56 protein-coding genes (2 of these 56 only partly in view) are annotated in these 57,007 nt (G+C 63.2%); 40 read left to right on the top strand and 16 right to left on the bottom strand.

Annotated elements, in window-relative coordinates:
• From A5784_RS11700 to A5784_RS11690, 3 genes are all read right to left on the bottom strand, one after another.
• Positions 1-292 carry the beginning of an acyl-CoA dehydrogenase family protein gene (locus A5784_RS11700; RefSeq protein ID WP_064945053.1) on the bottom strand. 884 nt of this gene lie to the left of the window's left edge, so 292 of the gene's 1,176 nt are visible here — the first part of the coding sequence; the start codon lies at positions 290-292; its stop codon lies beyond the left edge, outside the window.
• A 49-nt stretch (positions 293-341) separates the two neighbouring features.
• Positions 342-1,535, bottom strand: coding sequence for an aminoglycoside phosphotransferase family protein (locus A5784_RS11695; protein ID WP_064945052.1), 1,194 nt, complete (start codon positions 1,533-1,535; stop codon positions 342-344).
• Positions 1,536-1,730: 195 nt separating this feature from the next.
• Positions 1,731-2,186 carry a nuclear transport factor 2 family protein gene (locus A5784_RS11690; protein WP_064945051.1) on the bottom strand — a complete coding sequence of 152 codons (456 nt, stop codon included), beginning with the start codon at positions 2,184-2,186 and terminating at the stop codon, positions 1,731-1,733.
• 484 nt (positions 2,187-2,670) lie between these two features.
• On the opposite strand from A5784_RS11690, the gene A5784_RS11685 reads away from it, so the two are divergent.
• From A5784_RS11685 to A5784_RS11640, 10 genes are read left to right on the top strand one after another with little or no spacing between them, the layout of a single operon-like run.
• Positions 2,671-3,381, top strand: a complete 711-nt coding sequence (locus tag A5784_RS11685) for an MlaE family ABC transporter permease (protein WP_197514713.1) — start codon at positions 2,671-2,673, stop codon at positions 3,379-3,381.
• The gene (locus A5784_RS11680) at positions 3,378-4,235 is read left to right on the top strand and encodes an ABC transporter permease (protein ID WP_064945049.1); all 858 of its coding nucleotides are present in this window, start codon (positions 3,378-3,380) and stop codon (positions 4,233-4,235) included. The genes A5784_RS11685 and A5784_RS11680 overlap by 4 nt, the downstream gene beginning before the upstream one ends.
• A 3-nt stretch (positions 4,236-4,238) precedes the next feature.
• Positions 4,239-5,645, top strand: coding sequence for an MCE family protein (locus tag A5784_RS11675; RefSeq protein ID WP_064945048.1), 1,407 nt, complete (start codon positions 4,239-4,241; stop codon positions 5,643-5,645).
• A gap of 48 nt (positions 5,646-5,693) precedes the next feature.
• On the top strand, positions 5,694-6,722 hold the full coding sequence (locus tag A5784_RS11670) for an MCE family protein (protein ID WP_064945047.1): 1,029 nt from the start codon (positions 5,694-5,696) through the stop codon (positions 6,720-6,722).
• Positions 6,719-8,086 (top strand): MCE family protein, encoded by a 1,368-nt coding sequence (locus A5784_RS11665; RefSeq protein WP_064945130.1) that lies wholly within the window; start codon positions 6,719-6,721, stop codon positions 8,084-8,086. The genes A5784_RS11670 and A5784_RS11665 overlap by 4 nt, the downstream gene beginning before the upstream one ends.
• Positions 8,083-9,393, top strand: coding sequence for an MCE family protein (locus A5784_RS11660; RefSeq protein ID WP_064945046.1), 1,311 nt, complete (start codon positions 8,083-8,085; stop codon positions 9,391-9,393). Before A5784_RS11665 ends, A5784_RS11660 begins: the two co-directional genes overlap by 4 nt.
• Positions 9,390-10,526 (top strand): MCE family protein, encoded by a 1,137-nt coding sequence (locus A5784_RS11655; protein WP_064945045.1) that lies wholly within the window; start codon positions 9,390-9,392, stop codon positions 10,524-10,526. The genes A5784_RS11660 and A5784_RS11655 overlap by 4 nt, the downstream gene beginning before the upstream one ends.
• Positions 10,527-12,002 (top strand): MCE family protein, encoded by a 1,476-nt coding sequence (locus A5784_RS11650; protein ID WP_064945044.1) that lies wholly within the window; start codon positions 10,527-10,529, stop codon positions 12,000-12,002. It begins immediately after the preceding gene.
• The gene (locus A5784_RS11645) at positions 11,966-12,574 is read left to right on the top strand and encodes an Rv1363c family protein (RefSeq protein WP_064945043.1); all 609 of its coding nucleotides are present in this window, start codon (positions 11,966-11,968) and stop codon (positions 12,572-12,574) included. The genes A5784_RS11650 and A5784_RS11645 overlap by 37 nt, the downstream gene beginning before the upstream one ends.
• A gap of 48 nt (positions 12,575-12,622) precedes the next feature.
• Entirely contained in the window at positions 12,623-13,246 is a 624-nt protein-coding gene (locus tag A5784_RS11640; protein WP_156750506.1) for a hypothetical protein, read from the top strand.
• A 44-nt stretch (positions 13,247-13,290) separates the two neighbouring features.
• Here A5784_RS11640 and A5784_RS11635 read toward each other — a convergent pair whose 3' ends face one another.
• Positions 13,291-14,088: an SDR family NAD(P)-dependent oxidoreductase gene (locus A5784_RS11635; RefSeq protein ID WP_064945041.1), complete on the bottom strand. Its 798-nt coding sequence runs from the start codon at positions 14,086-14,088 to the stop codon at positions 13,291-13,293.
• A gap of 112 nt (positions 14,089-14,200) precedes the next feature.
• On the opposite strand from A5784_RS11635, the gene fabG reads away from it, so the two are divergent.
• The 14 genes from fabG to A5784_RS11565 all read left to right on the top strand — a co-directional run bounded on the left by fabG (position 14,201) and on the right by A5784_RS11565 (position 27,885).
• Positions 14,201-14,947, top strand: a complete 747-nt coding sequence (gene fabG / locus A5784_RS11630) for a 3-oxoacyl-ACP reductase FabG (RefSeq protein WP_064945040.1) — start codon at positions 14,201-14,203, stop codon at positions 14,945-14,947.
• Positions 14,944-15,714 (top strand): enoyl-CoA hydratase/isomerase family protein, encoded by a 771-nt coding sequence (locus A5784_RS11625; RefSeq protein WP_064945039.1) that lies wholly within the window; start codon positions 14,944-14,946, stop codon positions 15,712-15,714. The genes fabG and A5784_RS11625 overlap by 4 nt, the downstream gene beginning before the upstream one ends.
• Positions 15,711-16,514 carry an enoyl-CoA hydratase/isomerase family protein gene (locus A5784_RS11620; RefSeq protein WP_064945038.1) on the top strand — a complete coding sequence of 268 codons (804 nt, stop codon included), beginning with the start codon at positions 15,711-15,713 and terminating at the stop codon, positions 16,512-16,514. Before A5784_RS11625 ends, A5784_RS11620 begins: the two co-directional genes overlap by 4 nt.
• The gene (locus tag A5784_RS11615) at positions 16,511-17,296 is read left to right on the top strand and encodes an enoyl-CoA hydratase/isomerase family protein (protein ID WP_064945037.1); all 786 of its coding nucleotides are present in this window, start codon (positions 16,511-16,513) and stop codon (positions 17,294-17,296) included. Before A5784_RS11620 ends, A5784_RS11615 begins: the two co-directional genes overlap by 4 nt.
• A complete protein-coding gene (locus A5784_RS11610; protein ID WP_064945036.1) occupies positions 17,293-18,561 on the top strand; it encodes an aromatic ring-hydroxylating oxygenase subunit alpha in 1,269 nt (422 codons plus the stop codon). The genes A5784_RS11615 and A5784_RS11610 overlap by 4 nt, the downstream gene beginning before the upstream one ends.
• A 71-nt stretch (positions 18,562-18,632) precedes the next feature.
• The gene (locus tag A5784_RS11605) at positions 18,633-19,100 is read left to right on the top strand and encodes an aromatic-ring-hydroxylating dioxygenase subunit beta (RefSeq protein ID WP_197514712.1); all 468 of its coding nucleotides are present in this window, start codon (positions 18,633-18,635) and stop codon (positions 19,098-19,100) included.
• 10 nt (positions 19,101-19,110) lie between these two features.
• Positions 19,111-19,365 carry a hypothetical protein gene (locus A5784_RS11600; protein WP_064945034.1) on the top strand — a complete coding sequence of 85 codons (255 nt, stop codon included), beginning with the start codon at positions 19,111-19,113 and terminating at the stop codon, positions 19,363-19,365.
• On the top strand, positions 19,362-20,570 hold the full coding sequence (locus A5784_RS11595) for an acetyl-CoA C-acetyltransferase (RefSeq protein WP_064945033.1): 1,209 nt from the start codon (positions 19,362-19,364) through the stop codon (positions 20,568-20,570). The genes A5784_RS11600 and A5784_RS11595 overlap by 4 nt, the downstream gene beginning before the upstream one ends.
• Positions 20,567-21,922 carry an OB-fold domain-containing protein gene (locus A5784_RS11590; protein ID WP_064945032.1) on the top strand — a complete coding sequence of 452 codons (1,356 nt, stop codon included), beginning with the start codon at positions 20,567-20,569 and terminating at the stop codon, positions 21,920-21,922. Before A5784_RS11595 ends, A5784_RS11590 begins: the two co-directional genes overlap by 4 nt.
• Positions 21,912-23,114 (top strand): acetyl-CoA acetyltransferase, encoded by a 1,203-nt coding sequence (locus tag A5784_RS11585; RefSeq protein WP_064945031.1) that lies wholly within the window; start codon positions 21,912-21,914, stop codon positions 23,112-23,114. Before A5784_RS11590 ends, A5784_RS11585 begins: the two co-directional genes overlap by 11 nt.
• 131 nt (positions 23,115-23,245) lie before the next feature.
• Entirely contained in the window at positions 23,246-23,482 is a 237-nt protein-coding gene (locus A5784_RS11580; RefSeq protein WP_232006015.1) for a PucR family transcriptional regulator, read from the top strand.
• 181 nt (positions 23,483-23,663) lie between these two features.
• A complete protein-coding gene (locus A5784_RS11575; RefSeq protein WP_064945029.1) occupies positions 23,664-24,524 on the top strand; it encodes an SDR family NAD(P)-dependent oxidoreductase in 861 nt (286 codons plus the stop codon).
• Between the two features lie 8 nt (positions 24,525-24,532).
• Positions 24,533-26,164 carry a class I adenylate-forming enzyme family protein gene (locus A5784_RS11570; RefSeq protein WP_232006014.1) on the top strand — a complete coding sequence of 544 codons (1,632 nt, stop codon included), beginning with the start codon at positions 24,533-24,535 and terminating at the stop codon, positions 26,162-26,164.
• Positions 26,161-27,885 carry a class I adenylate-forming enzyme family protein gene (locus tag A5784_RS11565; protein ID WP_064945027.1) on the top strand — a complete coding sequence of 575 codons (1,725 nt, stop codon included), beginning with the start codon at positions 26,161-26,163 and terminating at the stop codon, positions 27,883-27,885. Before A5784_RS11570 ends, A5784_RS11565 begins: the two co-directional genes overlap by 4 nt.
• Positions 27,886-27,893: 8 nt before the next feature.
• Here A5784_RS11565 and A5784_RS11560 read toward each other — a convergent pair whose 3' ends face one another.
• The gene (locus A5784_RS11560) at positions 27,894-28,919 is read right to left on the bottom strand and encodes an MBL fold metallo-hydrolase (protein WP_064945026.1); all 1,026 of its coding nucleotides are present in this window, start codon (positions 28,917-28,919) and stop codon (positions 27,894-27,896) included.
• 200 nt (positions 28,920-29,119) lie between these two features.
• Between A5784_RS11560 and A5784_RS11555 the strand changes: the two genes are divergently transcribed.
• From A5784_RS11555 to A5784_RS11525, 7 genes are read left to right on the top strand one after another with little or no spacing between them, the layout of a single operon-like run.
• Positions 29,120-30,106, top strand: coding sequence for a phosphotransferase family protein (locus A5784_RS11555; RefSeq protein WP_197514704.1), 987 nt, complete (start codon positions 29,120-29,122; stop codon positions 30,104-30,106).
• Positions 30,100-31,065, top strand: a complete 966-nt coding sequence (locus A5784_RS11550) for a DUF7064 domain-containing protein (RefSeq protein ID WP_064945025.1) — start codon at positions 30,100-30,102, stop codon at positions 31,063-31,065. The genes A5784_RS11555 and A5784_RS11550 overlap by 7 nt, the downstream gene beginning before the upstream one ends.
• 19 nt (positions 31,066-31,084) lie before the next feature.
• On the top strand, positions 31,085-31,537 hold the full coding sequence (locus A5784_RS11545; RefSeq protein WP_064945024.1) for a MaoC family dehydratase: 453 nt from the start codon (positions 31,085-31,087) through the stop codon (positions 31,535-31,537).
• A complete protein-coding gene (locus A5784_RS11540) occupies positions 31,527-32,738 on the top strand; it encodes an enoyl-CoA hydratase-related protein (protein WP_082944782.1) in 1,212 nt (403 codons plus the stop codon). Before A5784_RS11545 ends, A5784_RS11540 begins: the two co-directional genes overlap by 11 nt.
• Before the next feature lies 1 nt (position 32,739).
• Positions 32,740-33,900, top strand: a complete 1,161-nt coding sequence (locus A5784_RS11535; protein ID WP_064945023.1) for an acyl-CoA dehydrogenase family protein — start codon at positions 32,740-32,742, stop codon at positions 33,898-33,900.
• A 30-nt stretch (positions 33,901-33,930) separates the two neighbouring features.
• Positions 33,931-35,253, top strand: coding sequence for a phytoene desaturase family protein (locus A5784_RS11530; RefSeq protein WP_064945022.1), 1,323 nt, complete (start codon positions 33,931-33,933; stop codon positions 35,251-35,253).
• Positions 35,250-36,071 carry an HpcH/HpaI aldolase/citrate lyase family protein gene (locus tag A5784_RS11525; protein WP_064945127.1) on the top strand — a complete coding sequence of 274 codons (822 nt, stop codon included), beginning with the start codon at positions 35,250-35,252 and terminating at the stop codon, positions 36,069-36,071. The genes A5784_RS11530 and A5784_RS11525 overlap by 4 nt, the downstream gene beginning before the upstream one ends.
• A gap of 56 nt (positions 36,072-36,127) precedes the next feature.
• On the opposite strand, the gene A5784_RS11520 is transcribed toward A5784_RS11525, so the two are convergent.
• The 9 genes from A5784_RS11520 to A5784_RS11480 all read right to left on the bottom strand — a co-directional run bounded on the left by A5784_RS11520 (position 36,128) and on the right by A5784_RS11480 (position 45,091).
• Positions 36,128-37,228 (bottom strand): Rv3169 family protein, encoded by a 1,101-nt coding sequence (locus A5784_RS11520; protein ID WP_064945021.1) that lies wholly within the window; start codon positions 37,226-37,228, stop codon positions 36,128-36,130.
• A 176-nt stretch (positions 37,229-37,404) separates the two neighbouring features.
• The gene (locus A5784_RS11515) at positions 37,405-38,193 is read right to left on the bottom strand and encodes an alpha/beta fold hydrolase (protein WP_082944781.1); all 789 of its coding nucleotides are present in this window, start codon (positions 38,191-38,193) and stop codon (positions 37,405-37,407) included.
• Entirely contained in the window at positions 38,190-39,275 is a 1,086-nt protein-coding gene (locus A5784_RS11510) for an oxidoreductase family protein (RefSeq protein WP_064945020.1), read from the bottom strand. Before A5784_RS11510 ends, A5784_RS11515 begins: the two co-directional genes overlap by 4 nt.
• Before the next feature lie 17 nt (positions 39,276-39,292).
• Positions 39,293-40,351 carry a TIGR03857 family LLM class F420-dependent oxidoreductase gene (locus A5784_RS11505; RefSeq protein WP_064945019.1) on the bottom strand — a complete coding sequence of 353 codons (1,059 nt, stop codon included), beginning with the start codon at positions 40,349-40,351 and terminating at the stop codon, positions 39,293-39,295.
• Positions 40,348-41,139 carry a glucose 1-dehydrogenase gene (locus tag A5784_RS11500; protein WP_286159423.1) on the bottom strand — a complete coding sequence of 264 codons (792 nt, stop codon included), beginning with the start codon at positions 41,137-41,139 and terminating at the stop codon, positions 40,348-40,350. The genes A5784_RS11505 and A5784_RS11500 overlap by 4 nt, the downstream gene beginning before the upstream one ends.
• Positions 41,136-42,176 carry an NAD(P)-dependent alcohol dehydrogenase gene (locus A5784_RS11495; protein WP_064945018.1) on the bottom strand — a complete coding sequence of 347 codons (1,041 nt, stop codon included), beginning with the start codon at positions 42,174-42,176 and terminating at the stop codon, positions 41,136-41,138. Before A5784_RS11495 ends, A5784_RS11500 begins: the two co-directional genes overlap by 4 nt.
• Positions 42,173-43,105 (bottom strand): alpha/beta hydrolase, encoded by a 933-nt coding sequence (locus A5784_RS11490; protein WP_082944780.1) that lies wholly within the window; start codon positions 43,103-43,105, stop codon positions 42,173-42,175. Before A5784_RS11490 ends, A5784_RS11495 begins: the two co-directional genes overlap by 4 nt.
• Positions 43,102-43,713, bottom strand: coding sequence for a TetR/AcrR family transcriptional regulator (locus A5784_RS11485; RefSeq protein WP_232006013.1), 612 nt, complete (start codon positions 43,711-43,713; stop codon positions 43,102-43,104). The genes A5784_RS11490 and A5784_RS11485 overlap by 4 nt, the downstream gene beginning before the upstream one ends.
• Before the next feature lie 4 nt (positions 43,714-43,717).
• Positions 43,718-45,091: a flavin-containing monooxygenase gene (locus A5784_RS11480; RefSeq protein ID WP_064945016.1), complete on the bottom strand. Its 1,374-nt coding sequence runs from the start codon at positions 45,089-45,091 to the stop codon at positions 43,718-43,720.
• Between the two features lie 390 nt (positions 45,092-45,481).
• Here A5784_RS11480 and A5784_RS11475 point away from each other — a divergent pair, with 390 nt between their 5' ends.
• The 9 genes from A5784_RS11475 to A5784_RS11435 all read left to right on the top strand — a co-directional run bounded on the left by A5784_RS11475 (position 45,482) and on the right by A5784_RS11435 (position 54,919).
• Positions 45,482-46,192 carry a hypothetical protein gene (locus tag A5784_RS11475; RefSeq protein ID WP_232006012.1) on the top strand — a complete coding sequence of 237 codons (711 nt, stop codon included), beginning with the start codon at positions 45,482-45,484 and terminating at the stop codon, positions 46,190-46,192.
• 265 nt (positions 46,193-46,457) lie between these two features.
• Positions 46,458-46,862, top strand: coding sequence for an SCP2 sterol-binding domain-containing protein (locus A5784_RS11470; RefSeq protein ID WP_064945015.1), 405 nt, complete (start codon positions 46,458-46,460; stop codon positions 46,860-46,862).
• A gap of 2 nt (positions 46,863-46,864) precedes the next feature.
• Complete coding sequence (locus tag A5784_RS11465; protein ID WP_064945014.1) at positions 46,865-48,400, top strand: acyl-CoA synthetase; 1,536 nt, start codon at positions 46,865-46,867, stop codon at positions 48,398-48,400.
• A complete protein-coding gene (locus A5784_RS11460; RefSeq protein ID WP_064945013.1) occupies positions 48,400-49,659 on the top strand; it encodes a cytochrome P450 in 1,260 nt (419 codons plus the stop codon). The genes A5784_RS11465 and A5784_RS11460 overlap by 1 nt, the downstream gene beginning before the upstream one ends.
• Before the next feature lie 13 nt (positions 49,660-49,672).
• Positions 49,673-50,464 carry a coniferyl-alcohol dehydrogenase gene (locus A5784_RS11455; RefSeq protein WP_064945012.1) on the top strand — a complete coding sequence of 264 codons (792 nt, stop codon included), beginning with the start codon at positions 49,673-49,675 and terminating at the stop codon, positions 50,462-50,464.
• A 9-nt stretch (positions 50,465-50,473) separates the two neighbouring features.
• The gene (locus A5784_RS11450) at positions 50,474-51,874 is read left to right on the top strand and encodes an aldehyde dehydrogenase family protein (RefSeq protein WP_064945011.1); all 1,401 of its coding nucleotides are present in this window, start codon (positions 50,474-50,476) and stop codon (positions 51,872-51,874) included.
• A complete protein-coding gene (locus tag A5784_RS11445) occupies positions 51,874-52,059 on the top strand; it encodes a ferredoxin (protein WP_064945010.1) in 186 nt (61 codons plus the stop codon). Before A5784_RS11450 ends, A5784_RS11445 begins: the two co-directional genes overlap by 1 nt.
• A gap of 71 nt (positions 52,060-52,130) precedes the next feature.
• Entirely contained in the window at positions 52,131-53,723 is a 1,593-nt protein-coding gene (locus A5784_RS11440) for an FAD-dependent oxidoreductase (RefSeq protein WP_064945009.1), read from the top strand.
• A 23-nt stretch (positions 53,724-53,746) separates the two neighbouring features.
• Entirely contained in the window at positions 53,747-54,919 is a 1,173-nt protein-coding gene (locus tag A5784_RS11435) for an acetyl-CoA hydrolase/transferase C-terminal domain-containing protein (protein WP_064945122.1), read from the top strand.
• Positions 54,920-55,115: 196 nt separating this feature from the next.
• Here the strand turns inward: A5784_RS11435 and A5784_RS11430 are convergent, their stop codons facing one another.
• Both A5784_RS11430 and A5784_RS11425 read right to left on the bottom strand, forming a co-directional pair.
• Entirely contained in the window at positions 55,116-56,267 is a 1,152-nt protein-coding gene (locus A5784_RS11430) for an acyl-CoA dehydrogenase family protein (RefSeq protein WP_064945008.1), read from the bottom strand.
• A 1-nt stretch (position 56,268) separates the two neighbouring features.
• Positions 56,269-57,007, bottom strand: the 3' portion of a protein-coding gene (locus A5784_RS11425) for an acetyl-CoA C-acetyltransferase (RefSeq protein ID WP_064945007.1). It continues 413 nt past the right edge of the window; 739 of the gene's 1,152 nt are visible here — the last part of the coding sequence; its start codon lies off the right edge, out of view — the gene reads right to left on this strand; it ends in the stop codon at positions 56,269-56,271.

Here is a 57,007-nt window from a genome sequence, read left to right as displayed (position 1 = left end):
TACATGTCGTGGCGAACAGAATGTCGCCTGCCATCCACGACTTCATCGAACGGCAGGCCTGCTCGACGGCGAGTGCGAACTCAATGGCATCGTAACCGCGCCCCCCGAATTTCTTTGGGATGGTTAGGCCGGACAAACCGAGATCGACAGTGTCCCGGATCATCTCATTTACTGGGGCGGTGTCTTTACGGTCGATCTCTGTGGCGTGAGGTGCCCACTTCTCACCGAACATCCGTGCCGATTCAACGATCCCCTCCTGCCGGGGGGTGAGAGTGAATGCAGTTGAGTCCAAGGTGCAACCTCCATGTAGGGATCAGTCGAGAAGGGCCTGTTGGTGGCGTTCAGTCGGTAAGAGCTTGGATCGACTCCAGATCGGTCGCATGCGCAGCGATACGTACGATCGAGTTCAGCGTGTAGTCCCGCGGCTGGAGTTCAGGTTCGAAGCGGCTTCCGCCGTAGGTGAAGAGTGCGAAGGCCAACGCGTGCATTGACTGTTGGCGGTAGGCAAGCCACGCTTGGTCGAACGATGGCACGTCGGTCACTCCGGTGGCGCTAAGGCATTCCAGATAGAGCCGCACCAGATCTTCCTGCCACTCGCGGCGATTCTGTGTGGGCAGGGTTGCGCCGAGGGCATACGAGAAGTCCAGTGCCCAGTGGCCTTTCGCGACGCACTGCCAGTCGTACAGGCCCATGCGCCCGTTCTCATCCCGCAGCCAGTTCCCGAGGTGTAGATCTTGATGTAGGAGCGTTGAAGGGCCGTAGCGGTGCAGGAACAGCGACCGCATGAACGCGGGATACAACTTGTCCCGCTCGCTATAGAGCCGGGTGTCGACAGCACCTTCTGCCCGTCGCAAGCCCGTCAGTGTTCGTTTTTCGAAACCAACCTTGCGGTTCAGATTCTGCTGCCAGTCATAGGCGGGACGTAGCGGTGCCAGGTCGGTGGCGAATCGCGGGCTGTCCCACAGAGCACCGTGATAAACGGCTAGCTGCGCAACCATGTCTTCGGCGTCGTTGCGCTGCACAGCGTTGGCCATAGGATCGGGAAACGACCAGCCACGGTCGGTCAGGTCCTCCAGGATCACCAAAGAGCGATGACGTGTGACGTCGTAGCCTGAGTAGTAGGCACGAGGGCTACGCAGCGCCAGGTCTTGACGGACGTTGTTATAGAAGACCGATTCGCCCTCGGCGATGCCGGTCACCCCGAGCAGGATGCGTGAACCGATCGTGGCCGTTGACTTCGTGAACAGCTTTGTCGGCAGGCGAGCTGCCATGCCGGCGTCGTTGTAGTCCACCACGAGGGCCCGTCGTGCACTCGTGCCGTTGTCCCCGCTAGACACCGTGATGCCGACGACCCGTGCACCGCGAACTTGCGAGCACAACACCGCTGTCAACCACTCCGGGGTGATGGCTTCAGCTGACGAGGGCACTGTCGAGGGATCAAGGAGACGGCGTCGTGGCAGCAGTCTTTCCCTGACGACGGACGCAGCAATGCGCCCAGCTGTGGCGATCGTCGCCACTGTGTCGTTCGTCGTCATATCGGTGTCACCTCTGCTCGGGTCGATGTCGTCATCTGCGAGGGAGCTGTGCGCAGGTCTGGCATGAGTATTTAATGAATATTCAAATATTGCTGGAGTGTCCGACCGCCTGCGGAAGCTTCGCCTGGGAGTGCGGCGAACCGGGGCGGGCTGGCGTGTATCCGCCCAGATGCTGCGCCCCATTTGGCATGCGGTTCAGGCAGTTCTCACAACAAGCGACTGCCCGAGTTGCTCGACCAAGAGTCCGACGTCCCAATAATCACGGTGACTCGTCAGTTTTCCGTTCTGATCGAACCGGCAGGCGGCGATGCCGGTGACCGAGAACTCGCGACCCGACGCATGGACCTGATCGCCGCTGGGCAGGCGAAGCGGGCCGTTGATTGAACCGCTCCAGGTCCACTCGTAGTACGCCCGGTCGTCCTGTACTGCCGGCTGGCTGAACTCGATCAATGAATCGGGGGAGAACTTCAACATCCAGCGGTGAAAGCGCTGAATTCCCTGGCGTCCAACGTAGGTGCCCCCCATAGCCACATCGGTGTAGGCGCCTTCGCTGGCAAAGAACATGCAAAGCAGTTCGGGATCTTCGCTCCAAGCGCGGCCGTATGCGTCGGCGAAGCCTTCGTCGGCGGGATGGGGGGTACTCGTAGTCATCCAAAAAATTTATCATGTATTCAAAAATTTGCGGGAGAGATGAGTGATCTCGGTAGCAGCGTGGTCGCCAGCGGCGTCATAGCGTCCGTCCGGCTCGGTCCGGCGTGGGCGCGAAATTCTAATTAGTGCTGGTAAGCAGTTGGTCGGATGCGGCCGATGGCTCAAATCTCTGACGGCAACGTCAAACGATGAGCGGCCTGCACAGATGGTCGGATCGGGGGGCGGGGGCGGATCCCACCCTTGCTCAAACTTGATGTTTTTAGTTTAATTTTGATTCGATCCGTGAGCCGCATCACTCGGAAACATCGATGTGACCCGCGGACGTGCGGTGGGGGAGATGCGCACCGTGACCGTTTACAGCGAACTGGAGCCAGGGGGACGTAGCCGCTCGTGATTGCCGTACTGACAGGAAACTGTGAGGAGCTTGGTGTTCAAGACCAGTAATGCCGCGCAGCCGGTGCGGGCCATCGGTGGATTCTTCGCCATGTCACTCGACACTGCGGTCGCGACTTTTCATCCGCCGTTTCCCTGGCGCGAATTCGTCCTTCAGTCGTGGTTCGTGGCACGGGTGTCGCTGTTGCCGACGCTGATGTTGTCGATTCCGTTCACAGTCCTGACAGTGTTCACGTTCAACGTGCTCTTGGCTGAGTTCGGTGCCGCCGACTTCTCGGGTACCGGTGCAGCGTTGGGAGCGGTAACCCAGATCGGCCCGATCGTTACCGTTCTCGTCGTCGCGGGCGCCGGCGCTACGGCGATGTGCGCAGACCTTGGAGCGCGCACCATCCGTGAAGAATTGGACGCTCAGCGCGTGATGGGGATCGACCCGATCCGGGCGCTGGTCGTCCCACGCGTCTTGGCGGCAACAGTGGTGGCATTGCTGTTGTCGTCACTGGTGATTCTTGTCGGCCTTGCAGGCGGATTCGCGTTCTCGGTGTTCTTCCAGCACGTCACACCCGGGGCGTTCATTGCCGGGCTCACCCTCATCACGGGTGCTGGTGACGTCGTCGTCTCACTCATCAAAGCCACCCTGTTCGGGATGACTGCCGGCCTGATCGCCTGCTACATGGGAACAACCGTCGGCGGCGGCCCCGCAGGTGTCGGCAATGCGGTGAACGAGACCGTGGTCTTCTCGTTCCTCGCGCTCTTCGTCATCAACATCTTCATGACCGCCGTAGGAATCAAGGTGAACCTGTGAGCTTCAAAGCCACTGTAGAACAGCGGTTTCCACGTACATCGCAACGATCACGCAAGTGGCATGCGGGCTGGACGAGAGTTGGTGAACAGACCCAGTTCTACGGTCGCACCCTCGGCTCGACGGTGGACGTGTTCGCACACTATAAGACCGAACTTGTCAGACTGATCGCGCAGATGAGCCTGGGAACCGGTGCCCTCGCCGTCATCGGCGGCACCGTCGTCATCGTGGGCTTCCTCACCATTTCGACCGGAGCGCTGGTCGCCGTACAGGGCTACAACCAGTTCGCGCAGGTCGGCGTCGAGGCGTTGACCGGCTTCGCATCCGCGTACTTCAACGTGCGACTGATCGCGCCGCTGACCGCAGCCATCGCCATGGCCGCCACCATCGGTGCCGGCTCCACTGCGCAACTCGGCGCCATGCGCATCAACGAGGAGATCGACGCACTAGAGGTGATGGGCGTTCGTTCATTGGCCTACCTGGCAACTACGCGGGTTCTGGCCGGCGTCGTCGTGGTGGTCCCCCTCTACTGCGTGGCAGTAATAATGTCGTTCCTTGCCGCGCGCTTCGGCACGACGGTCATCTACGGCCAGTCCACTGGCGTTTACGACCACTACTTTCGGACATTCCTCATCCCCACAGACCTGATCTGGTCGTTCGTCCAGGCAGTGGTCACCGCGGTGGTAATCATGCTCGTACATACGTATTACGGGTTCACTGCCTCAGGAGGCCCGGCCGGCGTCGGTGAGGCCGTGGGCCGGGCCACCCGGACATCACTTGTCGTCGCCGTCTTCGTCACCCTGTTGGTAACTCTGTCCATTTACGGACAGTCCGGCAATTTCAACCTGGCGGGCTGAGGTATGGCGCGTCGAGCAGGCGAAGCACGCGTCCAAGCCGACTGGTGGACTGCGATTCTGATCGCTTTTACCGTCGGGTGCGTTGCCCTAACGTGGGCGCTTTTCAATGGATCCTTCCGGCGATTCGTCCCCGTCACCCTCAACTCTGACCGGGCCGGCCTGGTGATGGAGGTTGGCGCGAAAGTCAAGCTGCGCGGAGTCCAGGTCGGACGCGTCGGATCCATAACCGGGGGACGTGACCCAGTGAGCCTCCAACTCGAACTGGACCCGGACAAAGTCCGATACCTGCCCTCCAATGTGGAGGCTCGCATCGCCTCGACATCGGTGTTCGGAGCCAAGTACGTCGACCTGATCTTCCCTGAACAACCCTCTGGCGAGGTGTTGGCGGCGGGAGCGGTGCTGCAGTCACAGAATGTCAGCACTGAGGTGAACACCGTCTTCCAGGATCTCGTCGGCGTCATCAAGAAGGTCGACCCAGCCAAACTGAACTCTGTGCTCTCGGCAGTCGCCGAGGGGGTGCGCGGTCAGGGCCCCCGTATGGGCGAGGCGACCACGTCGGCCAACGAGGTCCTCACCGCACTGAACGCGCGGGCGGACGCCATCGGCCAAGACTGGCGCGCGTTCACGAACTTCAACGGCACCTACACCGTCGCCGCTCCTGACATCATCCGTATCCTCGACGGGGCGAGCGCCACCAGCGCCACGGTGACCTCAAACTCTCGCGAGCTGGACTCCTTGCTGCTCAACGTCATTGGATTCTCACAAAGCGGAATACAACTCCTCGGGCCCAACAAGGACAATCTGGTCAACGCGATCAACACCGCTCGACCCACAACTGGCTTGCTCAACAAATACAACCCCGAGCTGACCTGCCTGTTCTTAGGCGGAAAGAATGTCATCGACTTCGGTCACGGCGACTACATGGGTGGCGGCAACGGCAAGTCGCTTATCGTCGACGCGGCGCTGTTGCTCGGCGACGATCCCTACCGATACCCAGATAATCTGCCGATCAACGGTGCCAAGGGCGGTCCGGGAGGCAAGCCGGGATGCGGTTCGTTACCGGACGTGTCGAAGAACTGGCCGGTGCGCACGCTGATCACCGACACCGGGTTCGGCACTGGGCTCGACAACCGACCCAACCCCGGCATCGGATTCCCCGGCTGGGCCAACTTCTTCCCAGTCACCAGGGCCGTTCCGGAGCCGCCGAGCATCCGCTACCCCGGTGGCCCCGCGCCGGGTCCCACGCCGCCCTGGGAACCGCCGTACGGCGCTCCGCAATATGGGCCCGATGGCACCCCGTTGTTCCCGGGTGTGCCGCCCGCACCGGAGGCACCGGATGCCGCTCAGGCGCCCGTCCCGCCCGGGATCGGCGGACTGCCGTCCGATCCATCGTCACCACCGCAGGGGTGACCGGCCCATGAGACGACCCCGCCCGAAGAACCCTGAGAGGCCATAGACGTGAAAGACAACTTGTCAGGCGCGGCCTGGCGACTCACCGCGTTTGTAGTCGTCGCCGCACTGGGAATGTTCGCGCTGCTCACCATTTTCGCGCAGTTCCGCTTCGGTGAAGCGCGAACGTTTCGAGCGGTTTTTACCAATGTGACGGGTCTGGAGAACGGGAACTTCGTCCGCATTGCCGGTGTCGAGGTCGGCAAGGTCAACACCATCGCACTGAACAAAGACAGCACTGTGACGGTCGAATTCAGCGCGGAGGACTCGGTCGTGCTGACCGAAGGCAGTCGCGCGGCGATCCGTTACGACAACGTCATCGGTGGCCGGTACCTGGCACTCGAAGAAGGCACCGGATCGCCGAAAATTCTGCCGCCCGGCGCCACCATCCCCGTCGACCGCACCGTGCCGGCACTGGATCTGGATGCCCTCATCGGCGGCTTTCGTCCGCTGTTTCGTGCACTGGACCCGAATCAGGTGAACGCGCTTAGTGGACAACTACTTGCAGCTCTGCAGGGGCAAGGCGCCACAGTCGGATCGTTTCTGTCTCAGACCGCCGCGCTGACGAACACCCTGGCCGACCGCGACCAGCTCGTCGGCCAAGTCGTCACCAATCTCAACACGGTGCTGGGATCTCTCGGAGATCAGAAAGAAAAGTTCGGCAGTGCCGTCGATTCGCTCACCGAGATCGTGCATACCCTCGAAGCGCGCAAGGGTGATCTGAGCAACGCGGTCGCCTACACCAACGCCTCGGCGGCCACCATCGCTGACCTGCTCACCCGGGCGCGACCTCCCCTGGCCAACACCGTTCGCGAGACCGACCGCACGGCAGGCATCGTGGTCGCCGATCACGACTATGTGGACAACTTGCTTGCCACGCTGCCCGACTCCTACCGAATTCTCGGTCGGCAAGGGCTCAACGGTGACTACTTCTCCTTCTACATCTGCGACTTGGTATTGAAATTGAACGGTAAAGGCGGACAACCGGTCTACGTGAAGATGGCCGGCCAAGACTCGGGCAGGTGCACGCCTCGATGAAGACATTCCAGGAACGAAACCCCTTCGTCATCGGCGCGGTGGGAATTGTTTCCGTAGCTGCCATCGGTGCCGGTGTACTCAACTACGACAAGTTACCGTTCGTGTCCTCTCAGACTTCGTATGCTGCGTACTTCGCAGAGGCCGGTGGCCTCACCTCAGGTGCCGACGTGCAGGTATCGGGTTTCAAAATCGGTAAGGTCGAAAGCATCTCGCTCGACGGCCCGCGGGTGCTGATCCGGTTCCAAGTCGATGACGACGTCCACCTAGGTGATCGCACCGAGGCTGCTGTGAAGACGAAAAGCCTTCTCGGATCGAAGATCCTGGATATAACCCCGCGCGGCGACGGCACGCAGAAGGGCGTCATCCCGCTGGAACGCACGACATCGGCCTACCAGTTGCCGGACGCGATCGGTGATATCACTGCTCAAATCAGCGGACTGAACACCGATCAGCTGTCGGCTTCACTGTCCACCTTGGCCGACACATTCCGCGACACCCCTGAAGACTTGGGCCTCGCCGTCGAAGGAGTCGGCCGTTTCTCCGACACCCTCAACCGCCGAGACGAGCAGCTGCGCAACCTGCTGGCAAACGCCAACAAAGCGACAGGCGTTCTCGCCGAGCGCAGCGACAAGATCGTTCAACTGGTCAGGGAATCCAATGCGTTACTGGTGGTGTTGGAGGGGCAGCGCGCCGCACTGGACCAAATCTCGAACAACATTTCTGCACTGGCCACCCAGATCAAAGGGTTCATCGGTGACAACCGAGACACGCTCAAGCCGGCGCTGGACAAGCTGAACGGCGCATTGACCATCGTGGCGAACCGGAAAACCGAAGTGCAGCAATCGATCAAGGGCTTCACCAATTACGCCTTCGCGCTGGGGGAGTCGGTGGCATCGGGCCCGTTCTTCAAGGCCTATTTGTCCAACCTGCTGCCGGGCCAATTCGTTCAGCCCTTTATCGACGCCGCCTTCTCTGACCTCGGCCTGGACCCCCATGTGCTGGCGCCCTCACAACGCACCGATCCCCAGACCGGTCAACCTGGCACTCCGGCACTGCCCGTCCCCTTCCCGCGCACCGGACAGAGCGGCGAACCCAGAATGACGATCCCCGATGCCATCACCGGCAACCCCGGTGATCAGCAGTGCGGCCCGCCAGGAATACCGCTGCCTGGCCCAGGCTGCTACCCCTACCGCGACCCCGGGCCGCCAGTACCTGCCGGCGGCCCGCCGCCGGGCCCACCAGCGCCTGAATCTCCGGGGCACACCTCGTCGCCAGATCCGACTCCCAGCCCGGTCTTGCAGCTTGCGCCCGGTGAAATCGGGCCCGACGGCAGCCCCGTTGCTCCTGGAGGAGATCACCAATGACGCAACCGCGTATACGTATCGCCGTGGTGGCCATCTTCGCGCTGCTGCTGATCGCAGGCCTCGTCGTGATCATCCCGGCAACCACGAACATCTCGCGCAATCAAGTGGTTGCCTACTTCGACAACACCAACGGGCTGTTCGTCGGTGACGAGATCCGCATCCTCGGTGTGCCGGTCGGGGAGATCACCCGGATCGATGTTGAGCCGCAACGCGCCAAGGTCAGCTTCTGGGTGGCCGACAAGTATCAGGTGCCGGCCGACGCCAAAGCGGTCATTCTGGCGCCGTCCCTGGTCACCGCCCGTGCGATCCAGTTGACGCCCGCCTACACCACCGGACCCACCTTGGCTGACGGTGCGGTCATTCCCCAGAAGCGCACCGCCGTTCCCGTGGAATGGGATGACGTACGCACCCAGTTGCAGCGCCTGACCGAGATGTTGCAGCCCACCGAGGCCGGTGGCACCAGCACGCTGGGATCACTGGTGAACACCGCCGCGGACAACCTCCGCGGTCGGGGCGGGAACATCCACGACACCTTGGTAAAGCTGTCCCAGGCGACCTCGGCGCTCGGCGACCACAGCACCGACCTGTTTAGCACCTTGCGCAATCTGTCGCTGCTCGTGTCGGCGCTGCAGGACAGCTCAGGTCTGATGGAACAGCTCAACAGGAATCTGGCCTCCGTCAGCGGAGCGCTCGCCGATGATCCAGACGAGGTAGGCAACGCCGTGCGCGACGTCAGCGACGTCTCGAGAGAAGTATCGAAATTCGTTGCAGACAACAAGGAATCGTTGGGCACCACCTCCGAGAAGCTCGGTGCCGTTTCGCAGACGGTCACCGAGAGCATCGACGACGTCAAGCAGCTGCTGCATATCTCTCCCACGGTGCTGCAGAACTTCATCAACATCTATCAACCTGCTCAAGGAACGCTCTCCGGCGCGCTGTCGACCAACAATTTCAGCGACCCGATCAGCTTCATTTGTGGTGCCGTACAGGCAGCCTCCCGGCTCAACGCTGAGCAATCGTCCAAGCTGTGTGTGCAGTACCTCGCACCCATCGTGAAGAACCGCCAGATGAACTTCTTCCCTATCGGCGGGAACCCATTCGTGGGTGCCAGCGCCCGTCCCAACGAAGTGACCTATAGCGAGGACCGGATGCGCCCCGACTACGTCCCACCACAACCAGCCGCTCCAACCCCCGCAACGGCGCCGCCGCCTGCGGAGGCCGCCCCGCCGATGCCTGCCGAAGCCGCACAAGCGAATCCAGACGCTGGGCTGCCAGGACTGATGGTCCCCGCAGGAGCTGGCTCATGACTTCCGGGCGTCTGTTCAATGCTGCGGTCGCAGTGACTGCGCTGTCAATGCTGCTCAGCGGCTGCGGCGCGTGGCGCGGCCTGAACTCAGTCCCCATGCCGGGCACTGAAGGTGACGGCACGGGTGCCTTCACAGTCCAGGCCCAGATGCCCGACGTGAATAACATTCAGCAGAACTCGCGCGTGCGGGTCGGGGACGTCAACGTCGGCACTGTCACCAACATCGAGCGCCAAGGCTGGCACGCACTGCTGACGATGCGCCTCAACGGTGATGTCCAGCTGCCCGCCAATGCGACCGCAACCATCGGCCAGACCAGTCTGCTAGGTTCCCTCCACATCGAATTGGCTCCGCCTTTCGGCGAACCGGCCGAGGGCCGACTGCACGAAGGTTCGCTGATTCCGCTGGCATCCGGTGGTGGATACCCATCGACCGAACAGACCTTGGCGGCGGTGTCACTTCTGCTGAATGGCGGTGGGATCGGTCAGATCCAGGACATCACGACAGCATTCAGCACGGCGTTCGCCGGCCGTGAAAATGACCTTAAAAGCCTGATCGCACAACTCGATACGTTCATTCAGAACACCAACGCTCAAACCGATGACATCATTGCCGCCACCGACAGCCTGAACAACCTGGTATCGGACTTCTCGGAGCAGAAGCCCGTGATCGACAAAGCTCTGAACACGATCCCGGATGCTCTGGCGGTAATCAAAGACCAACGGAGCAAGCTTGCCGACGCGCTCGATCAGCTTGGCAAATTCAGTGCGCTGGCGGCTGATTCGGCCAACCAGACCAAAGACGCCTTGGTTCAAGAGCTCAAGGACCTCGGCCCCGTGCTGAAGTCGTTGGCGGACTCCGGCCCAGCCCTCACGCGATCCCTGAGCTTCTTTTCGGTGTACCCCTTCTCACAGGACACACTGAGCAAGTGGTTCCGCGGCGACTACGCAAACCTCACCGCGATCATCGACCTCACGCTCAGCCGCCTGGACTCGTCCTTCCTGACCGGCACGCGATGGGAAGGCGACCTTACCGAACTCGAAATGCAATGGGGCCGCACCATCGGCCAATTGCCAAGTCCCTACACCGCGGGCAATCCGTTGGTCGTTCCGTACCACCTGAATCAGGGGTCCTAGATGGTACTCAGCAAACGAATTCTCATCCAACTGGCATTCTTCTCGGTGATCACGCTGGTCGGCGGGTCCATCATGATCTTTAACTACATGGGTCTGCCGGGCCTGTTGTTCGGTGTCGGCCAATACAAGGTGTCGGTGCAGCTGCCCGCTGCAGCTGGTCTCTACAAGAATGCCAACGTGACCTACCGTGGCACTGAGGTAGGCAAGGTCACCGATGTCCGCCTCGATGACACAGGCGTCGTCGCGGACCTGGCGCTGAAGTCCGGAATTCCGGTCCCCAGGGACCTCACCGCAGAGGTGCACAGTGCCTCATCAATTGGTGAGCAGTACGTTGCCTTGCTCCCGCACGGGGACGGAAGTCCGTTGAAGGATGGCGATGTCATCCCGCGGGATCGCACTTCGGTTCCACCCGATATCAGCACGCTGCTTGCCGCCACGGACAAAAGTCTGGATGCGATCCCCGGCGACAACCTGCAGACAGCGGTCAGCGAGGCGGCCACCGCGGTGGGAGGGCTCGGGCCCGACCTCGCACGACTCGTCAAGGGCTCCACCACGTTGGCCATCGATGCGCGCAACAACCTCGATTCACTGACCAATCTGATCGACAACTCCAAACCGATCCTGGATTCACAGACCGCCACTGCCGGCTCGATCGAGAACTGGGCTGCCAACCTGGCTTCGGTCACCTCTCAACTGAAGAGCGAAGACAACTCAGTGCAGGGCATCCTGCAAAACAGCCCGGAAGCGGCAGATCAAGCTCGACAATTATTCGACCGGTTGCAGCCCACACTGCCGGTGGTTCTGGCGAACCTGGTCACCATCGGCAACGTGGCTGTCACCTATCAGCCGAACATCGAGCAACTGCTGGTCCTCGCCCCGTCAGCCGTCGAGGTGGTGCAAGGCGCCGAACTCACGAACCGCAACACCAAGCAGGCCTACAAAGGCGCATTCCTAAGCTTCAATCTGAACCTCAACTTGCCACCACCATGCCTGACTGGTTACCTGCCGGCGCAGCAGGCTCGCGCGACCAGCCTCACTGACTACCCGGATCGCCCTGCCGGCGACTTCTACTGTCGCGTGCCGCAGGACTCTCAGTTCAACGTGCGCGGCGCACGGAACTATCCGTGCGAAACCCGGCCCGGCAAGCGTGCCCCGACAGTAAAGATGTGTGAGAGCGACGAGAATTATGTCCCACTCAACGACGGCTTCAACTGGAAGGGCGACCCGAACGCGACGCTGTCCGGACAGTCGATTCCGCAACTGCCGCCCGGCCAGGGGCCAGGACCCAACGCTGAGCCACCGGCCGGTGCGCCCGGTCCGGCGCCGACAGCGCCACCGATAGCGGTCGCGGAGTACGACCCGGCGACGGGTAGTTATCTCGGACCGGACGGCCACGTGTATACCCAGGCCAACCTCGCCCACAACGCTCAGGAGCAGACATGGCAGTCGATGATGATGCCGCCGAAACAGAACTGACAGAGCCAGCAGAGTCGTTGGAGTCCACACAGGACGACGACTCCGGTGCCAGCGGATCGCCCGAGGGATACGCCGACCGTGTGCGGCGCCGCGATCCGACAATGGTCGCGCTGGTGGTGGGTCTCGTGATGGCTGTCGTCATCGCGTCTGTGGGTGGTTGGCTCGGTGTGCGGGCCAACCACGCCCGTCAGCTCGATCAACGGCAGGCAATGTTTGTCGAAGTGGCCCGACAAGGCGCGATCAATCTCACGACGATCGATCACCGCGAGGTTGAAGGTGACGTCAAACGCATCCTGGACTCCGCGACCGGCACGTTCTATGACGACTTCAGTAGTCGTGCACAGCCTTTCATCGAAGTGGTGAAGAAGGCACAGTCGAAGTCGGTGGGGACGGTGGTCTCGGCGGGCGTCGAGTCGGAGACCGATCAGGATGCGCAAGTGCTGGTTGCCGTGAGCGTCAAGACGACGATGGCCGGCAGTGCAGAACAACAACCGCGGTCATGGCGAATGCGCATCGCGGTACAGAAGCTGGGCAACGACATCAAAGTGTCCAACGTGTCGTTCGTTCCCTAGCTCACTCGCCCGCTTCCCCGCGCTGCGACCAAGGATTCAAGGAGTACCGTGCCCACACACACCGCTACGAGCGCAGCTGCGTCTTCAGTTGAGATCATCGACGACACCGCTAGTGCTGCCGAAACCGCCGACAGCAGCTCTCATACTCTCGACGACCTGACTGGGTCGAATTCGACTGTGAAGACGCGTATGTCCTGGCGCCAGGCCATCGTTTTCATTGTGGTGCCACTTTTTGTCGTCGCACTGAGTGCAGTCACGGGATGGCTGAAATGGGTCGACGGCTCGGCGCGCGAAGCGCAGGTGGCCGCAACCGAATCGGTGCAGGCCGCGCGTGATGCCACTATCGCGCTGCTCTCCTATCAGCCTGATACCGTCCAGCAGACTCTGGAAGCGGCTCAAACACGGCTCACTGGCTCGTTCCGCGATTCTTACGATCAGCTTATCCACGACGTGGTGATTCCCGGTGCTCGGGAGAAGAAGATCTCTGCGGTGGTGAATATCCCTGCAGCGAGTTCGATTTCAGCAACAGGCCGTCATGCTGAGGTGTTGGTCTTCGTCAATCAGACATCAATTGTCGGCACAGATGCCCCGACTGATACCGCGTCGTCGGTTCGGGTGGGGCTGGACAAGGTAGACGGGCGCTGGTTGATTTCGTCATTCGAACCCGTCTGACGAAACATCTCGGCTGTGCGCAGCCTCTACTCATCCGGCCCAGGTCATGGCATTGTGTAGCCTCCGCTGACCGAGATCATCTGACCGGTTACCTGGCGTGCGGCGAGCGGTGACGAGAACCACAGCACCGCCCGCGCGATATCTTCGGCCGTCGTCAACCTGCGCATGGGAGTGTCCTTGAGCATGAAGTCAATCTGCTTGGGGTTGAACACTTCGTCTTCGCCGACAGACCACAGGCTGGAGGCACCCACCGCATCGGGGCCGTCCGGCATCACCAGGCCTGGACAGACGATGTTCGAACGGATGCCGTGGCGACCGTGTTCGCGTGCGGTGGTGCGCGCAAAGGCCACCATGGCTGCTTTCGAAGCTCCGTAGATACCTTGGCGGATCTGGCCGAACGCCGCGTCGCTTGCGATGAACACCAGGGCCCCGCCACCGCCGTCTTTCATCGGTCCGATGGCGGCCTGGGTGGCAGCCACGGCACTGTAGAAATTCACGGCCATCGTGCGCTGCCACTTGCCGCGGTCGGTGTCGGTGGCGACGAACCCGGGCACACTCCAGCCTGCGTTGTTGACCAGAACATCGATACCACCCCACTGGGTGACCGCTAACCCGAGTGTCTCTTTGGCGCCCTCGGGAGTCGTCAGGTCACTGATCGCCAGATCCACCGCGGCGGCACCGAGGTCGATGGCCTCATCGCGGACCTTCGATGCCTGCGGTTCATCGATGTCGTTCAACACGATTCGTGCGCCCTCGGCGGCGAAAGCGTGCACGATGCCTCGCCCGATGTTGGAGGCGCCACCGGTCACGACGACTCGCGCGTTTGTCAGCCCCAGATCCATGTCGATCCTTCCTTGGCGAAGCATGGTTGAAACCTCTCGGTCCCGTGATTTAACCTAGATTAGAAATATCGATTAGATTTGTCTACGCCGGGTGCGTCGATAGGAGGCCAGTATGGGAAGACTGCTGCAGGGAAAGGTAGCGGTGGTTACCGGTGCTGCGCAGGGGATCGGTCTTGAGATCGCCCGAACTCTTTTCCAACACGGCGCGCAGGTGGTGCTGGCCGACCTGGACGAAGAGGCCACTCGTGGGGCGGTCGAGCAGATCGCCGGCGCGAGCGCAGACTGTGGAAGCGCAGTGTGCGACGTTACCTCCGAAGACCAGATGCACAGCCTGATCGGCAACACCGTCCGCGACTTCGGCCGCCTCGACGTGTTCGTCAACAACGCTGGCATCACGCGGGACGCCTCCTTGAAGAAGATGCAGGTGTCGGACTTCGATGCGGTCGTCACCGTGCACCTCCGTGGCACCTGGCTCGGCGTTCGCGAAGCGGCAGCCGTGATGCGGGAGCAGAAGTCGGGGAGCATCATCAACATCTCATCGCTGTCAGGAAAGTCCGGTAATCCCGGCCAGACCAACTACAGCGCCGCCAAGGCCGGCATCGTCGGTCTCACCAAAGCTGCGGCGAAAGAAGTTGCTCATCACAATGTGCGGATCAATGCGGTGCAGCCCGGCCTGATCCGGACCAAGATGACCGCGGCGATGCCCCCGGATGTGTTCGCCCAGCGCGAGGCCGACGTGCCCATGAAACGCGCAGGCGAGCCGGCCGAGGTCGCAGGTGCAGTGGTCTTTCTCGGCTCTGACCTGTCCAGCTATATCACCGGATCGGTGATCGAGGTCGGTGGCGGGAGGTACATGTGAATACTGTCGTCAGCGACATCGACGGGAAAATCGGGCGCATCACACTCAATCGTCCTGACCGGATGAATGCCATCACCGTCGAACTTGCCAGCACGCTTGAGGCAGCGATTACGCAACTCGGCGAGCGCCGCGACATCAATGTCATCGTGATTCGGGGAGCCGGAGGCAACTTCTGCGCCGGCGGCGACTTCGATGAAGTACAGAGACTGCGTGCGGCGGGCCCTTCGGAACTTCGCACCTTGTTTACCACGTTCAAGGCAGCCTGCGACGCGATTGGCCGCGCCGAGGTTCCGGTCGTGGCCGCTATCGAAGGCGTCGCCATGGCCGGCGGGTTCGAGCTCATGCAGGCTGCCGACATTGTCCTGACCGCCAACGAGGCGCGCATCGCGGACAATCACATCAACTTCGGGATGATCCCGGGCGGGGCAAGCACCGCCCGTCTTCCGCGCATCCTCGGCCGTCAGCAGGCCTTGGCACTGCTGCTGTCTGGGGACAAGTTCACGGGTTTCGACGCCGTCGAAATGGGGCTGGCGTACCACTCGTATCCCGCTGAAAACTTCGATGACTCGGTGGAAGCCTTTCTGTCGCGGATGGCAGGGCGTGAGCGGTCGGCACTCACCGCTGTCAAGCGGCTCGTCATGGAGGGCCTGAACAAAGACTTCGACAGCGCCAACGCCGACGAGACCGACGCCGTTGTATGGCGGATCAGCGGCCAAGCCGGCCAGGACGGGGTATCCGCATTCAAGAGCAGAGAGGTCACAGCATGACCGCCACGATCAACGCCGCCGTCCTACAGGAGGTGGCATCCGACGGAGTTGCCAACATCCGGCTGAATCGTCCAGCCACGTCCAACGGGCTCAATGTCGAAACGCTCAAGGCACTCCACGAGGCGGTCTTGGCCTGTCATGCCGACCCGGCCGTCAAGGTGGTACTGCTGACCGGCGCGGGACGCAACTTCTGCGCCGGGGGCGACATCCACACGTTCGAATCCAAGGGTGCCGCCCTGCCGGACTATTTGCGCGAAGCGACAGCCTGGTTGCAGTTGGCGACCGCGGCACTCATCCAGCTCAGAGTCCCGGTCGTCACCGCAGTCCAAGGCTTCGCCGCCGGTGGCGGGGGCCTTGGACTGGTCTGCGCATCCGACATCGTTGTCGCTGCGCGCTCGGCGAAATTCTTCTCCGGCGCGGTCCGCGTCGGGATGGCTCCCGACGGCGGCTCCTCGGTCACCCTCGCGCAGTTGGTGGGACTGAGGCAGGCTCTGCGCGTCTTGCTTACCAACCCCACGCTGACCGCTGACGATGCCGCGGCGATCGGGCTGATCACCGAGGTGGTCGAGGACACCGAGCTGCAGAACCGGGCCGAGGCGATCGCCGCCGAACTGGCTGCCATGCCCACCAAGGCGCTCTCGGCGACCAAACGGCTGGTGTGGTCGGGCGTCGGTGCCTCCATCGAAGAACGCCTGCCCGAGGAATCGCGCACCGTATCCGAGCTGTCCGGCACAGCCGATGCGCTGGAGGGTCTGCGTGCGGTCATCGAAAAGCGCGCACCGAGGTTTACCGGACAATGAGCATCCTCATCGACGACGACGGCGCCGTGCGCACCGTTATCCTCAACCGGCCCGACGTGCGCAATGCGATCGACATCCCGCTCCGGCTGGAGTTGGCCGACGCCTTGGAATCGGCACACACCGACACCGGCGTGCGCGCGATCGTTCTCACCGGTGCGGGCAGCACGTTCTGCTCAGGTGGCGATATCTCCACCATGAAGGTCATGTCTGAATCCGAAGCGATGGAACGTGCCCAGTTGGCACAGCGAGTGATTCGGGCGATCTGGAACACCCCGAAGCCGGTGATCGCCGCCGTCGAGGGTGCAGCATTCGGAGCCGGTGCGGCGCTGGCCGCTGCCTGTGACCGCGTCGTCGCCGGGCGTGACGCCCGATTCGCGACAACCTTCACCAACGTCGGACTCGCCGGCGATATGGGAGCGTTCGCTTCACTGCCGCGCCGGGTCGGCCCGGCCCGGGCGCGCCAAATGCTGCTGTTTCCCCGACCGTTCACCGCCGACGTCGCGGAGAGCTGGGGACTGGTCGACGCCACGACAGAACCCGGCAGTGCCCTGGCCGCCGCGCAGTCCGACGCGCAACAGCTCGCGGCGGGGCCCGCGCAGGCCTATGGCGTCATCAAGACCCTGCTCGCGATCAGCCCGGCACTGCCTCCGATGGAGGTGCTCGATCATGAAGCCGCCCATCAGGCACGGCTGTTCGGCAGTGATGACTTCGCCGAAGGCATCACAGCCTTCCGGGAGAAGCGGCGGCCTTCGTTCGGCCCACGACAAGGAGTTGTCTCATGACCTCTGTCATCGATCCCTCGGCTGATACCGGCAGCCGATACGAACGGCTCATCCGCCCGGAGAAGGTCCACGGCACGCTCTACACAGACCCCTCCATCTACGCCGAAGAGCTTGAGAAGATCTGGTATCGCACATGGGTGTTCGTGGGCCACGAGAGCGAGGTGGCCCAGCCCAACGATTATGTGCGAAAGAACCTCGGGCCGCAGGACGTCATCATGACCCGCGACCGCGATGGCGAAATCCATCTCCTGCTCAACCGGTGCGCCCACCGCGGCAATCAGGTGTGCGACGACGCCAAGGGCAACTCCAGCACCTTCAGGTGCCCGTATCACGGCTGGACCTTCCGAAACGACGGAGAACTCATCGGTTTTCCGTTCTTCAAGGGCTACGGCGACCGCAAAATCGACCTGGCGATGGGGCGTGTCCCGCGGGTTGACTCCTACGGCGGATTCGTCTTCGGCAGCTTCGCCCCGGATGGGCCGTCACTGGTGGAACATCTCGGTGCCGCCGCCGGCGAGATCGACCGGCTGGTCCGGCTCTCGCCGGAAGGCCGTGTGGAATTGACGGCCGGCTGGCTTCAACACAAGGCGCGGGCCAACTGGAAACTTCTGGCGGAGAACGAAACCGACGGATATCACCCCCAGTTCGTCCACGGGTCGATCTTTGGGGTCACTGGAAGCACGATCGGTCCGCTGTACAGCGACTCGTCGATCGCAGTGACCCGAGATCTCGGTGGCGGCCACAGCGAGAATGATCTTCGTCCGGAGTTTCGTAAGTTCGCCCAGCCGATGCGGTGGTTCGGAACCACCGAATCCCGGGTACCGGACTACGTGGCCGCCATACGCGCCAAACACGGGGACGCGGCGGAAGAGATCCTCGTCGAAGGCGCTCCCCACGTGATGATTTTCCCGAACCTGTTCATCGCCGAGATCCAGGTCTTCAACATCCAGCCGGTCGCCGTCGACGAATGTGTGCAGTACGCCACGGCCGTCCAATTGGCAGGCGCGCCAGAACTCAACCGCCGCATGGTCTCTCAGTGCGTTGGTTCCGTGGGTCCGGCAGGAATGCTGCTCGCCGACGACACCGAGATGTACGAGCGCAACCAGCAGGGCATCGCGTCGTTGACCCCGGAGTGGCTCGACGTCCGCCGCGGGATGAATCGCGAAAAGGTCGACGAGAACGGATTCACGATCGGCACCAACACCGACGAAACCGGCATGCGCGGCTTCTGGTCCCACTACAAGACGCTGATGGAAAGGGACTGAGGATCGTGACAACGTCATTGCAGGGCTCTGGTGAACTGGCGCCGGCTCCAGAAGAGTTCGATCGGTCCACAGTGGAGCAGTTCCTTTTCCGCGAAGCCCGTTACGCCGACGAGAACGACTACGACGCATGGGAGGCGCTGTGGACCGACGATGCCCTGTACTGGGTACCCGCTGAGTCCGGTGACCCCGATCCGATGCGGCAGATGTCCATCATCTACGACAACCGCAGCCGCATCTCGACCAGGCTGAAACAGGTGCGCACCGGCCGTCGGTACGCCCAGGCGCCCCCGTCGCATCTACGCCGACTCATCTCGAACATCGAATTCCTCGGCGGCCGAACGAATCCCGAGGGCACTCTCGATCTGGAGGTCGGGGCGAACTTTATCGTCATCGAGGCACGGCCCCGCGGCAACCACATCTGGGGCGGTCGCACCACCTATCGCTTGCGCCGTGTCGACGGCGAACTGCGATTGGCTTACAAGAAGGTGCAGTTGGTGGATGCCGACAAACCGATCCCGACACTGGGCTTCCTCATCTAAAGGAGCATGCATGGGTATTCAATTCGATGAATCGGCACCGGTGGCCATACCCGGGGTCGGCGCGGTCATCGGCAGCGAGTTCGCCGAGGTTGCCGTCAGCATTGACGACCAGGCCAATTCACCGCGGCTCAAGTTGCAGGATCTGCGAACGGGCCGGGCGCGGTTCCTCGACGCGCTCGAACTCGAAACCGTCATCTGGCTCCCGAACGACCGGCTCAACAGCCTGCTCGACCCGTCGGCCGACCGTTGGCGAGGCGACGAATGAGACGTGCGGCCATCGTTGCGCCACTACGGACACCGGTCGGCGCGTTCGGCGGCAGCCTGCGTCCCCTGCGCGCCGAGGACCTGGCAGCCCACATCATCAAAGCGGTGGTGTCCCGTAGCGGCATCGACCCCGACGTCATCGAAGACGTTGTCATGGCGCAGTCGTATGCGAACTCCGAAGCGCCCTGCATCGGACGGTGGGCAGCACTGCATGCCGGGCTTCCGATCAGCGTATCCGGCCTGCAGATCGACCGGCGCTGCGGCGGCGGACTGCAAGCGGTCATCACGGCCGCGATGACCGTTCAGACCGGTGCCTCCGACGTCGTCCTGGCCGGCGGCGTGGAATCGATGAGCAATATCGAGCACTACACCACCACCGCTCGCTGGGGATCGCGGTCGGGCAACCAGACGCTCTATGATCGTCTCGACCGCGGACGTGAACTGTCCCAACCGGTGTGGCGGTTCGGCAAGATCAGCGGGATGATCGAAACCGCGGAGAACCTCGCGTCTGACTACGGTATTGACCGGGCGGCAGCAGACGAATTTGCCGTGCGCAGCCACCGTCGTGCCGCGGCAGCGCAGGACGGTGGTCTGTTCGACGACGAACTCGTTGCCGTGGATGTGCCGCAGCGGCGTGCAGATCCGGTCACGGTGACCCGAGACGAGGGCATCCGGCCTGACACCACCATGGACACGCTGGCGGGGTTGCGCTCTGTGGTTTCCGGCGGCACCGTCACCGCCGGGAACGCAGCCCAACAGAACGACGCCGCCGCCGCCTGTCTGGTGGTTGCCGAGGACCGACTCGAATCGCTCGGCCTGGAACCGATCGGCTTCCTGGAAGGGTGGGCAGCGGTCGGTTGTGAACCCTCCCGGATGGGCATCGGACCGGTTGGAGCGGTCGAAAAGCTCTTCAGTCGGACAGGATTGACCTTCGATGATCTCTCGCTCATCGAGATCAACGAGGCATTTGCCGTCCAGGTGCTCGCGGTTCTATCTGGGTGGGGCCTCAAGCCCGCCGACGTCGAAGACCGGATCAATGTCAACGGCTCCGGGATTTCGCTAGGCCATCCCATTGGGGCAACCGGGGTGCGCATCCTGACCACCATGCTGCACGAACTGCGTCGCCGCGGTGGCGGCCTGGCGTTGGAAACCATGTGCATCGGCGGAGGACAGGGGATCGCTGCGGTATTCAGGAGTGCCTCGTGACGATCGGATTGTTGCGATACGCCAGTTATCTGCCCAGGCACCGGCTCAGCGGGGCCGATATTGGACTGCGTAGGGGCGATCGAGTGGTGGCCTCCTACGACGAAGACTCGACCACCATGGCCGTCAACGCTGCCGGCCAGGTGGTCGAGCCGGGTGCGCATCCGGGTGCGCTGTACCTGGCGACCACGACGCCTGCCTACGCGGACAAGACGAACGCCAGTGCTGTGCACGCCGCACTCGGCTTGCCCACTGATGTGCTCGCTGCCGACCTCGGCGGCACCGCTCGCAGTACCGTCGCCGGCATCCTTGCCTGCGCCCGCTCCGGGGGGTTGGTTGTCGCGGCTGACGTCCGCGTCGGCAAGCCTGGATCGGCCGATGAGAAGACCGGTGGCGACGGCGCCGCAGCGCTGTACTTCGGTGACGGCGAACCCATCGCGGACATCCTCGCAACGCGATCGCTGACCGCTGAATTTCTGGATCGATGGCGGGATCCACTGTCGCCAACAGGGTTTCAATGGGAGGAACGATTCGGCGCCGAGCATTACAGCGCACTGATCACACTCTCGGCACAACAGGCATTGGACGCAGCCGGCGTGGCAGAGGCCGACCACGTCGTGCTGGCATGCCCGAACACCGCGGTGGTCAAGCGCGCCGCAACTCTGGTCAAGGGGCAGAAGTCTGTCATCACGTCGCCGATCGGGCATACCGGTGCTGCCGACCCTCTGATCGCCTTGGCGGGTGCCCTTGATACCGCCGACCCCGGTGACACGATTCTGCTGATATCCGCCGTCGATGGATGCGATTCCATCGTGTTCCGCACCACCGGCGCCATTACCGAGCATCGACAGGCTGCTGCGCTGAGCGCTCAGCGCAGTTGCGGGCTCCCAGTGCCGCACCTGACCTATCTGTCGTGGCGGGGACTCGTCGAACGCGAATCCCCACGCAGGCCCGAACCTGAACGCGCCGCCGCTCCACCAGCAGCAAGAACCGCGCAGTGGAAGTTCGGCTTCACCGGAACACAGTGCACGAATTGCGGTTTCACCCACCTTCCCCCGACACGGGTGTGTCGGTCGTGTGCGTCGGTCGACGAGATGGTCGACGTGGCGGCCGGGCGACTGGGCGGAACGGTCGTCACGTATACGGTGGACCGGCTGGCGTTCTCTCCCTCACCGCCGATGATCCAGGCTGTCATCGATGTCGACGGCGGCGGCCGGTGCACCCTCGAGTTGGCCGATGCTCGCCCGGAGGAACTCAAAGTCGGGACACGCGTTCGCTTTTCATTCCGGAGGCTCTTCACTGCCGGCGATGTTCACGACTATTTCTGGAAGGCGGTGCAGGACAGTGCCGAGTAACGGAATCGCCGGCAAGGTCGCGGTCGTGGCCATGGGGTGCAGCACGTTCGGAGAACGGTGGGATGCTTCTACGGACGACCTGATCCTGGAGGCGTACCAGGAGTGTTTGACGGCGGTCCCAGGCGTCGACCGCTCTGACGTCGACGCTTACTGGCTCGGCACGTTGAGTTCCGGGCTGGGCGGATTGACATTGAGCCGCGCGATTGGCACCGATGACAAGCCGGTGACCAGAGTTGAGAACTTCTGCGCCACTGGCTCTGAAGCCTTCCGAAATGCGTGCTATGCCGTCGCGGCCGGCGCCTACGACATTGTGATGGCTGTCGGCGTCGAGAAGCTCAAGGACTCCGGGTATTCCGGGTTGTTGCGCCAAGATCCGCCGGGCGACGGTACTGCCCCGGAAATCTTGATGACTGCACCGGCAGCGTTCTCTCTGCTCGATCCGGCCTACTGCGACCGCTACGGCGTGCATCCCGACGAGATGCGGGCCGCGATGACGCACGTCGCCTGGAAGAATCACGACAATGGAACCCGAAACCCGAAGGCGCAGTTCCGCTCGCCGGTGTCGCGCGAGACCATCGACGGGGCCGCGAAGGTGGCTGGGCGTCTCGGTGTGTTCGACTGCTCAGGCGTTTCCGATGGTGCGGCGTGTGCACTCATCGTGCCCGCCGAGCGCGCACACGAGTTCACCGATACCCCGATGTACGTCGAAGCGTTGTCTCTCATTGCGGGATCCACGCGCGGATCGATGGATTCGACCTTCGACTACACCACGTTCCCAGAGGTGATCAAGGCGGCCAAGGACGCCTATGTCCAGGCGGGAATCGACCGCCCAGCTGAGCAACTCTCGCTCGCCGAGGTCCATGACTGCTTCACCCCTACCGAGATCGTGCTGATGGAGGATCTCGGATTCTCCGATGCCGGGCAGGCGTGGAAGGATGTCTTGGCCGGTGACTTCGACGCAGGCGGGCGGCTTCCGATCAACCCCGATGGTGGGCTGAAGTCATTCGGTCATCCGGTGGGAGCCAGCGGTTTGCGGATGCTCTACGAAGCATGGCTGCAGTTCCGCGGCGAGGCGGGCAAACGTCAACTGTCGGATCCCCACACTGCCCTCACGCACAATCTGGGTGGTCGTCCGGGCGGGTGTGTGTCCTTCGTGTCGATCGTCTCGAACAGGCCCACGTTTCGAAGCTGAGCCCAGGATCGGTCAGTTGAGTGCCGGTGACCTAGGCCTCGGATCCGGGGGTGCAGGTCGCGGTCAGATTCAGCGGGGACCTCGTAGAGACGCGCAGATGGGTTTCCGCGGTACTCGGTGACCTGGCATCGATGACCGACAGCGATGACCGCCTGCGCGAAACCCTAAGCGTCTTCTTGCAGTTGGGGTCGAGCTTCAAGGCGACCGCCGATGTAATGCATCTGCATGTGAATTCGGTCAAGTACCGCGTGCAGCGTGCCGTCGAGCGTCGTGGACGGGACGTGGCTGATGATCGGCTTGACGTTGAGGTGGCGTTGATGTTGGCCCACTGGTTCGGTGACGCCATCCTCGTCCCTTCCGACGAGTGACCCGCCCGTAGGTTCTATTTTGAATTTGACGGCGGTGTCGCTGCGGCACCGTACAGGCTGTGCGCTGTAATCGGCGTCAATACGGGGCTGTGTGGGAATGCAGTCCATGTTTTCGCCTTGACGGATCGCATTTTTTTAACCTAGATTCAATCAAGTAGAACTGACCGGCAGAGGAGCGCAGGTGTCTGGTGTTGAAGACAAGGTTGTCGTCGTTACGGGCGCGGGGGGTGGCCTTGGCCGCTCGTACGCACGATTTCTGGCGGCCAACGGTGCGCTAGTCGTCGTCAATGATCTCGGTGGTGCCCGGGATGGTTCGGGTGCCGGTACCCAGGCCGCCGACACCGTGGTAGAGGAGATCCGCGCTGCCGGCGGAAGGGCCGTCGCCAATTACGATTCGGTCGCCGACGAGGCCGGCGCCGCCTCCATCATCGATACCGCGCTCACTGCGTTCGGTGCCGTGCACGGGGTGGTGAGTAATGCCGGCATCCTGCGCGACGGCGCCTTCCACAAGATGTCGGCCGATAGCTGGGAGGCTGTGCAGAAGGTGCACCTCTATGGCGGGTTCAACGTGATCCGCGCCGCCTGGCCGCATTTCCGCGAGCAGAAATTCGGTCGTATCGTCGTTGCGACGTCCACCAGCGGCCTCTACGGCAACTTCGGACAAGCCAATTACTCAGCGGCAAAGGCTGGGCTGGTGGGGTTGATCAACACCCTGGCGATCGAGGGTGCGAAGTACTCGATCACAGCGAACGCCATCGCACCACTCGCCGCCACCCGGATGACCGCCGACATCGCCCCGCAGGAGCTCTTGGACAAGCTCGATCCAGAGCTGGTCGCGCCTGCGGTCGGCTACTTGGTATCGACCGAAAACGAGGACACCGCATCGGTGTTCGTGGTCGGCGGTGGCCTGGTGCAGCGCGTCGCGCAATTCCAGAACGACGGCGTCACGTTCCCCACGCCGCCCAGTCTGGCGGAGATCACCGCGAAGTGGTCACGGATCAGCGATATGTCTGATGCCAAACTTGGCAGCAATCCTGTCTGAGGCGCGCTGTGAGCACTGTGCCTCCACCAGACCTCGGCGCGACTGAGCTCGTGCAGGCTTACCGGGAGGGCGACCGATCGGAACCTCTCGCCAGCCATACGGTCGGCGGGTTGCTCGCGTCCCGCGCCGCCGAACACCCCGACCGGGAAGCTCTTGTCGGTATCCGTCACGGTACGGGTGAGACTGAAAGAGTCACGTACACAGAACTTCTCGAGGGATCCCGCCGGGTCGCTGCGGCCCTGGCCGAGTTGGCCGAGCCCGGCGACTACGTAGCCCTGTGGGCCCCGAATGTCATCGAGTGGACCTTCATCCAGTACGGCGCAGCCCTCGCCGGCGTCGTACTGGTGGCGCTGAACCCTGTGTTGCGCGATGGCGAACTCGACTATGCCTTGCGGCACAGCCGCGCGCGGGTGCTGCTGCATGCCGACGTCAGCCGCGAGTACGTGATGTCTGAGGTCGCCACGCGGGTGTGCGCGGGCATCCCCGGTATCCGCCGGATCTCACTGTCCGAGCAGGAGCTGTGGATGGCGCCCGCACCATCGGACAGTGTCGTGGACATCGAGACTGATTCGCCGGTCATGCTGCAGTACACATCGGGTACCACAGGGCGGCCCAAGGGCGTTCTGTTGACCCACCGGGCGCTGGTCAACGTCGCCAGGCTGACGATGGAGGCCACCGGGGTGGCCGCGGGGGCGGTCTGCTTCAACCCATTGCCACTGTTTCACACCGCCGGCTGCGTCATTGCCACCATCGGTCCGCTGTGGGTTGCGGGCACTTCGATACTCTGCGAGCGTTTCACCCCCGACGCGACGCTGGAAGCACTGCTACGCGAAAGCGTCTCGGTGCTCTTCTACGTCCCCACCGTGCTGCTGGCTTTGCTGCAGCGGCAGCGACAGCTCGATACGCCCGCCCCGCGGTTGCGCATCATCATGGGCGGTGCCTCCAGTGTATCCAGTGAGCTGATCGACGGTGCCACTTCCGTTTTCGGGGCGGAGGTGTACAACCTGTACGGTCAGACTGAACTGGCACCCGTGCTCTCTCTGACCCGCCCCGGAGACAGCAGGCATGACCAGCTCACGACTGTCGGGCGTCCGCTACCTCACCTGGACTGCAAGATCGTCGATCCCGACTCCGGTGCGACGCTCGGTGTGGGCGAGGTCGGTGAAATCTGCGCCCGGGGGGATCAGCAATTCCTCGAATATTTGCACGACCCGGATGCCACTGCACGAGCATTGGACTCCGACGGCTTCGTTCGCACCGGCGACCTCGGCGCCATGGACCACCGCGGATACTTGACGGTCACGGGCAGGCTCAAGGAACTCATCATCCGTGGCGGTGAGAACATCTCACCCGCTGAGGTCGAGGCAGTCCTCGCCGCGCACGATGATGTTCTCGACGTCGTGGCGGTGGGACTCCCCGATGAAAAGATGGGCGAGATCGTCGCCGCGGTCTGTCGTATAGACCACACCCGAGAAGGCTTGCGGGAGCGCCTGGTTGAACATGCCAGAGCACACATGCCGTCGTACAAAGTGCCGGCTCGATGGTTTGTCATCGAGGATTTCCCGATGACGCCGACGGGCAAAATTCAACGGTTCGCCCTCCGTGAAGCAATCTGCGCGCAGGAGTTGGACGAACTATGAATGTGAGGCCCTCGATCGAGGCGCGCCGGAGTGCGCTACGCAAGCGGTTCCCCGTCTGGTCGCCGACGAGCCTGGCCGACTGGCTCGACACATGCACAGCGGAGTACCCGACACGCCCCTTCGTGCTTTCCGACTCGGCGGAGCTGACTTATAGAGACGTGGCAGAGGAATCGCGCCGGCTGGCTGCCGGCCTGTCAGCCCTGGGCGTGCGCCCCGGTGACCGGGTGGGCATGGTGATGGCCAACTATCCCGAGTTTGTGGCCGTCAAATTCGCGATCGCGCGTGTCGGCGCGGTTGCGGTGCCATTCAACTACCTCTATCGCGAAAGTGAATTGGCTTTCGTGCTCGCCGATTCCGGCTGCCGGGTGTTGATCACGATGACGGAGTTCGGTCTTCTGGACCACCAGGGAATGCTCGACCGCATCGTCCCAGGCTGGGATGTTCCCGGCTTCAGTGATCGAGCCTCGGACGCCGACGGACTACCAGAACTGCGCCGTGTCGTCGTCCTGGATACCGGTGGTGAGCCGCGGCAGGGCGCGTTGGCGGTGCGCGACCTCGCTGCGCTCGGTGAGGGCCGCCTTGCGACGTTCTCCGCGCCGGCCGTCGATCCGTCGGCTCCTGGGGACATGCTGTACACCTCGGGTACCACAGGTGCGCCCAAGGGCGTCGTGGTGTCGCACGATGCGGTCCTTCGCACGGGCTACGCGTCCGCTCTGACCCGGGCCTACGAAGACGGCCGTCGGATCCTGTATTCCCTGCCCTGCTATCACATGTTCGGGTATGTCGAAGGGCTGCTCTCGGTGATGTATGTGGGCGGCGCGGTGGCCTTGCAGCCATCCTTCAGCGCGGAGGGGTACTTCCGTGGCATCGAGCGCCACCGCGCCACCGATATCTTGTGTGTGCCGACGATGGCCGTGGCGATGGTCGAAAGCCCGGCACGCAGCGACTATGACCTCAGCTCACTCAAGGCCATCCTGTGTGGGTCTGCCCCGGCTCCAATCTGGCTGTGGGAGCAGGTCTCCGCCGAATTCGGCGTCACCGAGATCGTCACGGGTTACGGCATGACCGAATGCGGTGGGGCGATGACGTTGACCCTGCCCGAAGATCCGCTGGAATCGCTGACCACGACGGTGGGAAGACCGAAGCTGGCCGGCGTTGCCGGTGTACCCGGTACCGATGCCCTCGTCGTCTACCGCGCCGTCGACCCTGATACCGGCGCCACTATGCCGCCGGAAGGCGAAGGTGAACTGCTGTCATCAGGACCGACCACGATGCTCGAGTATTGGAATCGCCCGGAAGACACCACTCGCAATCTGCGAGACGGTTGGCTGCACTCGGGGGACCTGGGCCGGGTACGGTTCGACGGCTACCTACAGGTGACAGGCCGCAGCAAAGAGTTGTACAAGAGTGGCGGCGAACTGGTCATGCCCAAGGAGATCGAGGATCTGCTCGCACAGCATCCCGGAATCAGCCAGGTCTTCGCGATTGGCCTCACCGACGAGCGCTGGGGTGAGATCGGTTGTGCGGTGGTGGTCCCGGCAGCCGATCACGACATCACCGAGCACGAGGTACTGGGGATGTGCCGAGAGAATCTGGCGAGGTTCAAAGTCCCGAAGCGCGTCGTGTTCTACCGCGCCGAAGACCTGCCGACCACACCAACGGGCAAGGTGCAGAAGTACCGCCTGGTGCAGCAGGTCGGTGCTGCACCGCGGCCTAGTTGACGACGCGGCTAGGCCGCGTCGAATCGGCGCACTCCGTCGTCCAGGGCGCTGGTCAGTTCGCCGCGCGCCACCAGCAGATCCAGATGGGACTGCACCTCGAGAATTGCCGTCATGCGGTGCACGACGTCCAACTCGTCGAGCGTGCGCTCCCGCCGCGTCCAGCGCATCTCCGACGCAACCTCGAACGAGCTGGAATTGCCGGCCGCGATGAGATCTCCGACCTGGCGTAGCCGCGTTTCGTGATGCTGGATCAGTTCGTGAGCGCGGGCATGGGTGGTACCCGCGGTGCTGCCGTGGGCAGGCAACATCTTCGCATCCGGCAGGCGAAGAACGAGGTGCAGCGAATCGATGTACGAGCGCAGCGGGAGTTTCCCTGGTGCACGCTCGAATGCGATCGACGGGGTGATCCGTGGTAGCAAATGGTCGCCGGTGAAGATCACGCAGTTCTCCGCGTCCTCGAACACGATGTGTCCCCGCGTGTGACCGGGAGTCGTACGCACCACGAGTTGTATCGTGCCGCAGTCGATCACGTCGCCGTCATCGAGCCAGCGATCTGGCGGGGCGAAAGCTACGCCTCGCTCGTAAGGCTCCCACTCCAGTTTGCCGATCGCCGTGGCCAGTTCGGCCGCACCGGCCTCGTTCAGTTTGCCGATCTGATGGGGATGAACCACGTCGGGCTGTCGCAAGAAGGCGTCGATGCTGTGCTCTTCTTCGCGGCCCAGCATGAGCTCGATTCCGTGCTGATCGCGCCATTGCACGCCAAGTGAGTAGTGATCCCAGTGCTGGTGGGTGGCGACGATTCTGAGTACATCGCGCACGCTGTATCCCAGCCCGTTCAGTGCACGGATCAATGCCTGCTCAGAGGGTGGGTAGGCCCATCCCGGATCGATCAGAGTCACACCTGCGGGCGAGCAGATGACGTAGGCGTTGACGACCTGCAGGTCGGGCAGGGGTAGTGGCAGCGCGACGCGCGTCGCGGTGTCGGTGACCGGCTCCACTTCGTGGACGACCTCGGCAGCTGATGGATGTGACATTTGGTGATGCTCCTGTCTGACTTCACACAAAAATTTAACAGAAACTAGAAAAATGTGTTAGCGTCGCGATATAGCCGTGATAGGAACCACTGCAGGTGGTCAAAGGCCTATTCAAAACCCAGTTGCTTGCGCAGAGGAGGTCCGCCGCGATGGTCATCGGAGCGTTGGACCGGTCGCGGCTACCGGCTGTGGATCGGCCGATGTCGGGACGCCCACGCATGCTCGCCGCCTGGCTTACAGAACAAGCAGGGCCCATTGACGCGCCGCTCGCTGTGACGCGCACGGGTCTGGGCTACACCAATGCCACATGGCTGGTGACCGACCAGGCCAGGCGTCAGTGGATCTTGCGGGAGCGGACCCGCCCCGACTCGCGTTCGTTCGATCGGGAAGCGGCGGTGCTGACCCGGCTGTCGGCCATGGGCCTGCCGGTCCCGAGAGTGACCGGGCACGGCGACCAGCGCGGGTGCCATTTCATGGTGACGAGCGTGGCGGCGGGAGTGGTGATCGACGATGAGCTGCAGGCATCGCGTTTGACGGTCGATGAGCGTCGTTACCTGGGTGAGAACGTCGTCGATGCGCTGGCGCGGCTGCACACGGTGGATCCGGCCAGTGTCGGGCTACCCGAATTCAGCGCGAGGCACACGGACCGGCAGCTGGCTGTGCTGGCCGACGTGTGGACGTCATCGGGAAGCAGTAGCGTGCACGATTCTGCTTGGTGCGCTGTGCGTACCCGACTTCTTGCGCGTCGGCCCGACCGCGAGCCCCGGATCCGGCTGGTACATGGCGACTATCGCTTGGCCAACATCGTCACCCAAGACGCCAAGGTTGTCGCAGTTCTGGACTGGGAACGGTGTACGGCGGGAGATCCGCTGTCGGATCTGGCGTGGCTGCTCAACAGTTGGCGCGGGCCCGGCGAGCCGACCGGTTGCCCGATGAGCCCGACACGTGTCGGCGGATTCCCGTCCAGGGGGGCACTGCTCGACTTCTACGCCGCACGCACCGGCATCGAACTGCACAACCTGAACTACCAAAGGGCACTTGCCTACTGGACTTCCGCGACGCTGCTGCAAGCCGCCGAGACCCGACGCCGTACCGATGTGTCCCAGGCGGACCTGGGCAATGTCGACGAAGAAATCAACTATTGCCTCATCGAGGCCGCATCACTGCTGAGGAAACATCGATGGTAACGGCGCTGGACGACTATACGCATCCGATTGGACCGGAACTCAACTTCAACGAGTCGATGTACTTCGAGTTCCACGATCCCGCCACCGGGTTTGCTGGCTTCCTGCGCCTGGCGAACCGCCCCAATGAAGGCATGGGGGAGAGAACGGTTTGCCTCTATCTGCCCGGCGGGAAGGTGGGCTTCGGATTTGCTCGGCCCGAGGTCACTGCGAATGCGGCCATGAATGCCGGTGGCCTGGCAGTCGACGTCGTGCGGCCTATGGAGGAGGTGTGGGTCCGTTTCGCCGGCGGTATTTCTGTCTTGTCCGATCCTCGCGCCATGAGTGAGCCGAAGGTGGCGCTGACGGCGAGCCCGATAGCTCCGGCACGGATCGAATTGCGCTACAGCGCTATTGCTCCGGCCCATGAACAGACCTTCGAATCGGGTGACCAGTCCTTCGCGCCGAACCATTATGAACAACTCACCGCGGTGAATGGTGTCATTGAGATCGATGGCCACCGCCACACCGTCCAGGGGCACGGCCTTCGCGATCATTCGTGGGGCCCACGCTCCTGGCAAGCCCCCTGGTTCTACCGTTGGATTCACGGCAGTTCCAGTGAATTCGGCTTCATGGCAGCCTATTTCGGCGAGCCCGACGGGTCCAGCCGCCGCGGGGGGTTCGTCTTCGACGGGGAGAGCGTGCATGCCTGCGACGACATCACCATCTCCACAGACCGCGACGGCGACGGTTTTCAGCAGCGCATCGAGGTGTCCATCGGCACCGGCCAGCGCAAGTGGCGACTGCACGGCGAGGCCTTGTCCTCTGTCCCGCTGAGGCACCGCAGTGCTGATGGATCGGCGACCACCCGCATCGTCGAATCTTCGATCCGTTGGCGGCTCGAAGAGGGCGACGAAGTCCATGGCATGGCTGAATACCTCGACCAGATCTGTGACGGAGAACCCGTCGGAAAACACGTGTAGAGAAAGGATTTTCGACCGTATGAAGGTATTCGACAACCTCGCGGACTTCGAATCGGCAGCCGGGACCGAACTCGGCCCCACCGACTGGCTCGAAGTGGATCAGCAGCGCGTCGATAAGTTCGCCGACGCCACCGATGATCACCAGTGGATCCACGTCGACCCTGACCGTGCCGCGTCTGGACCATTCGGTGGCACCATCGCACACGGCCTGCTGACGCTGTCGTTGCTGCCCCGGTTCATGCACGAGCTCTACCGGGTCGACAACGTCGCCATGGCGATCAACTATGGCTTCAACAAGGTGCGTTTCATCACCCCGGTGCCGGTCGGTACCAAGCTTCGCGCCTCCTCGCGAATCACACAGGTTGACGAACTCGACACCGCAGTCCAAGCCACTCTAGTCACGACCATCGAGGTCGAAGGAGCGGCCAAGCCCGCCGCCGTGATCGAATCGATTGTGCGCTATGTCGGTTGAGATCACCCGAGACTGGAAAGTCGCCGCCGCCGAGAGCCTCTACCAGGCACTGGCGACGGGCAACGCGGACGCCCTGACGCATTTGTTGGCATCGGATTTCATCGGTCATGCCGCCGAAGGTCTGCCGCTCGACATGGGCGGCACTCATGTGGGCCCGGAGGCCATGCGTACCAATCTGTGGTGGCGGATCGGCGAGCACTTCAAAGCCCGCGCTGTTGCCGAGGACTTTCAGGCGCTGGAGGACGGCCGCCTCGCAGTCATCGGCAACTACCGCGGCACCGCGCGGCGCAGCGGCGCCGAACTCGACGCCGCATTTGTACATATCCTGGCCTTCGACGGCGATGGGCGCATCGCCTCACTCAAACAGCTCACCGACACCGCAGCCTGGCATGCGGCCCTCGACGGCGACGGAATGCTTCAGACTATCGACTACCGGGTCGAGCACGGTGTCGCCACCATCTGCTTGAACCGGCCAGACAAGCGCAACGCGATCAATCTTCGGATGGGCCAGGAGACCCTGGAGGTCGCCCGCAGGATCGCCGCAGATAGTTCGGTCCGTGCAGTCCTGATCTGCGGAAACGGTCCGGCCCTCACCGTCGGTGGTGACATCTCGTATTTTCTCGAAGGCGGCGGGGAAGGCTACGACAAGCTGTTCGAGAAGATGATCCGGCCCTACCATGAGGGATTCGACATCCTGAGCCGGGTCGAGGCACCCATCGTAGCCGCAGCCCACGGAGCGGTCGCCGGCGGCGGTCTGGGCTTTATCTATGCTGCCGACCTGGTCCTGGCCGCCGAGGACACCCGATTCGTCGCGGCCTTCGCAGGCATCGGGCTGTCCGGCGACGGTGGCGGCACCTATCACCTGCCACGCCTCATCGGGCCGCGGCGCGCCGCGGCAGCCTACCTGCGCAACACGCCGATCACCGCTAAGGAGGCGCTCGCCTGGGGCCTGGTCAACGAGATCGTGCCGGTCGATGAACTCCGCGCTCGTGCAACGGCTTTGGCGCGCGAACTGGCAGAGGGGCCGACCGTGGCTTTCGCCACGATGCGAGCTCTGCTGAAGGACAGCTGGAGCAATGATCTGACCGCACAACTCGCCGCGGAGTTGCGCGGCACCAAGACAACAGGAAACACCCGCGATGCGGCGTCCGCCATCTCGGCGTTCGCCGAGAAGCGGACCCCGATCTTCGAAGGACGTTGACATGGCCGGACTCATCCAGGACACCGAGGAGCACAAGGCAATCCGCGAAAGCGTCGCGGGCATTGCCAACCGCTACGGGCAGGCGTACTTCCTGCAGCGAGGCAGGGCCGGTGAGGACATCGAGGAACTCTGGAAGGATCTCGGCGCGGCCGGCCTGCTCGGGGTGCACCTGCCCGAGGAATACGGCGGGGGTGGCGGCGGGATGGCCGAGGCCGTGGTCGTCGTCGAGGAGTTGGCGGCACACGGTATGCCGATGCTGATCTGGGTGATCTCGCCGGCGATCTGCGGCAGTATCCTGGCCCACCACGGCTCGGAAGAAATGAAACAGCGCTGGCTGCCCGGGATCGCCGACGGCAGCCAGAAGATTGCGTTCGGGCTCACCGAGCCTGACGCCGGGTCCAACAGCCACAACGTTAAGACGACCGCCCGCAAGACCGCATCCGGTTGGGTGCTCTCCGGATCGAAGTACTACATCTCAGCTATCGACCAGTGCGACGCCCTGCTCGTCGTGGCACGGGACGGGGACCACTCCACCTCGGAAAAGTCCAAGCTCTCCTTGTTCGTCGTGCCGACCGCTGCGAAAGGCTTGTCGTATCAACAGATCGACACGTCGATCGTGTCGCCGGACAAGCAGTTCACCGTCTTCCTCGACGAGGTGGAGGTCGGTGAGGACGCACTGATCGGACAGGCGGGCAACGGGCTGCGGCAGGTCTTCGACGGGTTGAACCCGGAGCGGATCCTGGTCGGCGCCATCTGCGGAGGTGTCGGGCGTTACGCCATCGAGAAAGCCACCGCCTACGCCAAGGAACGTACCGTGTGGTCGACCCCGATCGGCGCCCACCAGGGCATCTCGCATCCGCTGGCCGAGAGCCATATCGCCGTCGAGTTGAGCCGGCTCGCGACCGCGCTCAGCGCTCAGCAGTTCGACGCGGGGCTGCCTGCCGGTGAGGCGGCGAACATCGCCAAGTTCTCGGCGTCAGAAGCAGCCCTTAAGGCACTGGATCAAGCCATCCAGACCCACGGTGGCAACGGACTCTCCCACGAATACGGATTGTCTGAACTGTGGTTCGTCACCAGGCTGATGCGCACCGCGCCGGTCAGTCGCGAGATGGTGCTGAACTTCGTTGCCCAGACCTCGCTCGGCCTGCCCCGCTCGTACTGACAGCCCTCACAGCACCGAAGGAGAACGACAATGACGTCAACGGACAACACATTCGACGCCGTGGTGATCGGCGCGGGTGCCGGTGGACTATTCACGGCCGCCCGTCTGACCAAGCTGGGCTACCGGACCCTGGTGGTCGAGCGGTTGGACAAGGTCGGGGGCCGTGCTTCCACCGATGACATCGACGGGTTCAAGGTCAACAACGGGGCCATCGTCATCGAGGTCGGCGGCATCACCGAGGAGACGTGCAACGAAGTGGGAGCCCGCTTCGACATCCGCGAACCCCAGCCGCCGATTCTCTACCGCATCGCCGGGAAAGACGTCGACGTCACCGGCGGCGGGTGGGGTTTCCTGCTCGGCAAGTTGACCCGTCAGGGCGCCAAGCTGGTCAAAGGCATCGGTGCCGCCCGGAACGACTCCGGACTACCCGAGGACGAATTGTCCACCGCTGACTGGGTGTCCAAGTACACGAAGAACGAAGGCGTGCACGGCATCTTCCGTAACATGTGCGCCTCGGTGTTCGCCGTGGGGTCTGAGGACCTGCCGGCGCGCGTGTTTCTGACCTACTTCACCCGCAAGAGTGCCTTCAAGCGCTTCGGCTTCCACCCCGAAGGCACCATCGGCATCTGGCGCGCCCTGGCCGATGCGGTCGTGGCCAACGGCGGCCAGATCTGGCTGTCCACCCCGGTTTCGAAGATCCACAAAGGCGACGGCGATGTCGTGACCGGCATCGAGGTCATTCGCAACGGGGAGGATGTGCGGATCGATGCGCCTGTGGTGGTCAGCGACATTGGTCCTGCTGCCACCGTCGCGCTGCTCGGCGAGGAGAACGTGCCGCCGGATTATCAGGATTTGGTGAAGAAGGCGGATCGCCCGACATCGATGATCTCGGTGAATTTCGCCAGCCAGGAGCGCCTGATCGAGGTGCCCGGCATGCTCAGCTTCGCGAAGTCGCGCAGACTGGCCTACATCGCCAACTTCACCGATGTCTGCCCGGAGATGGCCCCGGAGGGTTGGCACCTCTACGCGGGAACCTCGGTGCCCAAAAATCCGACCGGCGACTTCGACGAGTCCGCCGAAACCGAATTCTTGCTGCAGGATCTGCGCGACAACATCGACGACTTCGATCGTCGTGCCCGCGTTCTCAACATCGCGGTCACCCGCGACGACTGGCCACCGCAGCGTGCAGTCGCCGGCTACGACCTCACCCATGACACCCCGTTCGCCGGGCTGTGGAATGTCGGCGATGGCGTCAAGGAGTACGCCAACGGTGGAACCACGGCGTGTGCCGAGACGGCGAAGATCGTGGTGGAGAAGATCGTTGCCGCCCACAAGCCGGCGGTGTTGCGCTGAGCGGTCTCGCCGAGCGGATCGCCACCGCGCGCAGCGTCCTGTTCGTCCCCGGCGACCGGCCCGATCGATTTCCCAAGGCCCTCGCCAGCGGCGCGGACGTCGTTGTCCTGGACTTGGAGGACGCCGTTGCGATCGCCGACAAGGACGCTGCGCGCGCGGCGGTGGACGACTATCTGGTCAGCACCGGCGTTCAACTCATGGTGCGGGTGAACGGGACGGACACCCCATGGTGTGACGACGACTTGGAAATGCTTTCCCGCCACGAGGCAGCGGTGATGATTCCCAAGGCGCACAGTGTTTCTCAGGTCAGGGGTATTGCCGGTCGGCTGGCGCCGGCTACACCGATCGTGGCGCTCATCGAGACGGCCGTCGGGGTCAACGCGACCGCGGAGATCTGTGGATGCGAGACAGTGGTGCGCGCGGCTTTCGGCAGCATCGATCTGAGCGCCGAGCTTGGTGTGGACCCAGATGCACAGCACGCACTTCAGTACGCGCGCAGCGCCGTGGTACTTGGCTCCGCTGCCGCGGGACGGCGCGCACCACTTGACGGGGTCACCACCGAACTGGGCGACGCGGGCCGGCTCGCTGACGACGTGGCACATGCGGCGCAGCTGGGATTCGGCGGCAAGTTGTGTATCCACCCACGGCAGATCGCTGCGGTTCATGAGGGGTTCTCCCCGTCACCACCGGAACTGGAGTGGGCGCGAAAGGTCACCGCGGAGGCGGCCGATGGCAAGGCGTGCGTCGTCGACGGCAAGATGGTCGACAAGCCGGTTATCGACCGAGCCGCGCGAATACTGCTACGGGCCAACAGATAGCCGGGTATTCGAGACTGACCGACCCGATGCACCCTAGTGCGCCGGGTCGGTCGCGCTCAGTGGTTTGGCGGTCCCAAGAAGTCAGGGAAGCCGTAGTGCGGAAACGGGCCGATCATGACCTGCTCGAGCACACCGAGACCCTGCTCACCGCGCCACGTCGCCCGAACCAATTGCTGGACATGCAAATTCTCTGGTGCGAGAGGATCCAGCGCGTCGACGTCGTAGGATTCACCGCCGACAGCTAGTTCGTCATGCCAACTGCCGTGACCCCAGAGTGGGTGGCCGTAGCCGATACCTTTCATCTGGAATGTGGCGATCGGTTCGAGGGTCAGTTCATCGACCGTTCCGTCCAGGGCGTGGGTGAGCAGGGTTGCACTCCGTGAGCGCCGTCGCCGTGGTGCCCAATCAACGCGGTGCTCGACCCGTGCCAATGCAATCGGCGCTGCGTCTGATTCAACGCCATGAGTTGTTCGTTTGGCGACCACGCGGGCATCGCGTGCCCAGCTTGTCCCGTCCGGATTCTCGAAGACCAGATAGTGGAAGCAGTGGCGCTCGAAATGGATCGGCGCCCAAAGGAACAAAACTTGCGGCGGTAGCGCGGGAGCACCGTCGGTCCACCCGTGGGTGGACCGTGCGCCCCAGGACCTATCCTTGGTGGCATAGGTGTCCTTGAGATCTATTGTTTCGCCCTCGATTTCGATGTGACCGGTCCAGGCGCCCCACTGGGTGGCTCGGGTGGCATCCATGAACAGCCGGGCGCCCTGGTAGGAGATCTGCCGGGTCTCTTCGATGGCGTCGGTGGCAGCGGTGTAGGTCAGATCAGCCACCACACCATGCTTGGGAGCATTCACGATCACCCGATTGACCCGCATGGGTTCGATTACCTCGATGCGGATCGGTCCGATCTGAGTGTCGAGCGGATCTGGATTGATCCGGCCGCTGGCGAACACCGATCGTTGGTGGCCTTCGCGGACAACCGAGAAGGCACCGTCCATGATCTGACGGTTCGGGTACACGCAGAATGCGACACCGAACATCAGGTCGTCGCGAAAGCCATTGAACCAGAATCGGTCGTAGTGATTCGGATTGCCGTTGCCGCACTGCGCCAGCGGGAGCGCGGTCTGATGCACCGGGTAGTCGTCAAATGCAATCAACATGGATCGGCTTCTTTCCCGAGTCGGTGGGCAACAACCAGGACATGAGGGCGTCGCTGCGGGCGCTGACCGGGGCAACATATCGACATTGGCGTCGCCGGAAGAGTCCTGGCCTGGCGCGCAGAACTCGCGAGTGCGCTCGGTGGGCGGTAGCGGTCGGGCACCTGCGTCACCGAAAGTTACTTGGTGTCACAGACTTCGGCGACGAAGTCGGCGATCATCTGACCGATGAGTTGAGGGTCGTCGATCATCGGCACATGCCCGACGTCGGGCACCATCGCCAACTGCGCGCCGGGCACCGCAGCGACCATCGGTACCCCATATCGCATGAACGGCAGTGTCTTGTCCTCAACTCCCCACGCGATCCGCACCGGGCAGTCAAGCCGTTCAAACCGACGGATAGGGCCCCGATCACGAGCTCCGGCAAGCAGATCGGTCAAGATTGCACACCCTGCCATGTCTTCAAGGGCCGCGTTGACCTGAGTGAGGCTCATCCGGTCGCCGTGCTCGGCCATCGGACGCATGAAGATGCGCCGGCCCCACGGGGTTCGGATCAGACGGCCGATCGTCGTGGCGTGCCGAGCACCGGCCGCGCCGACACGGAAGAGACGCAGCAATCGGCGCAGGTCTCGGTTGGTGCGCCAGGCCCCGGCCGGGGAGAGCGCCAGAACAGATGCCGCGCGGCCGCGTCGTGCCAGCTCCAGCGCTACCCAGCCGCCGAGGGAGTTCCCGACAAGGTGTGCGGTCTCGATGCCGGCGTCATCGAGATGGCGGCAAAGGGCGTCGACGATGCCGTCGACGACGTCGCGGGGCGGGACCGACAGGGGCGGCCCACCGAGGTGCCCGGCCAGGGTTGGCGCGAGAACCTCATGGGGACCGCCGATGGCAGGCACCACGTCGTCCCAGGTCCGCCCTGACGACGTGGCCCCGTGCAGCAGGACGATGGGTGTGGGTTCGGGTTCGGTCACCGGTTCAACCCTGCCAGCGCCGCGAAGCTGTCGTTGTCCACGATCTGGGCGGCCGCGCGGCTTGCCATGGCGCCGAACATGGCGTCTCCGCGTTCTGTACTCACCACGCCCAACGAGACAGGGATGCATAGGACCAGCCCGTAGAGGGCGTGCGCCTGATACTCCCGCCAGCATTGGTCGGCGTCGTATCCAGTGACGCCACGCGCGAGAAGGTGGCGATGGTATTCGCCGACGAGCGCGCGTTCGTGGGTGGCCCGGTCTGCCTCGGACAATGACGTGCCCAAAAGGTAGGAGACGTCGATGATCCCGGGGGCGGCGGCCACGCTCTGCCAATCGACGACAGCGATCTCCGTCCGCCCGTCCTGGGCGTCGAACAACAGGTTGTCCAGCCGAAAGTCGCCATGCCACAGCGTCCGGTGTTCACTCAGGGTGGCGAGCCACTTCGGCACCTCACGGCCGAGCCGGTGCACAACTTCGACATGCTCAGGCTTGAGGTAACTCTCGAAACGCTGCAGCCATGGCTCGATGATGTCCGGTAATCCGCCGGCCAACGCGTTCCAGACGTTTTCGACGGGAAGCCAGGACTGCTCGGTCAATTTGTCATGGCCCCACGACCCGGCATGCAGGGCGGCTGCTTGCTGCAAAGCCAGGTTTGCCTGGTCGACGGTGCACCCACCGATCTGCTCGACTGTCAGGGCAGGCCCCATATCCTCGAGCAGCAACACGAAGTCGGTGTGATCGTCGGTGATTTGGGCAGAGAAACATTCTGGTGCGCGCACGGCGGTCAGATCACCGAGGTGTTGGTAGAACAGCACTTCCCGCTGATACGCCCCGGTAGCCGCGCCCATCTGCCGGCTGGTCGGATCAGTGCTGGAGACCTTGGCGATCACCGAGGACGGCGCGTCGTCGGGTCGCGCTGAATACTGCAGCGTCAGTCGGTAGCTACTGGCCATCTGGCCTGTGCCGACCGGGGCTGGTTGCACGTCCGCGACACGCAGATCGTTCCATTCGGTCCGCTGGGAAAGCAGATCGGTCACCGCCTCGGGGGTGAACTCCGCGACGGTATGCGGGATCGATGACATTACAGATTCCTTCGTGCTCAACGGATGTTCCGGTATGCGGGAATGATGGGGTCTAGCTCGCGGGGCGATGCGCCGTGCAGGATGACGCCGTCGGCGCCGAGTTCGAGCTGGCGTTTGACAGTGGCCGCGCACTGCCCGGGACTGCCGACGGCAGCGACGCCGACCCACTCGTCGGGCAGCAGGGTCGCGATGTGCTCCAGCTGGGCTACGGTTGTGGACGGGCTGTCGATGACTCGTAGGGCACCGCCGGGTGGCTGGAATTCCTGGACCACCGTATCTTCGCGGAACTTATTGAGCACCAGTGGGTCCCAGTCATTTGTGGTCACCATGAGGTCGCCATAGCCCTGGAGATAGGTGGCCAATCGTCCGACCGTCTTTCGCAGGCGCAACTCCTCGGGCAGATGGTCGCCGATGGTCGCCAGACATGACCACACCTGGACGTCGGCCGGATCGCGACCGGCCTGCTCGGCAGCCGACTTGATGGTGCGCACACACCGCTGCAGCGTGTCGTCGGTAAAGAACGTGTGCAGGATGACCTTGTCGAAGGCCCGGCCCCCGAGCGCCAGTGAATTCGGGCCGAAGGCCACGATGCCGAGCTTGACATCCTCGTCGAAGTTCGGGTCGAGACGAAGCGCCGGGTAGCGGCCTATCGGTCCGTCGTGGCCGACCACGGTCTCACCCCGGAACAGGCGGCGCATGACGTGTGCGAAATCCTCCATCTGCGCGGTGGTGATCTCGGGCATCCCGAACGCACGCTGGATCGGTGGCACTCCGCGTCCGATACCCAGGGTGAATCGTCCACCGGTCAGACGATGCATCGTGGTCGCGTAGGCGGCGGTGACGATCGGGTGGCGGGTGTTGTGATTGGTGGCGCCGGTGGTGATCCCGATCGTCTCGCTGACGGCGCCCACCGCGCCACAGATCGTTGCCACCTCTTTGGTGGAGAACCGCTCCGAGATGAAACACTCACCGATGCCGAGGTTTTCGGCATCACGCACCTCATCGATGAGGTCACGTGGATGGTCGGCTTGACCGGCCAGGGTGTAGAAACCGATCTCGGGCATGGGGGCCGTCATAGCGTCAGCCCCTGGGGCATCGGTGCACCCGGTGCCACGAAGATCGGGCTGGGCTCCCCGGCAGACCAGCCGCCGTCAACGGCGAATTCGGCTCCGGTGCAGTAGCGCGCATCGTCACTGGCGGCAAACAGCACCACCGGTGTGACGTCGTCTGGAGTCGCGATGCGGTCGATCGCCAACCGCCCGTGTACGGCTTCATCTGGGATGCCCTCGAGAAGGGGAGTCCGAATGTACCCCGGGTGAATCGAATTGACGCGAATTCCGAAGGACCCCAGCTCCATCGCAGCCACCTTGGTCAACCCCCGGACGGCGAACTTGCTCGCCGAATAGCCGCCGAGCAGAGGCGAACCAAGCAGGCCCGCGAACGATGACACGTTCACGATGGCACCCCCGCCGGCGCGGATGAGGGACGGTGTCGCTGTCTTGATGCCGAAGAACGTCCCGTCCAAGTTGACTTCCAGCACCCGATGCCACTCATCGATCTCGGTATCGAGCAGCGTCGCGGGCGTTCCGCCGATGCCGGCGTTGTTGACGAGCGCATGGAGCGGTCCGAAAATGCGCTCGGCATCTCCAATTGCATTCTGCCACTGCTGAATGTCACTGACATCGAGATGGGTGTACAGCGACGCGGCACCCAATTCTTCTGCCAGTGCGTACCCTTCGTCATCAAGAATATCGGCGATGACGACGTTCGCGCCTTCGGCGGCGAATGCGCGGGCATGGGATGCCCCCATGCCGCGGGCTCCTCCGGTGACGAAAACGGTGCGGTTTTCGAATCGGCGTGTCACGGGATCAGTACCGCCCTTCCATTGATGGTTCCCTCTTCGAGTCGGTCGAATGCCGTGATGGCGTCGGTCAAGGCGAAGGTGTCCACATCGACAGACAGTCGCCCCGCCGCGGCGAGAGCAACACAGTTGAGTAAGTCGGATTTGGTGCCGCCATAGGAGGTACGCACAGTGGCGCCCCAAGGCCACCCGACACCGAAGCGTGGTTCTGCGGCGATTGGCACATGGCCGCCGCCGATGCCCACCAGTTGATAGATGCCGTCGGGAGCGATCACTTCTGCGGCGAGTTCGACCGTCCTCTGGCCCCCGACGAAGTCGAACACCGCGTCCGCACCGCGCCCCGCCGTCATTTCGAGGATCGCAGCAGCTGCGTCGGAATCCGCGTGCAGGGTGGCGTGTGCACCATGGCGGCGCGCGGTATCCAGTCGCGTGTCGCTGAGGTCGACGGCGACGATCTTGGCTGCCGACAGGTTGCGCAGGATCTGCACGGCGAGATGCCCCAGGCCTCCAATGCCGATCACCACGGCAGTGGCGCCGGGGCGTAACACGGGCAGTGAGTTGCGGATGACGTGATATGGCGTCATGGCGGCATCGGCGAGCGGTGCGGCGGTGACAGGATCGAGATCGCCGAGGGGAACGAGGTAACGTGCCGGCACCGCCATGTACTCAGCCATGCCGCCGGCTGGTCCCAAACCAGGGGTAGCTGGCATGGCCGCCCGTCCAGATTCGTGGCAGACGTTGTCATCGCCCCGCGCACATGCGGCGCAGACGCCGCAGGCCCAGATGAGGTGGACCAGTGCTCCGTCGCCCTCCGACCAACCGTCGGTATCTGAGCCGATACCCACGACATGGCCGGCGGTTTCGTGCCCCAAGGTCAGGGGCAGCGGGAACATCGCCTCGGGCATGTGTCGCACGTGTATGTCCGAGTGACACAGCCCGGCGGCGGCGACTTTGAGTAGCACTTCGCCCGGACCGATCGCCGGCACTTCGACTTCGGTGATCGCCAATTCTCCAGGTGCGATCAGCTGGACGGCTTTCATGCGGGAACCGCCTCGTTGGTCGGGGACATCACCCGTCGCAGGAAGCGCACCTGGTCTTGCACCACCCTGTTGTGAAGCGATGCGCCGGGGTAGACGTCGAAGTGGTCACAGGGGTAGTGGTGCACGGTGGCGCGCAGACGCTGTGCGGCCGCGGTTGCGGCGCTGGGGGGTGCGGACCGGTCACCGTCGGCGATTTGCACGAGCACCGGACACTGCACTCGGTTGCTGGCCGTGACGGGTCGGTAGCTGCCGATGCGCAGGAAGATCCGAGCCGCGATCGCGTTGCGCCAAGTCGGTCCGGCGGTCGCGCGCATTCCGTCGACGGCACCGGGAGAGCACAGTGCCGCAGGTCGTCCAGGGGAGTCGACGATCGGTGCCAGTACCGCCGGACGTCGCAGGGCTGCCGCGAAGGCGTCGGCGAGGCCGATCCGCATCAACCGCGCGATGTGGGCGAGTCCGTTCGCTTTGACCATCTGACGGACGGCCGCAAATCCGTCCACCGCTGGCGTAAGACTGATGACGGCGGCAATGGCTGGGTCGTGGGCGGCAACGTTGACGACGTGGCCACCGGACAGGGACACCCCCCACACCACGATGCGCTGCGAATCGACATCACTCAGCGCGCGGACGTAGCCGATCGTGCTGTGATAGTCCGCGAGCTGTTCGTCCAAGTCCACCAACTGCCTTGGCGTGCCGGTGGATTCGGCGAAGTGACGGTAGTCGAACGTGAGGACGTCGACGCCGGCGGCGGCCAGCGCGGTCGCGAACTCAGACAGGCCGCAGTCGCGGGTGGCGCCGACTCCGTGGGCCATCACGACGCACGGCCGGCCCGCAGGACTCGCCAGCTCATCAGAGCCGGCCCGACGGTATTCGGCGGCCAGGTGACCGCCGTCGGCGGCCGTGATGGTCACCCGCTGCACCGCGGTCACTGAATGATCCCGAAGATCGCCGCTGTCCAGATCTGTTCGAGGGCTGCGTGAACCGCTTCTGGGCTGTCCAGGCCGTGTCCGCGCAGGTGCCTCTCCAGTACGCGCTCGTTCAACGAGATCAGTGAGTGCGCCAGGTCGCCTGATGCGGACTTTCCCTGCGGACGATGCTCGTCGATATAGGCCGAGACGAAGCTCTCGTAGCGGCGCAGCCAGGTATTCCAGATTTCTCGCGTCTCTGGGTCGGCGTCGCGTGCGTCGAGCATGGCGAGGAACTTTCTCCGCTGCGAGGTCCACGACTCTGCCGTCAGCCACAGCACGTCGGAGAGGTTGTCCCGTGGATCACCCTTGCGGTTGAGTACCCTGCTTGCCGTCGCTATCTGCTCGTCGAACACATCCGAGAGCAGGTGGGTCACCGCCTCGTTCTTGCTACTGAAGTAGAAGTAGAAGGCCGACCTCGCCAGTCCCGCCTGCTCGGCCACCGCAGCCACTGAGACGTCGGCGAGGGACTGGTCTTCCAGGTGGTCGGCGAGTGCGGCCAGCAGCCGTGTACGGCGGACCTCACCCCGATTCTGTGGCCGATTCGGGTTGCGCCGTGCTGCCAAAGTCACGACGTCAGCCGACATTGGTGGTGGCCTCCGGAACGCGCCCGGTGAGCTGTACCGGGCCCAGATTCTGGACACGACGCGCGCCCGCGGGCAGCTCCCGTTTGCGCATGTCACGCTCGTAGTCGAAGTAATCGACCTGTTGGGTGTGCCGCGGGCGGTCGGCGAAGTGCCCGATGTATTTGCGCTCGTCGGCGGTGATGATCTTGTGCATCTCGGCGATCGTCGGCGGCCGGTACGTTCCGGCCAAGTAGGCCGCTGCCATGCGGGCCTGACATTCGACGAACGGGAACAGGGTGGGCAGCGCTTGCGCGAACCCGACGAAGACGAGGTCATCGAGTCCAGGTTTGAGCATGCGTTTGTACAGCGGCAGCCGATTGTCGGGTGCGCTGAGAAAGCTTGGTTCAAAGAATGGGAACGTGATGTTGTAGCCCGTGGCGTAGATGATCACGTCGGCCTGAACCGAGGTTCCGTCCACGAAGTGCACGGTGTCGCCATCGAGGCGCTCGATGTTGGCCTTGACTTTTGCGTCTCCGGCACCGAGGCGCATCAGTAGTTCGGCCGACTGCGTCGGATGTGCTTCCAGGAAGTTGTGATTCGGCGTGGGCAGTCCGTAATGCTCCGGATTGCCGAAGAGCAACCGCGGTACGGGACGCATCACCCGGCGCTGCCAGGACAGTGGAATCAGCGGCAGCGTCCGGGCGATCTTGTCTGAGGTCATGCCGAAGATGTACTTGGGAACGACCCACGCCCCCGATCGCGTGGACAGATAGACGGTGTTCTGCCAGGACTTCTGCGAGAGTTCGGAGACGATGTCGGCCGACGAGTTGCCGATCCCGACAACGACGATGCGCTTTCCCTTGAGATTCAAGGGCTCGGTGGGATCGATATAGGCATGTGAGTGGATCACCTCGCCGCTGAACTCGCCCGGGAACTCCGGGAAACGGGGATCCCAGTGATGGCCGTTTGCCACCACCAGGGCGTCGTAGAGACGGGTTTGTCCATCGTTGGTTTCGAGCTGCCAGCCGCCGCCGGGAAAGCGGTGCGCCCGCTGCACCGCGGTGTTGAAGTGGATGTGTTCGCGCAGGCCGAAGGCGTCGGTGTAGTCGTCCAGGTAGTCCTTGATCTGGGAGTGGTGCGGGTAATCCGGCAGGCTGGAATCCATCGGGAAGTCTTTGAAGCACAACAGGTCACGTGATGTATCGATGTGCAGTGAGCGGTAGGAGCTGGAGTGTCCGTTGGGGTTGCGAAAGGCCCAGTTCCCTCCGACCCGGTCGGAGGATTCGAAACAGTCGAACGCCACGCCTGCGTCGTGGAGGTTCTTCGCGGTGGTCAGTCCGCTGATGCCGGCACCGATGATTGCGGTGCGGGGTGTGCTGTGCATTTCACTCCTCGGATGATGTGTCGCGGATCACGCGCAGCACTGACGGTAGGCCGCAATCCTGACACAAGTCAAGATTCGCGAAGGATTTTTTTATCGAAAAATCGATTCTTTGCTACATCCGGCTGCGCGTGGCGCGCGGGTGCGCATCCTCGCCTTCGGTCCGTCGCAGCGAGTCCGCCCGGCGGCGATTGAGGTTGGTCGGAAAACTCTGATGAAGAGGCATAATTGAGGAAATATGCTCGACTCTCTGGGGTCGGTAGGGCAGCATCGGCAGCTCGGGTACGCCGGGTGTGATCGCAGTATTGGTCCTGCCTTCCCCTTGCCATCCTGCACTTCCGAGTCCTATCTTCGAGCAGAATTTAAGTGATATTCGAAGGATTGGGGTTGGTCATGGCACGTCGTATCCAGCTGATCTGTGCATGGTGTGGGCCCGGCACGGTGATCATCACGTTGTGTGGGTGGCTAATCGCCGGAATTCTTCCCATTCCGTTGGGATCGTCCAGTACGACTGAAGAGGTCGTGAACTTCTACAGCAACGACACTCGGGTGTTGTTCGGCCTCGTGATCGCGCAGCTCGGCATCTGCCTGGCCTTTCCGCTGATTGGGTTGATCGGCTACCGGATGCTACGGATCGAGGGGCGTCACCCGATCCTTACCTTCGTTCAGCTGGTGACAGGGGCGGCGACTGGCCTGCTGTTGTTCTTGCCGATGTTGTTGATGGCCGTCATCGCCTTCCGGCCCGATCGCAATCCGGAACTGACGGTCACCCTCAATGACATCGCTTGGCTGGTGTTCATCACGCCGATCGCGCCGTTCATCATCCAAAACATCGCCATCGGCACAGCAATCCTTCGTGACCCGAAAGCGACCCTGCCGCGGTGGGTCGGCTACATGAACTTCTGGATTGCCGCGTCGTTCCTCCCTGACCCCTTGGCCTTCTTCTTCCACGGCGGGCCGTTCTCCTGGCGAGGTGTGTTCGTCTTCTGGCTCGCGCTGACTACCTACAGTGTCTTCCTTGTTGGCATGGGGTTGGTGTTGCGATCCGCGGCACTGAAGGACGTCGACACGACGGAGTCCCCACGTCCGGCCGCGGCGGTCTGATGGGGAGCCGGACTTGCGGTACTGCTGCGGGGCATCTAGGACGGAAGGTTGGCATGGTCGTGCCGCATATCGTCAGATATGTTGTCCTGCAATGGATGAGCGTGCTCGGAAGAGTCATGACCGGCGGCGGGCCGATGCAATGAGAAGTGCCACGGACCTCACGGCATAAGTTGACTTATGGCGGGATGGGTGTGACCATGGTCTCAGAGGGCGAGTCAGTGTGGCCCATCTGCAGTTTTGAATCAAATATAAATTAAGGAGAACGATGGGGTTCGCCAGTTCGGCCGAGGTCACGAAGTACATTGGCGGCATTTTCGAGGCCGCATTCGATGATCCCGAGATCGGTCCCAAGCTCGAAGCCACCGGCCTTGTGGTCGCGTTCGATTTCACGGACCCCGAGGCCGTCGTGCTGATCGACATGGCAAACAAGACCGTGCAGGAAGGCCTCGAAGGGGGAGCGCAACCCATGGCCACTATGTCGATGACCGCCGACACGGGCAACGCTTACTGGCAGGGCAAGGTGAACCTGCCGCTGGCGATGGCCAAGAAGAAGATCAAGGTCGACGGAAATGTTGCCAGTCTGCTCAAGTTGGCCCCGCTCGGCAAGAAACTCTATCCGCCCTATATTGAGCGTCTGAAGGCCGACGGCCGCGACGATCTGCTGGCCTGACGATGTTCCCGGGAATCCACGCTTCCGCAGCTCCGGAAAGGCCGGCCGTAATCATGGCTGAGTCCGGCCGCATCCTGACCTACGGCGAACTGGAGCGAAACTCGACGTCGATCGCGAGCGCTCTACACGGCTTGGGCCTGCGCCGCGGAGACGTGATCGCGTTGCTGTCCGACAACACCCCCGAGGCGTTCGAGGTGTATTGGGCGGCTATCCGGTCTGGCCTCTACATCACCGCCGTCAACTGGCATCTCGCGGCAGATGAGGCGGCTTACATCGTCACAGATTGCGGGGCGCAGGTGCTGTTCGCCTCAGCCGGGGTGTGCGATCTGGCTGAAGAGATCGTGACGCTGACACCGGATATAGCTCACCGGTATTCCTTCGGCGGCGACATCGCTGGTCACCGGCCTTATGACGTGCTGATCGATGATGGCTTCCAGCCTCTGCAGGATCAGCCCCGCGGCACGGAAATGCTCTACTCGTCGGGGACGACTGGTCGTCCGAAGGGGATCAAGCCCGTTCTCCTCGACATCCAGGTGGATGAGCCCGGTGAACCGCTCGTCGGCATGCTGGCCCACGCTTTCGGCATCACCGCCGAGGATCGTTACCTATCGCCGGCACCGGTGTACCACGCCGCACCTCTGAAATGGTGCGGAGGCGTACACGCTCTTGGCGGCACCGTCGTATTGATGGAGAAGTTCGACGCTACCGCCGCCCTGGCCGCCATCCAGCGCCACCGCATCACAGTGACGCAGATGGTGCCCACCATGTTCATCCGAATGCTGCAACTGCCCGACCGTGTGCGGCATTCGTTCGATACGTCATCGTTGCGGCTGGCGGTGCACGCCGCGGCTCCGTGTCCGCCAGACGTCAAGCAAGCGATGATCGACTGGTGGGGACCAACTCTGGTCGAATATTACGGCGCTACCGAAGGCCACGGCGTCACCGTTGTCACCACCACTGAATGGCTGTCGAAGCGAGGTTCGGTCGGCCGAGCGGTGCTGGGCACTCTGCATGTGTGCGACGACGAAGGTGTCGAAGTCGGAACCGGGCAAGTTGGGACCGTCTACTTCGAACGTGACCAGGCTCCGTTCGAATACCACAACGATCCCGAAAAGACAGCCAGCGCACGCCACCCCGGGCACGATAACTGGTCGACCGTGGGTGACATGGGTTATCTCGACGAGGATGGCTATCTGTTCCTGACAGACCGCAAGGCGTTCATGATCATCTCCGGTGGGGTGAACATCTACCCCCAAGAGATCGAAAACGTGCTGGCGCTGCACCCCAAGGTTTCCGATGTCGCGGTCATCGGCGTTCCCCACCCCGAGATGGGCGAACAGGTCAAGGCCGTCGTCGAACTACGCGATGGATGGTTCGGTAGCGATGATCTCGCGGCCGAGCTCATCGATTACGTGCGCGAACGGATCGCGCATTACAAAGCGCCGCGCAGCGTCGCCTTCGTCGAGGCGCTGCCGCGGCTGGCCACTGGGAAGTTGGCCAAACGTCAACTCCAACAACGATATGTGGAGGCACACTGATGAACACTCAGACCCTGATGCCCGCACGGCCATATGATCCTGTCAGTATCTCTCCCTTGAGCTTCTGGTCGGCCACAGCCGAGGAACGCGAACAATCCTTCAAGATCCTGCGCGACGAGCGGCCGCTCAGCTGGCATGCGCCGATCGAAGGTGCGCTGATCGAAGCCGAAATCGACGGACTCTGGGCGGTGACACGTCACCAGGACATCGCCTACGTCAGCAAGAATCCGCAGCTGTTCTGCTCCGGGCAGGGAGTCATGATCGAGGCGGTGCCCGAGGATATTCTGGATGCCGCGCAATCCTTCCTGGCGATGGACGGTGCGCAACACTCCACTCTTCGCCGGCTGATCAGTTCGGTCTTCACTCCGCGCCAAGTCGCCAAGATCCAGGACCAGATCAAGGTCCAGGCAGCGACGATCGTGACCGATTTGCTCTCCACACGCAGCGGTGACTTCGTGGAGCAGGTATCCAAACGGCTACCCATGTGGACGATCTACGAGATGGTCGGCCTGCCCGAGGAATACCGCGATGAGGCCGCCCACCATGCCGACGGCATGGTGTCCTGGGCTGATGCCGATGTGGCCGCCGGCCGTGAACCGGGGGAAGTGCTCAACGAATCTCTGGTCGGGATGCTCACCGCAGGACTCGAACTCGCCGAGCAACGGCGTGCACACCCTACTTCGGATCTGATGTCGATGTTGGTTCAAGCGGAGATCGACGGTCGCCGACTCACTGACGAGGAACTCGGTGCGTTCTTCGTGCTGTTGTCCGTGGCCGGCAACGACACCACCCGCAACACCGTCACTCTCACCACGATGGCGCTGCAGCAGTTCCCGCAGCAGCGGTCACTGCTGGAACGTGACTTCGATGCCCACATCAAGCTCGCCATCGAGGAATTCGTGCGATGGGCCAGCCCCGTCATGACCTTCCGCAGGACCGCGACCCAGGACACCGAACTGTGCGGACAACTGGTTCGTGAAGGTGAGTGGGTGCTGCTGATGTACTCCTCGGGCAACCGGGATGAGCGCGTCTTCGCCAACCCCTATGAGTTCGACATCACCCGGGAACCCAATGGACACATGGGATTCGGTGGCGGTGGGCCGCACTTCTGCATGGGAGCCTTCCTCGCCAAGATGCAGCTCGAAGCGATCTTCCGGGAGCTGATTCAGCGTGCTCCGACTCTGCGCGTCGGTGAGCCGGAATTCCTGACCGGGAACTTCGTGCACGCCGTCAAATCTCTGCCTTACACCCTCGACTGACCGGAGGAACACGATGACCGAGTTTTCAGGCAAACACTATGTAGTCACCGGGGCCGCCTCCGGCATCGGCCACGCCGTAGCCGAGCAGCTGTTGGCCGGCGGAGCCGAGGTGACCAGCCTCGACCGAAACCAGCCGCGGGCGCAAGTCACCCGTCACATCGAAGTAGACCTGGCGAACCCCCGCAGTATCGACGCCGCGTTGGAGAGCCTCGACGGACCCTACGACGGGCTGATGAACGTCGCCGGAATCCCGGGAACGGCGCCGGCCGATCTGGTCTTCGCCGTCAACAGCCTCGCCGTTCGGCACATCAGCGAGGCATTCTTCGAGCGACTGACACCGGGTGGATCGATCACCATTGTGTCCTCTACCGCGGGATTCGGGTGGCCCGAGCGCCTCGACACTATTCGCGATGTGCTGGCCACCGATACTTTCGAGGAAGGCGCAGCCTGGTTCAAGGCCAACCCGCAGTCGGGGAATGCCTACAACTTTTCGAAAGAAGTGACCACCGTCTACACCCAATCGATGGGCTTGGCATTGGCGCAGATGGGCTTTCGGATCAACGCCGTTCTGCCCGGCCCGGTAGAGACTCCCATTCTGGCCGACTTCGAGCAATCGATGGGCAAAGACACACTCGACGGAGTCAAGGAGCTTTTGGGCCGTCACGCCGATCCCGGCGACGTAGCTTCGGTGGTCCTGTTCCTGGCCTCGGATGCCGCCCGGTGGGTGAACGGCCAGGCCCTCGCAGTCGATGGTGGCATCACCGGTGCAGTGAGTAGCGGCGTGGTTCCCAAGCCCGAGTTCTGAGGATCCCCAATGACGGTGAATGCAGCAACCGATGCTCCGTCGAGCGCCGCGGACGTTGACGCCCTGCCTGGTTTGCGACGCGTGTTCGCAACCGGGCGCACCAAACCGTTGCGGTGGCGCCTGGAGCAGTTGGCGGCCATCGAATCGTTGTGCGATGAGCAAGAGTCAGCGATCGCCGGGGCGTTGGCCAAGGACTTGGGCCGCCCACCGGTGGAAGCGTGGCTCGGGGACATCGCTTCGACCAAGGGCGAGGCGACCTACGCACGTAGGCACCTCAGAAAATGGGTACGGCGAAGTCGTACTCCCCTGCCACTCGCGCAGTTGCCCGGTCGGGGGTGGGTGCAGTACGACCCACTGGGCGTGGTGCTGGTCATCGGTCCGTGGAACTACCCGTTCTATCTGAGCATCGCTCCGCTGGTTGCGGCGATATCGGCAGGCAACTGCGCCGTGCTCAAGCCTTCTGAGCTGGCCCCGGCCACCTCGCAGCTGCTGTCCGAGATCGTGCCCAAATACCTTGACAGCGAAGCAGTTAGGGTCATCGAAGGTGATGGTGGAACCACCCAGAGCCTGATCGCGCAGGGATTCGATCACGTGCTGTTCACCGGCGGTACCGAGATCGGCCGCAAGATCATGGCAGCTGCAGCGCCGACGCTGACACCGGTCACGCTCGAACTCGGAGGAAAAAGCCCGGTCCTTGTCACCGCGGATGCTGACCTTGACGTCGCTGCACGCCGTGTCGCATGGGTAAAGCTCATGAACTCCGGGCAGACCTGCATTGCACCCGATTACGTGTTGGTGGACCGCACCGTCGCAGGTGCCTTCACTGACAAGGTTGTTGCGTCCATCGCAGCGTTCCGATCCGACGAAGCCGGCGGCGGGCAGCGCATCGTCAATCAGCGGCAGTTCGATCGGCTCACCGCGTTGATCGACGCCACCAGTGGCACGATCGTGGCCGGTGGTCACGGTGATTCCGAAACGCTGAGTATCGAGCCGACGGTTATCCGGGATCCGGCGCCGACGGACTCGGTGATGGCTGACGAAATCTTTGGACCGATACTGCCCATTCTGAGTGTCGAATCGGTGCAGGCTTCAGTCGAGTTCGTGAACTCACGTCCAAAGCCTTTGGCGCTATACGTCTTCACCGGATCACAGCGTGTGGGACGGGATATCATCGATCAGATTCCATCCGGTGGTGCCGTGATCAATCACATTGCAATGCACTGTCTGGCTCCGCAGCTTCCCTTCGGCGGTGTCGGTGCCAGCGGGATAGGCCAGTACCACGGACGCTGGGGCTTCGAGGCGTTGAGCCACCGCCGCGCCGTACTGGCCAAATCTGCTCGGCCGGACCTCAGGCTGACCTACCCGCCGTACACCGACAGAGCCGTGAAAATCATGAGAAGGGTGTTCTGATGAAGATCCGCGTAGACGCAACCAAATGCTCCGGAATCGGACTTTGCGAGATGACAGCGCCGACAGTCTTCGAGATCGGAGACGATGGGCAGTCGCACGTGATCGGTGACGCGGACGAGGACCGCGCAGTTGCCCAAGAGGCGGTTTCCAACTGCCCGACCGGCGCGATCTCCATCGACAACTGATCGGTGTCGACACGGGTTCGCACGCACTCACACACCCCGGAAGACCTCAGGAGAGGCAGCACAAGACAACAATGGCCTTCGTCATCACCCAGAACTGCTGCACCGACGCCAGTTGCGTCCCGGTATGCCCCGTCGACTGCATCCGGCCCGTACCGGGTCCAGCTGGGGCAGCCGCGCCGATGCTCTACATCGACCCAGCTACCTGCGTGGATTGTGGTGCATGCGTTGCTGTTTGCCCGGTCGGCGCGATCTACCACGAGGATGACCTCCCGCCATCGCAGCAGCGATTCAAGACCATCAACGCCAATCACTTCGCCACCGAACCGTTGGCCGTCCGCCCGATCCCGGCCAAGTGGTCACCGACCGCTGTAGGACGGGACGTGCTGCGGGTGGCTGTGGTGGGCGCCGGACCAGCCGCGTGTTACACGGTGGCCGATTTGGCGCGCATCACCGGCGTCCATGTAGATGTCTTTGACAGACTTCCAACACCATTCGGCTTGGTTCGATTCGGTGTCGCGCCTGATCACCAACGCACCAAGGATGTGGTACAGCTGTTCGAGACGGCACTCGCCAGCCCCAACGTCACGTGCTATTTCAACGTTGGCATCGGTGAGGACGTAACCCACGACCAACTCATGGCCACGCATGACGCGGTGATCTACGCCGTAGGCGCCTCCCGAACCCGCGATCTCGGAATCGCGGGTGAAGAACTGCTCGGCACCGTCGGCGCCGCGGAGTTCGTGAACTGGTACAACGGGCATCCCGACTACGCCGACAGGCGATTCGATCTGACGGGCCCGCGGGTGGTGATCGTCGGCAACGGTAACGTGGCCTTGGACGCCGCCCGGGTGTTGATGATGGATCGAGATCAGCTGGCGGGCACCGATATTGCCGAACACGCCTTGGATCAGCTGGCCGCTGGCGGCGTGCGTGAAGTCGTGGTTTTGGGCCGCCGCGGTGCAGCAGACGGCGCGTTCTCGGTCGGCGAACTGTTGGCACTCGGCTCGCTGCCGGGCGTGGACGTGGTAGTCGAGGGACAGCTGGGGGAGCGGCCCGACGATCAGGAACGCGCTTTGAAGTTCGACATCGTCGCCGACTACGCGCAGCGGTCGACGACGCTGGACAACAAGCGCATTGTGCTGCGTTTCGGTACCCGTCCGGTACGCATCGCCGGTACCGATCGGGTCGCCACCCTGGAAGTCGAGGACGGTCGGGGAATCACCTCGATCGACACGTCGCTGGTTCTGAAGTCGATCGGCTATCGCGGCACGCCCATCGATGGTTTGCCGTTCGACGACGCTGCTGGGGTGATCCCCAACGACGGCGGTCGCGTGATCCGCGACGGTGCACCCGAAGCAGGGGTGTACGTCACCGGCTGGATCAAACGCGGGCCTCGAGGTGTCATCGGCACCAACCGGTTGTGTGCACGAGAGACCGTCACCAACCTGCTCGCCGATGCGCGGGCCGGCACCCTGCCGACCCCGGCATCGCACGAACGATTCAACGCCGTGGAGCTGACCGCGCGCGGTGTGAACGTGGTGGACCTGGCGGGATGGCACCTCATCGATGCCGCCGAACGCGAGCAAGGAGTTGCTGCGTCACGTCCGCGAGTGAAGGTTGTCGACCGGGCGGCGCTTCTCGCTGCCGCGGGTCTGGGAACCTAGGGGTTGGGCTGCCTCGGATGGACATGTCTGCCCTGCTGCGTCAGACCGCTGATCGGGATCTCGTCATCGCGCTTGGCGATGGGGTGGGAGCGGTGAATATCCTCGATGACGGTCAGTCGATCGGCGAGGCGCTGAGTTCTGCCGCGCCCCCTGATTCGCGTATCACCCTGGTTCTTGGGTGGAGTCCGGTTGCTCCGCAGGGGATTACGCCAGAGGTATTCGCCGGAGTAGTCACCCTCATGCCTGGTTGGGGTGTTCGGGCGCTGCTGTCGAGCCCGACCACGAGCGCGGTGCCGACCAGTATGGCTGCCATACCTGCCTTGCTGGGCTCTCACTTGCGCCCCGATGCGCTCATCACCCGGATGACCCGGCGCGGAGACGGCCTGCGGTTCTGCACCGAAGTATCCTGGCAACAGGCTCTGGTCGACCTCGGTGTCCCAGTCTGGGCGGTGCTCGACGAGGACGCCCCGTCAGCGTACGCCGGAACCCCGCTATCACCGGATCGTGTGACGATCATCGGCCGTGCCGGAGACGCTCCGGCGGATATGCCGTCGAGGTCAACGGAGGCATTGCACGACGCTCTGGCCGACCGGGTACTCGATCTCATCCCGGAGGGCGCCCGGCTGCAATACGGGCCAGGTCAGCTCGGAACCGCACTCCTACAACGTTCCACCAAGGCGCTGGCCATCGACACCGGACTGCTCACCGACGCGGTAATGGACCTGGAGCGGCGGGGGCTCCTGATCGGCGAACCGTCGGCTACCTACCTGTTCGGGAGTGCGGAGCTGTATCGGTGGGCCGACGGCCGGCCGATACTGCGCGGCATCGAACACAGTCATGACCTCACCCGGCTGTCCCGGGGTGCACCGTTCGTCGCCGTGAACACGGCCATCGAGATCGATCCGTTCGGCCAGATCAACGTCGAGGGCGTTGGAAACAAAGTGGTCGGCGGAATCGGGGGGCACCCGGATTACTGCACCGCCGCGCGGCTGAATCGGACCGGACTATCCATCATCGCTGTTCCGGCACAATTCCGCGGCCGGTCAACGCTTGTCGAGGCGCTGAGTCGACCGGCTTCCACGCCTGCACACGACGTCGAGGTGATTGTCACCGAGGCGGGTCATGTCGATCTGCGGTCGGCGGACTGGACCCAACGGCGTCAGCTGATCGAGGGGCTGTTTCAGCTCGCTGCGTGACCCGCAGGACGGCGCAGCGAAATATGCTGCTGCATAACGCGATCGATGCTTGGTTCCTTGTGCCGACGTAAAGAGTCAGGTGAACATTGTGGCGCCAAAGTCATTGTGCCCGGCAGGGCGGTACGTGCACTGCGGTCGCCTGGAATGCAGCCGCGCGGGCCGAGTGTCAACTCGGCCCGCGCAGCGGTGACAGAAACTAAGAGGCGGCGATTTCGCGGCCGATGATCTCTTTCATAATTTCGGTAGTGCCGCCGTAAATCGTCTGGATGCGAGTATCCAAGTAGGCACGGGCCACCGGGTATTCGAGCATGTATCCGTACCCGCCGTGCAACTGCAGGCACCGGTCGATCACCCGCTTCTGCAGTTCGCTGAGATACCACTTACCCTTTGCGGCATCGACCGGCGTAAGTTCACCTGCGTTGTAGGCGAGCACACTTCGATCCGTGTAGGCCTCGGCGATGTCGATTTCGGTGGCCATCTCGGCCAATTCGAACCGGACATGCTGTTTGTCGGTGAGCGGGCCACCGAACGCTTGGCGGCTCTGGCAGTATTCGACGGTCATGTTGTAGATCGCCCGTGTGGTGGCCATGGACTTGGCGGTTACGCCGAGCCGCTCCCTCGGGAGGTGGCTCATCAGATACTGCAATCCACGACCGGCCTCGCCCAGAAGATTCTGCGCGGGAACGACCGCATCGCGGAAGTAGAGTTCCGAGGTGTCCTGGGCGGGCAGGCCAACTTTGTCGAGCTTGCGCCCGCGCTCGAACCCAGGCGTGTCGCGCTCGACGACGAACAGGCTGAACGCTCGCGATCCGCCCTCTGGGTCGGTCTTCGCGGCGACCACAACAACGTCGGACATTATTCCGCTGGAGATGAATGTCTTCTGCCCGTTGAGGATCCAATGATCGCCTTCGCGGCGTGCGGTGGTGCGCATGCCGCGAAGGTCGCTTCCTGCGCCGGGCTCCGTCATCGCCAGCGCGCCGATCACCTCGCCGGCGGCGAATCCGGGGAGCCACCGCGACTTCTGCTCGTCGTTGGTCAGATCCAGCAGATAGTGCAGGACAAGATCGTCCTGCAGGCTGATGGTGAGACCAAAGGACAAGGCGTTGATCCGGGCGATCTCCTCGCAGACCACCATCCGGAACCGGTAGTCGGGTTCGCTGGCCCCGCCGTACTCTTCGGGGATCTGTAGCGCATAGATGCCGGACTTCGCCGCGCGGGCGAAAACCGACCGGTCAATCCAGCGGTCACGATCCCAATCATGTTGATGGGGAACAACTTCGCGGGTAAGGAACTCTCGCACGGTTTCCCGGTAGGCTTCGTGGTCGGCTCCGTATAGTGAGCGCTGCATGCTACAGCCGCTCGATGATCGTGACGTTGGCCTGTCCGCCGCCTTCGCACATGGTCTGCAGACCGAATCGGCCACCTGTGCGTTCCAATTCGTGCAGCATGGACGTCATCAACCGCGCACCGGTGCAACCGATCGGGTGCCCCAGGGCGATGGCGCCGCCGTTGGGGTTGACCTTCGCGGGATCGGCGCCCAGTTCGGCCAGCCACGCCAGCACGACGGGCGCGAAAGCCTCGTTGATTTCCACGGTGTCGATGTCATCGATGGACAGGCCGGTGCGCTTGAGCGCATGCTGGGTGGCCGGAATCGGCGCAGTCAGCATCATGACGGGGTCCGCGCCGCGGACCGAGATGTGGTGAATGCGTGCGCGGGGGGTCAGACCGAACCGATCGACGGCGGACTTGGAGGCGACCAGCAAGGCAGCGGCACCGTCGGAGATTTGACTGGCGACTGCGGCAGTCAGCACACCACCTTCGACGAGTGTCGGAAGCGTTGCCATCTTCTCCAGCGAGGTGTCCGCGCGCGGGCCCTCGTCGACGCTGACTCCGGCGTACTCGGTGATCTCGCGGGTGAAGCGGCCTTCGGCTATCGCGGTGAGCGCGCGCTGATGGCTGGACAGCGCGAAGCGTTCGTTGTCTTCGCGGCTGAGCTTCCATTGATCCGCGATCATCTCGGCCCCGCGGAACTGCGAGATTTCCTGGTCGCCGTAACGAGCTCGCCAGCCTTCGCATCCGGTCCAGGGA

It is taken from the genome of Mycobacterium sp. 852013-50091_SCH5140682, from assembly GCF_001665685.1.
GTDB lineage: Bacteria > Actinomycetota > Actinomycetes > Mycobacteriales > Mycobacteriaceae > Mycobacterium.
This window is presented reverse-complemented; position numbering and strand designations above follow the sequence as displayed.

What these genes read in the sequence shown, in the direction of transcription:
- A5784_RS11695 (WP_064945052.1), bottom strand. Translation starts at nt 1,535, where the DNA reads ATGACGACGAACGACACAGTGGCGACGATCGCCACAGCTGGGCGCATT.
- A5784_RS11690 (WP_064945051.1), bottom strand. Translation starts at nt 2,186, where the DNA reads ATGACTACGAGTACCCCCCATCCCGCCGACGAAGGCTTCGCCGACGCA.
- A5784_RS11685 (WP_197514713.1), top strand. Translation starts at nt 2,671, where the DNA reads ATGTCACTCGACACTGCGGTCGCGACTTTTCATCCGCCGTTTCCCTGG.
- A5784_RS11675 (WP_064945048.1), top strand. Translation starts at nt 4,239, where the DNA reads ATGGCGCGTCGAGCAGGCGAAGCACGCGTCCAAGCCGACTGGTGGACT.
- A5784_RS11665 (WP_064945130.1), top strand. Translation starts at nt 6,719, where the DNA reads ATGAAGACATTCCAGGAACGAAACCCCTTCGTCATCGGCGCGGTGGGA.
- A5784_RS11660 (WP_064945046.1), top strand. Translation starts at nt 8,083, where the DNA reads ATGACGCAACCGCGTATACGTATCGCCGTGGTGGCCATCTTCGCGCTG.
- A5784_RS11655 (WP_064945045.1), top strand. Translation starts at nt 9,390, where the DNA reads ATGACTTCCGGGCGTCTGTTCAATGCTGCGGTCGCAGTGACTGCGCTG.
- A5784_RS11650 (WP_064945044.1), top strand. Translation starts at nt 10,527, where the DNA reads ATGGTACTCAGCAAACGAATTCTCATCCAACTGGCATTCTTCTCGGTG.
- A5784_RS11645 (WP_064945043.1), top strand. Translation starts at nt 11,966, where the DNA reads ATGGCAGTCGATGATGATGCCGCCGAAACAGAACTGACAGAGCCAGCA.
- A5784_RS11635 (WP_064945041.1), bottom strand. Translation starts at nt 14,088, where the DNA reads ATGGATCTGGGGCTGACAAACGCGCGAGTCGTCGTGACCGGTGGCGCC.
- fabG (WP_064945040.1), top strand. Translation starts at nt 14,201, where the DNA reads ATGGGAAGACTGCTGCAGGGAAAGGTAGCGGTGGTTACCGGTGCTGCG.
- A5784_RS11620 (WP_064945038.1), top strand. Translation starts at nt 15,711, where the DNA reads ATGACCGCCACGATCAACGCCGCCGTCCTACAGGAGGTGGCATCCGAC.
- A5784_RS11615 (WP_064945037.1), top strand. Translation starts at nt 16,511, where the DNA reads ATGAGCATCCTCATCGACGACGACGGCGCCGTGCGCACCGTTATCCTC.
- A5784_RS11610 (WP_064945036.1), top strand. Translation starts at nt 17,293, where the DNA reads ATGACCTCTGTCATCGATCCCTCGGCTGATACCGGCAGCCGATACGAA.
- A5784_RS11600 (WP_064945034.1), top strand. Translation starts at nt 19,111, where the DNA reads ATGGGTATTCAATTCGATGAATCGGCACCGGTGGCCATACCCGGGGTC.
- A5784_RS11595 (WP_064945033.1), top strand. Translation starts at nt 19,362, where the DNA reads ATGAGACGTGCGGCCATCGTTGCGCCACTACGGACACCGGTCGGCGCG.
- A5784_RS11580 (WP_232006015.1), top strand. Translation starts at nt 23,246, where the DNA reads ATGACCGACAGCGATGACCGCCTGCGCGAAACCCTAAGCGTCTTCTTG.
- A5784_RS11565 (WP_064945027.1), top strand. Translation starts at nt 26,161, where the DNA reads ATGAATGTGAGGCCCTCGATCGAGGCGCGCCGGAGTGCGCTACGCAAG.
- A5784_RS11560 (WP_064945026.1), bottom strand. Translation starts at nt 28,919, where the DNA reads ATGTCACATCCATCAGCTGCCGAGGTCGTCCACGAAGTGGAGCCGGTC.
- A5784_RS11555 (WP_197514704.1), top strand. Translation starts at nt 29,120, where the DNA reads ATGTCGGGACGCCCACGCATGCTCGCCGCCTGGCTTACAGAACAAGCA.
- A5784_RS11550 (WP_064945025.1), top strand. Translation starts at nt 30,100, where the DNA reads ATGGTAACGGCGCTGGACGACTATACGCATCCGATTGGACCGGAACTC.
- A5784_RS11545 (WP_064945024.1), top strand. Translation starts at nt 31,085, where the DNA reads ATGAAGGTATTCGACAACCTCGCGGACTTCGAATCGGCAGCCGGGACC.
- A5784_RS11540 (WP_082944782.1), top strand. Translation starts at nt 31,527, where the DNA reads ATGTCGGTTGAGATCACCCGAGACTGGAAAGTCGCCGCCGCCGAGAGC.
- A5784_RS11535 (WP_064945023.1), top strand. Translation starts at nt 32,740, where the DNA reads ATGGCCGGACTCATCCAGGACACCGAGGAGCACAAGGCAATCCGCGAA.
- A5784_RS11530 (WP_064945022.1), top strand. Translation starts at nt 33,931, where the DNA reads ATGACGTCAACGGACAACACATTCGACGCCGTGGTGATCGGCGCGGGT.
- A5784_RS11520 (WP_064945021.1), bottom strand. Translation starts at nt 37,228, where the DNA reads ATGTTGATTGCATTTGACGACTACCCGGTGCATCAGACCGCGCTCCCG.
- A5784_RS11510 (WP_064945020.1), bottom strand. Translation starts at nt 39,275, where the DNA reads ATGTCATCGATCCCGCATACCGTCGCGGAGTTCACCCCCGAGGCGGTG.
- A5784_RS11505 (WP_064945019.1), bottom strand. Translation starts at nt 40,351, where the DNA reads ATGACGGCCCCCATGCCCGAGATCGGTTTCTACACCCTGGCCGGTCAA.
- A5784_RS11495 (WP_064945018.1), bottom strand. Translation starts at nt 42,176, where the DNA reads ATGAAAGCCGTCCAGCTGATCGCACCTGGAGAATTGGCGATCACCGAA.
- A5784_RS11480 (WP_064945016.1), bottom strand. Translation starts at nt 45,091, where the DNA reads ATGCACAGCACACCCCGCACCGCAATCATCGGTGCCGGCATCAGCGGA.
- A5784_RS11475 (WP_232006012.1), top strand. Translation starts at nt 45,482, where the DNA reads ATGGCACGTCGTATCCAGCTGATCTGTGCATGGTGTGGGCCCGGCACG.
- A5784_RS11470 (WP_064945015.1), top strand. Translation starts at nt 46,458, where the DNA reads ATGGGGTTCGCCAGTTCGGCCGAGGTCACGAAGTACATTGGCGGCATT.
- A5784_RS11465 (WP_064945014.1), top strand. Translation starts at nt 46,865, where the DNA reads ATGTTCCCGGGAATCCACGCTTCCGCAGCTCCGGAAAGGCCGGCCGTA.
- A5784_RS11460 (WP_064945013.1), top strand. Translation starts at nt 48,400, where the DNA reads ATGAACACTCAGACCCTGATGCCCGCACGGCCATATGATCCTGTCAGT.
- A5784_RS11455 (WP_064945012.1), top strand. Translation starts at nt 49,673, where the DNA reads ATGACCGAGTTTTCAGGCAAACACTATGTAGTCACCGGGGCCGCCTCC.
- A5784_RS11450 (WP_064945011.1), top strand. Translation starts at nt 50,474, where the DNA reads ATGACGGTGAATGCAGCAACCGATGCTCCGTCGAGCGCCGCGGACGTT.
- A5784_RS11445 (WP_064945010.1), top strand. Translation starts at nt 51,874, where the DNA reads ATGAAGATCCGCGTAGACGCAACCAAATGCTCCGGAATCGGACTTTGC.
- A5784_RS11440 (WP_064945009.1), top strand. Translation starts at nt 52,131, where the DNA reads ATGGCCTTCGTCATCACCCAGAACTGCTGCACCGACGCCAGTTGCGTC.
- A5784_RS11435 (WP_064945122.1), top strand. Translation starts at nt 53,747, where the DNA reads ATGTCTGCCCTGCTGCGTCAGACCGCTGATCGGGATCTCGTCATCGCG.
- A5784_RS11430 (WP_064945008.1), bottom strand. Translation starts at nt 56,267, where the DNA reads ATGCAGCGCTCACTATACGGAGCCGACCACGAAGCCTACCGGGAAACC.